Annotated in this window: 57 protein-coding genes (1 of these 57 cut by a window edge); 30 read left to right on the top strand and 27 right to left on the bottom strand. The window is 44.8% G+C overall.

Going from position 1 to position 53325, the window contains the following annotated elements; translation table 11 throughout:
• The 3 genes from VC82_RS14870 to VC82_RS14880 form a co-directional block, all read left to right on the top strand.
• On the top strand, positions 1-1998 hold the 3' portion of the coding sequence (locus VC82_RS14870; protein WP_045803062.1) for a tetratricopeptide repeat-containing sensor histidine kinase. 114 nt of this gene lie to the left of the window's left edge; only the last 1998 of its 2112 coding nucleotides appear in the window; its start codon lies off the left edge, out of view; its stop codon occupies positions 1996-1998.
• A 19-nt stretch (positions 1999-2017) separates the two neighbouring features.
• Positions 2018-2686, top strand: coding sequence for a response regulator (locus tag VC82_RS14875; RefSeq protein ID WP_045803063.1), 669 nt, complete (start codon positions 2018-2020; stop codon positions 2684-2686).
• Between the two features lie 193 nt (positions 2687-2879).
• Positions 2880-3536 (top strand): hypothetical protein, encoded by a 657-nt coding sequence (locus VC82_RS14880; protein ID WP_045803064.1) that lies wholly within the window; start codon positions 2880-2882, stop codon positions 3534-3536.
• On the opposite strand, the gene glyA is transcribed toward VC82_RS14880, so the two are convergent.
• On the bottom strand, positions 3533-4807 hold the full coding sequence (glyA, locus tag VC82_RS14885; RefSeq protein ID WP_045803065.1) for a serine hydroxymethyltransferase: 1275 nt from the start codon (positions 4805-4807) through the stop codon (positions 3533-3535). The two genes, VC82_RS14880 and glyA, sit on opposite strands and share 4 nt — an antisense overlap.
• Before the next feature lie 256 nt (positions 4808-5063).
• Between glyA and VC82_RS14890 the strand changes: the two genes are divergently transcribed.
• Positions 5064-6248 (top strand): hypothetical protein, encoded by a 1185-nt coding sequence (locus tag VC82_RS14890; RefSeq protein WP_045803066.1) that lies wholly within the window; start codon positions 5064-5066, stop codon positions 6246-6248.
• A 53-nt stretch (positions 6249-6301) separates the two neighbouring features.
• Here VC82_RS14890 and ytxJ read toward each other — a convergent pair whose 3' ends face one another.
• Positions 6302-6697 (bottom strand): bacillithiol system redox-active protein YtxJ, encoded by a 396-nt coding sequence (gene ytxJ, locus VC82_RS14895; RefSeq protein ID WP_045803067.1) that lies wholly within the window; start codon positions 6695-6697, stop codon positions 6302-6304.
• 155 nt (positions 6698-6852) lie between these two features.
• Here ytxJ and clpB point away from each other — a divergent pair, with 155 nt between their 5' ends.
• From clpB to VC82_RS14925, 6 genes are all read left to right on the top strand, one after another.
• Positions 6853-9453: an ATP-dependent chaperone ClpB gene (clpB, locus tag VC82_RS14900; protein ID WP_045803068.1), complete on the top strand. Its 2601-nt coding sequence runs from the start codon at positions 6853-6855 to the stop codon at positions 9451-9453.
• A 126-nt stretch (positions 9454-9579) separates the two neighbouring features.
• Entirely contained in the window at positions 9580-10893 is a 1314-nt protein-coding gene (locus VC82_RS14905; protein ID WP_045803069.1) for a gluconate:H+ symporter, read from the top strand.
• Positions 10894-10997: 104 nt separating this feature from the next.
• On the top strand, positions 10998-11465 hold the full coding sequence (locus VC82_RS14910; RefSeq protein WP_045803070.1) for a RidA family protein: 468 nt from the start codon (positions 10998-11000) through the stop codon (positions 11463-11465).
• Between the two features lie 2 nt (positions 11466-11467).
• Positions 11468-12580 carry a D-TA family PLP-dependent enzyme gene (locus tag VC82_RS14915; RefSeq protein WP_045803071.1) on the top strand — a complete coding sequence of 371 codons (1113 nt, stop codon included), beginning with the start codon at positions 11468-11470 and terminating at the stop codon, positions 12578-12580.
• An 8-nt stretch (positions 12581-12588) separates the two neighbouring features.
• On the top strand, positions 12589-13653 hold the full coding sequence (locus VC82_RS14920; RefSeq protein ID WP_045803072.1) for a dipeptidase: 1065 nt from the start codon (positions 12589-12591) through the stop codon (positions 13651-13653).
• Positions 13654-13736: 83 nt separating this feature from the next.
• Positions 13737-14333, top strand: a complete 597-nt coding sequence (locus VC82_RS14925) for a TetR/AcrR family transcriptional regulator (protein WP_045803073.1) — start codon at positions 13737-13739, stop codon at positions 14331-14333.
• A gap of 11 nt (positions 14334-14344) precedes the next feature.
• On the opposite strand, the gene VC82_RS14930 is transcribed toward VC82_RS14925, so the two are convergent.
• Positions 14345-15940 carry a PorP/SprF family type IX secretion system membrane protein gene (locus VC82_RS14930; protein WP_045803074.1) on the bottom strand — a complete coding sequence of 532 codons (1596 nt, stop codon included), beginning with the start codon at positions 15938-15940 and terminating at the stop codon, positions 14345-14347.
• Between the two features lie 17 nt (positions 15941-15957).
• On the opposite strand from VC82_RS14930, the gene VC82_RS14935 reads away from it, so the two are divergent.
• Positions 15958-16548 carry a SixA phosphatase family protein gene (locus tag VC82_RS14935; protein ID WP_245615925.1) on the top strand — a complete coding sequence of 197 codons (591 nt, stop codon included), beginning with the start codon at positions 15958-15960 and terminating at the stop codon, positions 16546-16548.
• Here the strand turns inward: VC82_RS14935 and VC82_RS14940 are convergent.
• Entirely contained in the window at positions 16545-17288 is a 744-nt protein-coding gene (locus VC82_RS14940) for a DUF6503 family protein (RefSeq protein ID WP_045803075.1), read from the bottom strand. The genes VC82_RS14935 and VC82_RS14940 overlap by 4 nt on opposite strands.
• 69 nt (positions 17289-17357) lie before the next feature.
• Here VC82_RS14940 and smpB point away from each other — a divergent pair, with 69 nt between their 5' ends.
• Positions 17358-17819 (top strand): SsrA-binding protein SmpB, encoded by a 462-nt coding sequence (gene smpB, locus VC82_RS14945; protein ID WP_045803076.1) that lies wholly within the window; start codon positions 17358-17360, stop codon positions 17817-17819.
• 85 nt (positions 17820-17904) lie between these two features.
• On the opposite strand, the gene VC82_RS14950 is transcribed toward smpB, so the two are convergent.
• The gene (locus VC82_RS14950; protein WP_045803077.1) at positions 17905-18546 is read right to left on the bottom strand and encodes a protein-L-isoaspartate(D-aspartate) O-methyltransferase; all 642 of its coding nucleotides are present in this window, start codon (positions 18544-18546) and stop codon (positions 17905-17907) included.
• A 106-nt stretch (positions 18547-18652) separates the two neighbouring features.
• On the opposite strand from VC82_RS14950, the gene VC82_RS14955 reads away from it, so the two are divergent.
• The 8 genes from VC82_RS14955 to VC82_RS14990 are packed head-to-tail and all read left to right on the top strand — an operon-like array spanning position 18653 to position 25993.
• Positions 18653-19621: a Gfo/Idh/MocA family protein gene (locus tag VC82_RS14955; RefSeq protein ID WP_045803078.1), complete on the top strand. Its 969-nt coding sequence runs from the start codon at positions 18653-18655 to the stop codon at positions 19619-19621.
• The gene (locus tag VC82_RS14960) at positions 19621-20508 is read left to right on the top strand and encodes a 3-hydroxyacyl-CoA dehydrogenase family protein (protein ID WP_045803079.1); all 888 of its coding nucleotides are present in this window, start codon (positions 19621-19623) and stop codon (positions 20506-20508) included. The genes VC82_RS14955 and VC82_RS14960 overlap by 1 nt, the downstream gene beginning before the upstream one ends.
• Position 20509: 1 nt before the next feature.
• Positions 20510-21745 (top strand): DUF1015 domain-containing protein, encoded by a 1236-nt coding sequence (locus VC82_RS14965; protein ID WP_045803080.1) that lies wholly within the window; start codon positions 20510-20512, stop codon positions 21743-21745.
• Positions 21746-21748: 3 nt separating this feature from the next.
• On the top strand, positions 21749-22402 hold the full coding sequence (locus VC82_RS14970; RefSeq protein WP_045803081.1) for a YggS family pyridoxal phosphate-dependent enzyme: 654 nt from the start codon (positions 21749-21751) through the stop codon (positions 22400-22402).
• A 47-nt stretch (positions 22403-22449) separates the two neighbouring features.
• The gene (locus VC82_RS14975; RefSeq protein ID WP_045803082.1) at positions 22450-23739 is read left to right on the top strand and encodes an exonuclease domain-containing protein; all 1290 of its coding nucleotides are present in this window, start codon (positions 22450-22452) and stop codon (positions 23737-23739) included.
• 3 nt (positions 23740-23742) lie between these two features.
• A complete protein-coding gene (locus VC82_RS14980) occupies positions 23743-24576 on the top strand; it encodes an ion transporter (protein WP_045803083.1) in 834 nt (277 codons plus the stop codon).
• Positions 24576-25493 carry a tRNA (adenosine(37)-N6)-dimethylallyltransferase MiaA gene (gene miaA, locus VC82_RS14985; protein WP_045803084.1) on the top strand — a complete coding sequence of 306 codons (918 nt, stop codon included), beginning with the start codon at positions 24576-24578 and terminating at the stop codon, positions 25491-25493. Before VC82_RS14980 ends, miaA begins: the two co-directional genes overlap by 1 nt.
• Entirely contained in the window at positions 25490-25993 is a 504-nt protein-coding gene (locus VC82_RS14990; RefSeq protein ID WP_045803085.1) for a gluconokinase, read from the top strand. Before miaA ends, VC82_RS14990 begins: the two co-directional genes overlap by 4 nt.
• Positions 25994-26056: 63 nt before the next feature.
• On the opposite strand, the gene VC82_RS14995 is transcribed toward VC82_RS14990, so the two are convergent.
• From VC82_RS14995 to VC82_RS15055, 13 genes are all read right to left on the bottom strand, one after another.
• A complete protein-coding gene (locus tag VC82_RS14995; RefSeq protein WP_045803086.1) occupies positions 26057-26773 on the bottom strand; it encodes a response regulator transcription factor in 717 nt (238 codons plus the stop codon).
• A 6-nt stretch (positions 26774-26779) separates the two neighbouring features.
• Positions 26780-28360 (bottom strand): sensor histidine kinase, encoded by a 1581-nt coding sequence (locus VC82_RS15000; protein ID WP_045803087.1) that lies wholly within the window; start codon positions 28358-28360, stop codon positions 26780-26782.
• 69 nt (positions 28361-28429) lie between these two features.
• On the bottom strand, positions 28430-29023 hold the full coding sequence (coaE, locus tag VC82_RS15005) for a dephospho-CoA kinase (RefSeq protein WP_045803088.1): 594 nt from the start codon (positions 29021-29023) through the stop codon (positions 28430-28432).
• Positions 29020-29973, bottom strand: a complete 954-nt coding sequence (locus tag VC82_RS15010) for a CdaR family protein (protein ID WP_045803089.1) — start codon at positions 29971-29973, stop codon at positions 29020-29022. The genes coaE and VC82_RS15010 overlap by 4 nt, the downstream gene beginning before the upstream one ends.
• Positions 29966-30985 (bottom strand): glycosyltransferase family 2 protein, encoded by a 1020-nt coding sequence (locus VC82_RS15015; RefSeq protein WP_045803090.1) that lies wholly within the window; start codon positions 30983-30985, stop codon positions 29966-29968. The genes VC82_RS15010 and VC82_RS15015 overlap by 8 nt, the downstream gene beginning before the upstream one ends.
• 132 nt (positions 30986-31117) lie before the next feature.
• Positions 31118-31930 (bottom strand): enoyl-ACP reductase FabI, encoded by an 813-nt coding sequence (locus tag VC82_RS15020; protein ID WP_045803091.1) that lies wholly within the window; start codon positions 31928-31930, stop codon positions 31118-31120.
• Between the two features lie 300 nt (positions 31931-32230).
• The gene (recN, locus tag VC82_RS15025) at positions 32231-33889 is read right to left on the bottom strand and encodes a DNA repair protein RecN (protein ID WP_045803092.1); all 1659 of its coding nucleotides are present in this window, start codon (positions 33887-33889) and stop codon (positions 32231-32233) included.
• 48 nt (positions 33890-33937) lie between these two features.
• Positions 33938-34828: a type IX secretion system protein PorD gene (gene porD / locus VC82_RS15030; RefSeq protein WP_045803093.1), complete on the bottom strand. Its 891-nt coding sequence runs from the start codon at positions 34826-34828 to the stop codon at positions 33938-33940.
• Entirely contained in the window at positions 34821-36026 is a 1206-nt protein-coding gene (coaBC, locus tag VC82_RS15035) for a bifunctional phosphopantothenoylcysteine decarboxylase/phosphopantothenate--cysteine ligase CoaBC (protein WP_045803094.1), read from the bottom strand. The genes porD and coaBC overlap by 8 nt, the downstream gene beginning before the upstream one ends.
• Before the next feature lie 2 nt (positions 36027-36028).
• Complete coding sequence (locus tag VC82_RS15040) at positions 36029-36367, bottom strand: DNA-directed RNA polymerase subunit omega (protein WP_045803095.1); 339 nt, start codon at positions 36365-36367, stop codon at positions 36029-36031.
• A gap of 14 nt (positions 36368-36381) precedes the next feature.
• Positions 36382-37191: an outer membrane protein assembly factor BamD gene (locus tag VC82_RS15045; RefSeq protein ID WP_045803096.1), complete on the bottom strand. Its 810-nt coding sequence runs from the start codon at positions 37189-37191 to the stop codon at positions 36382-36384.
• 108 nt (positions 37192-37299) lie between these two features.
• Positions 37300-38199, bottom strand: coding sequence for a 4-hydroxy-tetrahydrodipicolinate synthase (dapA, locus tag VC82_RS15050; protein WP_045803097.1), 900 nt, complete (start codon positions 38197-38199; stop codon positions 37300-37302).
• Positions 38199-38735, bottom strand: a complete 537-nt coding sequence (locus VC82_RS15055) for a DUF6913 domain-containing protein (protein ID WP_045803098.1) — start codon at positions 38733-38735, stop codon at positions 38199-38201. Before VC82_RS15055 ends, dapA begins: the two co-directional genes overlap by 1 nt.
• 63 nt (positions 38736-38798) lie before the next feature.
• On the opposite strand from VC82_RS15055, the gene VC82_RS15060 reads away from it, so the two are divergent.
• Complete coding sequence (locus VC82_RS15060) at positions 38799-39563, top strand: 5'-nucleotidase C-terminal domain-containing protein (RefSeq protein WP_045803099.1); 765 nt, start codon at positions 38799-38801, stop codon at positions 39561-39563.
• The gene (locus tag VC82_RS15065; protein WP_045803100.1) at positions 39564-40478 is read left to right on the top strand and encodes a metallophosphatase; all 915 of its coding nucleotides are present in this window, start codon (positions 39564-39566) and stop codon (positions 40476-40478) included.
• Here the strand turns inward: VC82_RS15065 and VC82_RS15625 are convergent.
• Positions 40475-40624 carry a hypothetical protein gene (locus VC82_RS15625; protein WP_157518166.1) on the bottom strand — a complete coding sequence of 50 codons (150 nt, stop codon included), beginning with the start codon at positions 40622-40624 and terminating at the stop codon, positions 40475-40477. The two genes, VC82_RS15065 and VC82_RS15625, sit on opposite strands and share 4 nt — an antisense overlap.
• Before the next feature lie 270 nt (positions 40625-40894).
• Between VC82_RS15625 and VC82_RS15070 the strand changes: the two genes are divergently transcribed.
• The 3 genes from VC82_RS15070 to VC82_RS15080 all read left to right on the top strand — a co-directional run bounded on the left by VC82_RS15070 (position 40895) and on the right by VC82_RS15080 (position 42479).
• Positions 40895-41140 carry a hypothetical protein gene (locus VC82_RS15070; RefSeq protein WP_045803101.1) on the top strand — a complete coding sequence of 82 codons (246 nt, stop codon included), beginning with the start codon at positions 40895-40897 and terminating at the stop codon, positions 41138-41140.
• Positions 41141-41147: 7 nt separating this feature from the next.
• Positions 41148-41459 carry a hypothetical protein gene (locus tag VC82_RS15075; RefSeq protein ID WP_045803102.1) on the top strand — a complete coding sequence of 104 codons (312 nt, stop codon included), beginning with the start codon at positions 41148-41150 and terminating at the stop codon, positions 41457-41459.
• Positions 41460-41597: 138 nt separating this feature from the next.
• Positions 41598-42479, top strand: a complete 882-nt coding sequence (locus VC82_RS15080) for a thermonuclease family protein (protein ID WP_045803103.1) — start codon at positions 41598-41600, stop codon at positions 42477-42479.
• A 646-nt stretch (positions 42480-43125) separates the two neighbouring features.
• On the opposite strand, the gene VC82_RS15090 is transcribed toward VC82_RS15080, so the two are convergent.
• The 3 genes from VC82_RS15090 to VC82_RS15100 are packed head-to-tail and all read right to left on the bottom strand — an operon-like array spanning position 43126 to position 44365.
• A complete protein-coding gene (locus tag VC82_RS15090; protein WP_045803105.1) occupies positions 43126-43428 on the bottom strand; it encodes a hypothetical protein in 303 nt (100 codons plus the stop codon).
• Positions 43412-43828 (bottom strand): hypothetical protein, encoded by a 417-nt coding sequence (locus VC82_RS15095; RefSeq protein ID WP_045803106.1) that lies wholly within the window; start codon positions 43826-43828, stop codon positions 43412-43414. Before VC82_RS15095 ends, VC82_RS15090 begins: the two co-directional genes overlap by 17 nt.
• A 3-nt stretch (positions 43829-43831) precedes the next feature.
• Positions 43832-44365: a hypothetical protein gene (locus VC82_RS15100; RefSeq protein ID WP_179944601.1), complete on the bottom strand. Its 534-nt coding sequence runs from the start codon at positions 44363-44365 to the stop codon at positions 43832-43834.
• 209 nt (positions 44366-44574) lie between these two features.
• Here VC82_RS15100 and VC82_RS15105 point away from each other — a divergent pair, with 209 nt between their 5' ends.
• A complete protein-coding gene (locus VC82_RS15105) occupies positions 44575-45819 on the top strand; it encodes a hypothetical protein (protein ID WP_045803107.1) in 1245 nt (414 codons plus the stop codon).
• Here VC82_RS15105 and ligA read toward each other — a convergent pair.
• Genes ligA through VC82_RS15125 form a run of 4 tightly spaced genes read right to left on the bottom strand, consistent with a single transcriptional unit; the run spans position 45782 to position 49757 of the window.
• Positions 45782-47776 (bottom strand): NAD-dependent DNA ligase LigA, encoded by a 1995-nt coding sequence (ligA, locus tag VC82_RS15110; RefSeq protein WP_045803108.1) that lies wholly within the window; start codon positions 47774-47776, stop codon positions 45782-45784. The two genes, VC82_RS15105 and ligA, sit on opposite strands and share 38 nt — an antisense overlap.
• Complete coding sequence (locus tag VC82_RS15115) at positions 47776-48357, bottom strand: LOG family protein (protein WP_045803109.1); 582 nt, start codon at positions 48355-48357, stop codon at positions 47776-47778. Before VC82_RS15115 ends, ligA begins: the two co-directional genes overlap by 1 nt.
• Positions 48358-48407: 50 nt before the next feature.
• Positions 48408-49271, bottom strand: coding sequence for a peptide chain release factor N(5)-glutamine methyltransferase (gene prmC, locus VC82_RS15120; protein ID WP_045803110.1), 864 nt, complete (start codon positions 49269-49271; stop codon positions 48408-48410).
• Positions 49272-49274: 3 nt separating this feature from the next.
• Positions 49275-49757, bottom strand: a complete 483-nt coding sequence (locus tag VC82_RS15125; protein WP_045803111.1) for a GNAT family N-acetyltransferase — start codon at positions 49755-49757, stop codon at positions 49275-49277.
• Between the two features lie 52 nt (positions 49758-49809).
• On the opposite strand from VC82_RS15125, the gene ribD reads away from it, so the two are divergent.
• Genes ribD through VC82_RS15145 form a run of 4 tightly spaced genes read left to right on the top strand, consistent with a single transcriptional unit; the run spans position 49810 to position 52898 of the window.
• Positions 49810-50856: a bifunctional diaminohydroxyphosphoribosylaminopyrimidine deaminase/5-amino-6-(5-phosphoribosylamino)uracil reductase RibD gene (ribD, locus tag VC82_RS15130; RefSeq protein ID WP_245615927.1), complete on the top strand. Its 1047-nt coding sequence runs from the start codon at positions 49810-49812 to the stop codon at positions 50854-50856.
• The gene (locus tag VC82_RS15135; RefSeq protein WP_045803112.1) at positions 50834-51436 is read left to right on the top strand and encodes an HAD family hydrolase; all 603 of its coding nucleotides are present in this window, start codon (positions 50834-50836) and stop codon (positions 51434-51436) included. Before ribD ends, VC82_RS15135 begins: the two co-directional genes overlap by 23 nt.
• Positions 51433-52296: an EamA family transporter gene (locus VC82_RS15140; RefSeq protein WP_045803113.1), complete on the top strand. Its 864-nt coding sequence runs from the start codon at positions 51433-51435 to the stop codon at positions 52294-52296. The genes VC82_RS15135 and VC82_RS15140 overlap by 4 nt, the downstream gene beginning before the upstream one ends.
• Positions 52296-52898 carry an IMPACT family protein gene (locus tag VC82_RS15145; protein WP_045803114.1) on the top strand — a complete coding sequence of 201 codons (603 nt, stop codon included), beginning with the start codon at positions 52296-52298 and terminating at the stop codon, positions 52896-52898. The genes VC82_RS15140 and VC82_RS15145 overlap by 1 nt, the downstream gene beginning before the upstream one ends.
• Here VC82_RS15145 and VC82_RS15150 read toward each other — a convergent pair.
• On the bottom strand, positions 52895-53293 hold the full coding sequence (locus VC82_RS15150; protein ID WP_045803115.1) for an acyl-CoA thioesterase: 399 nt from the start codon (positions 53291-53293) through the stop codon (positions 52895-52897). The genes VC82_RS15145 and VC82_RS15150 overlap by 4 nt on opposite strands.
• Positions 53294-53325: the final 32 nt, after the last annotated feature.

Here is a 53325-nt window from a genome sequence, read left to right on the forward strand (position 1 = left end):
AGCACCTCTATTTGGATTGCCGAGGCCCGAAATAATAGTGAGTTATCGTTTGAAGACAGGGGGCAACTGCTCCGAAAAGCACTGCAATATGCCCAGGCCCACTATGCTGACAGCACCTTGACCAAAACGTATTCGACAATTTCATTGGCCTATAAACGCTTGGGCGATACCGCACAGTTTAAAAAAGTCAATGCCAATCTGATGACTCTTGCAAAAAAGGTAGGCGATTACCAAGCACTGGGCGAGGCCCATTGGGATTTAGGCGATTATTACAAACTATCAAAACCCGATAGTGCCTACTTCCACTATAAGGAAGCTTACCACAAATTTTTGGAAGCTGACTTAGAAGATAGGGCTAAGGATTACCCTGGACGAATTTTATACGCCATGTCTTCGACAAAGCATAATAGTAAAGAATATGTAGGTGCCGAAAAAGATATTGTACAGGCCATCGAATTTTTCAAAGAAAAGGGAATGGAACATCGGCTATTTGAATCTTATAACCTGTTAGCCAATATTCAAAATAATTTGGGCAACTTTGACAAAGCTTTGGAATACCATTTGTTGGCCAAGGAGTATTTGGATAAGGATTCTAAAAACTGGTTTGGCAATTACATTTTTAACAAGAACAACATTGCTTATGTCTATTTTCAAAAAGAAGACTATAACAAGGCTGCTCAGCTATACAATGAATTAGTAACTATCGACAGTCTCAAGACCAAAGAACCCCTATCATATGCCCGGGCATTGGGTAGCTTGGCGTATGCCAAATTTAAGAACGGTGAAACCGATATCGATGGCATCAAACAATTGCTAGACGAATCTGACAGTATTTTGACCCAGTTGGGCAACACCTATACAAAGGCCAGAAACCATGAGTTCAGGGCCGAAATTTTGGCCCACGAAAAGGATACGGCCAATGCCATACAACAGGCGATGACCTCAAAACAAATTGCAGAAGAGACCAACAACAACGACCGTTTGTTGAGCAGTCTTGAACTATTGACCAAGATTGATAAAAAGAATAGCGCCAAACATGCCAGTGCCTATTTCAATTTAAGCGAAACCTTACAAGCGCAAGAGCGGGGCATTCGCGACAAGTTTGCCCGCATACAGATGGAGACCGATGAAATAAAGGAAGAGAACGTGGCCTTGGCCCGAGAGATCAAAATATGGTCTGGGGTTGCCCTCGCCGTATTTTTGTTGGCCATTGCCGGATATGTCATCTATGCGCAGAGGGTGAACAACGAGAAGTTGAAATTTCAACAAAGGCAGCAAGAAAGCAACCAAGAAATCTATAACCTGATGCTGGCCCAACAAGGCAAATTTCAAGAGGGTAAGCAATTAGAACAAAAAAGAATATCAGAAGAGCTACATGACGGAATTTTGGGTCAAATGCTTGGCATACGCCTTATTTTGACCGGACTGAACGAACGAAACGATGAGTCTGCCATCAACCAAAGGGCCGAGCTCATTGAGAAACTTCGCGAACTAGAGGAAGAAATACGGACCATTTCACACGAACTGAACGAGGCCTCTTACCGGAAAATTCATAATTTTATTGTGGCCATCGACGATTTGGTGAAAACTATTGGCGAGTCGGCAAAGATCAATTGTTCGTTTACCTATGATGAAGATATGGATTGGGACAAGCTTGCTGGCAACCTCAAGATAAATGTGTACCGAATCGTTCAAGAGTTGCTTCAAAACTGTGTAAAACATGCCAAGTGCACCAATGTTTTGGTAAATTTTGAGACGGTCGATGATAAGCTCAAGGTAACCGTCAAAGATGATGGCAAAGGGTTCGACACCCAAAAAGGAAAGAAAGGAATTGGATTAAAAAATGTAATTTCGCGGGTAGATAAAATGGGTGGCACCTTAGAAATTGACAGTAAAAAAGGTAAGGGCACCACTATTAGTGTGCGCTTCGACAAAAAATACAGCGAAGATGTGCCCATTGGCAGTTTTGTAGGTTTGAACCCATTGCAACAAGTTTAACCAATTAATTTTTATCGTTTTGAAGACACTGAGGATTTTAGCGATTGATGACCATGAGATGACGATGTTGGGCTATAAGTTCATATTGGAACGAATCGTCTTCGACGATTACAACATAATTGTTGATACGGCTAACACTTTCGAGCTTGGCAAAGAACGCATTGAAGAATCGGTAAATTCGTTCAAATACGACATTATATTTTTAGATGTACAGCTGTTTCCGCCGAACGAAGACCAACCCCATAACGGTGAAGATCTGGGTCTATTGGCCCGAAAGCTGGCGCCAGAATCAAAAATCGTATACATGTCGTCGTTCAGCGATAACTATAGGATCAACAGTATTTTAAAATCGGTTGATCCCGATGGCTATTTGGTAAAAACCGACATCGACCCAAAAACACTGGAGGATGCCATCAAGACCATCATTAATGGCACCCCCTATTATTCGGCCAAGGTACTGGAGGCCATTCGAAAAAAGATGTCTACCGATATTGTTTTGGACGAAAAAGACAAAAAGATACTGTATCATCTATCCATAGGAACTAAGACCAAAGATCTAGAAAACCACGTGCAGTTATCATCATCTTCCATCGAGAATAGAAAAAGACACCTAAAATCCCTTTTTGGTACCGAAAACAAGAACGACCTGGCTTTGATCTTAGAAGCCAAAAAGAGAGGATTTATCTAAAATTTTCTTTTGCAAAGTTTGCGGATAGTATCACTTTCATCGATTTTAACTTTTTTTTAACAGTCTCTTTTCTACAAACTCACAGAAACCCTAAAAATTCTGTGGTTTTCATATAATCCTTCAAGTCCTGATTGTTCTAACTTAGGGGATAGAGAGGGAATCTTTTCTTCTATCATATCTAAAATAGGAAGCTATGGCAAGAAGGATACAACATTACAAGTTTGAAGATAAGCGCATTGAAGGAATTGAGCCATTCAGGAAAAAGTTAGGGCGAAGCTTTTTTGCCGATGTGGATGTACGACTGGTAAACGCCAAAACCGGAAAACCAGAACTTGTTGTTGATTTTCATTGCAATTATTCGCTTACCCATTGTCTATATCATTTCAGAAATGGCTCTTGGGGAAACTTTGACCAAAATCTATATCGCACTACTGGCATTAACGAGCTTGAATTGCAGTTGGGCAACCTTCAAAGGAAAAATCCGTTTGAGATAGATATTGCCGAGTTATCGCTTCATTTTACCGATACCTCGTTGGTGGTTTCCAAAATTCCCAACAATAGCATTGCAGAACAGTTTGGAAAAATCATTTCGGCCGTGAGCGGCAATTTTGCCCATTTCACCAAACACATGACCGAAATGCCCTACGAGATATTTGTGCCTGTCTTCACTGAGTTTTCAATGATGCCCCACGCCAATGTGCTCTACAGATATGGTGGGCATCTAAGACAACCCATGGGCTTTTTTGAATACTGGGCGCTTTACTTCCACTCCAACGAAGAGGGTGAAGCAGCTATCTATGACCTAAAGAACCGGGAAATTACCGAAGGTGATTTCTTGTTGTTGCCCTAAGCATTGAACAGTGGCCTATGGCTCATCAATTCGTTGACTTTGGTTCGAACAGCCGCAATCTTGGCATCATCTTCGGCACTCAGTAACACCTCGTCGATATAACCAACGATTACCTCCATATCGTCTTCTTTTAGGCCCCGGGTCGTTATGGCCGGGGTTCCAAAACGAATTCCTGAAGTGATAAAAGGAGACTGGTCATCAAAGGGCACCATATTCTTATTCGCGGTAATGGCCGCTTTTTCAAGTGCTTTTTCCGCATCTTTTCCCGTGATGCCCTTATTGCGCAGGTCAATGAGCATCATATGGTTGTCGGTGCCACCGGAAATGACCTTGTACCCTTTATCAACAAATGCTTTGGCCATGGCGGCCGCATTTTTCTTGACCTGTACGATATAATGTAGAAAACTATCGGTAAGCGCCTCACCGAACGCAACCGCCTTGGCCGCGATGATGTGCTCTAACGGACCGCCCTGATTGCCGGGGAAAACTGCTAAATCCAATAATCCGGACATCTTTCTAAGGTTACCGTTCTTCAATCGTATGCCAAATGGGTTTTCAAAATTCTCGCCCATAAGTATGAGTCCGCCTCGTGGGCCACGCAAGGTCTTGTGTGTGGTGGTGGTCACGATATGGCAGTGCGGAATCGGGTCGTTCATGATACCTTTCGCAATGAGGCCCGCTGGGTGCGAGATATCGGCCAACAGCAGGGCATCTACACTATCGGCAATTTCCCTGAACCGTTTGAAGTCCATATCACGTGAGTAGGCCGATGCACCGGCAATAATAAGTTTGGGCCTTTCCCTATCGGCAATTTCTTGGATCTTATCATAATTGAGGGTTCCTGTTTCCTCATCAACCCCGTAAAAGACCGGTCTATACAATTTTCCAGAAAAGTTCACGGGCGAGCCATGTGTCAGGTGCCCCCCATGCGCCAAATCGAACCCCAAAATGGTATCTCCGGGCTTAAGGCAGGCGTGGTACACCGATGCATTGGCCTGCGAACCTGAGTGGGGCTGAACATTGGCATAGACCGCCCCGAACAGTTCTTTTGCCCTGTCAATGGCCAACTGTTCTACTTCGTCCACTACCTCACAACCACCATAATACCTCTTGCCAGGGTATCCTTCCGCATATTTGTTCGTTAGCACTGAACCAGCGGCTTCCATCACCTGTGGACTTGTAAAATTCTCTGAAGCTATCAGCTCAATGCCGCTTATTTGCCGTTCGCGCTCTTTTTCAATCAGGTCAAAAATTTGCTGGTCTCGTTGCATGGTCCTTGCTTAAAATTAGGCGCTAAAAATACAACTTAATCCAATTTCCATCTTTGCAATAGGTGTTTTTTCGCCCATGAGTTATTCAATAGAAATCAACAATCAATTTGTTCTCTAAAAAGCGAAAGAAACGGGTATTTCATCCCAAACATACTACTGCTTGACGATTTTCGTTATCAAAGGGGGTGACTTTGGCACGGCAGTTGAAATTCTTTTACCAAACCCCTTGCCTTGGGCACGGATAAATCAATGAACCATGAAAAAACTATTACTCTTAACCGTTTTGGTCCTGCTGACCGCCTGTAGTGGTGTCAAAAAAACCCAAGAGGCTTTGAATACCGGTAATTATCCAACCGCTATGTCCAAGGCCATTGCCGAGCTATCTGAGAACAAAACCAAAAAAGGGCATCAAGAGTACATTATATTGCTCGAAAAGGCCTTTCAAAAATATGCCCAGCGCGAAAATGAGCGAATTGCCTTCTTAAAAAAAGATGGCAACCCTGCCAATTTCGAGGCCATTTACAATGGGTACGTACAATTGAAAAATTGGCAAGAGCGCATAAAGCCCTTGTTGCCCCTGTATATTTATGATGAAAACCGTGAGGCCTATTTTACTTTTAATAATTACGACAACGAAATAATTGAAAGTAAGGATGAATTATCATCTTATCTCTATGATAACGCCAATAATCTATTAAAGAACGCCAACGACAAGTATGACTACAGAAAGGCATACGATGAATTAAGTTATCTGAATAGGATAAATCCCGGATATGGCGATACCGAATTGAAGATGGAGGAGGCCTATAATAAGGGCTTGGAATTTGTGCAGGTCGATATCAACAACGACACAGAACAGATTATTCCAGCCAGGCTTGAGGAAGAACTCTTGGACTTTAACACCTATGGCTTGGATAATTTCTGGACCCAATACCATACCAAACCGTTGGAAACCATTGCGTACGACTATGCCATGACGGTTGATTTCAAGGAAATCAATATTTCCCCAGAACAGATTAATGAAAAGCAGATCATTAAAGAAAAGCAGGTGAAAGATGGCTATGAATATCTGTATGACGAAGAGGGCAATGTGGTCAAAGATAGTTTGGGCAATAAAATCAAAGTAGACCGCTTGGTAACCGTAAGGTGCGATTTCTATCAGTTCACCCAATTCAAAAGTGCCCAGATCGGAGCCAAGGTAAGTTTCACGGATCTCAGAAACGGCCAAACCATCAACTCTTATCCTTTGGCCAGTGAATTTGTCTTTGAACATATTTATGCCAACTACGAAGGCGATCGAAGAGCGCTTGACAACGATCTTGCCAGACTGCTAAAATTGGGGGCGGTACCGTTTCCTACAAACGAGCAAATGGTCTATGACGCCGGCGAAGAGCTTAAGGCCCGGTTAAAAGAGGTCGTGAAAAGGCATAGTTTTAATTAAAAAAAAGCCTTATTCAATTATAAAAGCCCTGTGTTCGTAAACACAGGGCTTTTTTATGGTTGTAAGAACCGATCTAAATCTACTTCGGTGATGGCCCCATGCGAAGTGTGAAATACTACCTTTTCGTTCTTGACCACCAATAATTGGGGCGATTGGTGCACCACTTGAAATTCTTCGGCTACCCTATTTGATATATTCCGATGGGCGTGTAGGTCTAAATAGTACAGATCGGCTTCCTCGGCCGAAAACGGGTAGCTTTTTTGAAACCCATTCAAGACCATACGACTTATTCCGCAAGTGGTCGAATGCTTGAAGATGACCTGTGGGCGTTCTACAGAATTCTTTTTGATATCATCGATCTGCCCACTGGTTTCCAAAGGTATCCAAGGTAATGTTCTGGCGGTTTCACTGTTTCCACTCTTTCCGAACAATGCATCGAATAGTACCATACGACAAATTTAAGGAATTCGTCGCCCAACTTCCAAAACCTTACAACCTGACGAAATGTCCTATATTTTGATTAATTTAGACGACATTTTGACTGTATTTGACCTCTGGTAAGATTGTTGAGCATCAATCTAAAAATCTATAAAAACACTGAGAAATGAATTTTAACAATTACACCATAAAATCACAGGAAGCCGTACAACAAGCACAACAACTAGCCCAGTCGTACGGCCACCAACAGATTGAGAACGAACATTTGTTCAAGGCAATTGGTGAGGTCGATGAAAACGTACTGCCGTTTCTGCTGAAGAAATTGAACGTCAACACCGATCTGTTGTCACAGATACTTGAAAAAGAGCTCCAAAGCTTTGCAAAGGTCTCTGGGGGCGATATCATGCTGTCAAGAGAAGCCGGTAAAACTTTGAACGAGGCCAGTATCGTGGCCAAGAAAATGGGTGATGAGTACGTGTCTATTGAACACCTTATTTTGGCCATTTTCAAGTCGAAAAGCAAGATTTCACAAATCTTAAAAGACCAAGGGGTCACCGAAAAAGACCTCAATGCGGCCATTCAAGAGTTGCGAAAAGGAGGCAAGGTTACCTCACAAAGTGCCGAAGATACCTATAACGCGCTCAACAAATATGCTCGAAACCTGAATGCCGAGGCCGATAGTGGTAAGTTGGATCCGGTCATTGGGCGCGATGAAGAAATCAGAAGGGTTCTTCAAATTCTGTCAAGAAGAACCAAGAACAACCCCATGTTGGTCGGTGAGCCGGGAGTGGGCAAGACCGCCATTGTCGAGGGATTGGCACACCGAATTATACAAGGTGATGTGCCAGAAAACCTAAAGGAAAAGACCATTTACTCTCTGGATATGGGAGCCCTGATTGCAGGGGCCAAGTACAAGGGCGAATTTGAAGAGCGGTTGAAGGCCGTCATCAAAGAGGTTACCTCCTCTGATGGCAACATCGTTTTATTCATTGACGAGATACACACCTTGGTGGGTGCCGGTGGCGGACAGGGAGCAATGGATGCTGCGAACATTTTAAAACCCGCACTGGCCAGAGGAGAGTTGAGGGCCATAGGTGCCACAACCCTTGATGAGTACCAAAAGTACTTTGAAAAAGACAAGGCATTGGAACGACGTTTCCAAAAAGTGGTCGTCGATGAGCCCGATACCGAAAGTGCCATATCCATTTTAAGGGGCATCAAAGATAAGTACGAGGCACACCACAAGGTGCGTATCAAAGATGAGGCGGTAATCGCTGCCGTAGAGTTGTCGCAGCGCTATATCACCAACCGATTTTTGCCCGACAAGGCCATTGATTTGATGGACGAAGCCGCATCAAAGCTGCGAATGGAAATCAATTCAAAGCCCGAAGACCTTGATGTGCTTGACAGAAAGATCATGCAGCTCGAAATAGAAATTGAGGCCATTAAAAGGGAAAACGATGATGCAAAACTGAAAACGTTGAATCTCGAATTGGCCAATCTCAAAGAAGAGCGAAATGAAATCTTTGCCCAGTGGGAAAGAGAAAAATCGGTGGTGGACAATATTCAGAAGACGAAACAGGATATTGAAAACTACAAGTTGGAAGCCGAGCGTGCAGAGCGAAACGGAGACTACGGCAAGGTAGCCGAGCTTCGCTATGGAAAGATCAAGGAAGCACAAGAGCAGCTCGAAAAACTTCAAAAAGAGCTTCAAGAGCAGCAAAAGTCGGGCACCCTTATAAAAGAGGAGGTCACCAATGAAGACATTGCAGAGGTAGTGGCAAAATGGACGGGTATTCCAGTAAACAAAATGCTGCAGAGCGAGCGTGAAAAACTTTTGAAACTCGAAGATGTGCTCCACAAAAGGGTGGTCGGCCAAGAAGAGGCCATAGAAGCCGTTTCAGATGCCATTAGAAGAAGCAGGGCCGGCCTGCAAGATGCCAAGAGGCCCATTGGGTCGTTTATGTTCTTGGGTACCACGGGTGTCGGTAAGACAGAACTTGCCAAGACACTGGCAGAATATCTGTTCGACGACGAGAACGCGCTTACCAGAATCGATATGAGCGAGTACCAAGAGCGCCATTCAGTAAGCAGATTGGTGGGTGCACCTCCCGGTTATGTTGGGTACGATGAGGGGGGACAATTGACAGAGGCTGTTCGCCGAAGGCCTTATTCGGTAATTCTTCTGGATGAGATTGAAAAGGCACACCCCGATACGTTCAACATCTTGTTGCAGGTTCTTGATGAAGGAAGGTTGACGGACAACAAAGGCCGGGTAGCCGATTTTAAGAACTGCATCATCATTATGACGAGCAATATGGGAAGCCACATCATTCAAGAAAAGTTCGAGAACAACAAAGATCTTCACAGTGCCACTGAAGCGGCCAAGGTCGAGGTGTTGGGCTTGTTGCGCAAAACAATACGCCCTGAGTTCTTGAACCGTATCGATGATATCATCATGTTCACACCGCTCAATAAGGATGACATCAAAAAAATTGTGGAATTGCAGCTTGACAAGCTCAAAAAGATGCTTGAAAAACAGCACATCACAATCGATGCCACCGAAGATGCGGTCGAATATCTGGCAACAAAGGGCTTTGATCCCCAATATGGTGCAAGGCCTATCAAGCGCTTGATTCAAAAAGAAGTCTTGAATAAGCTGTCAAAAGAGATGTTGGCAGGCAATGTCAAAAGTGACAGCATTGTGCTTATCGATTCGTTTGACAACGAGCTGGTCTTCAGAAACCAAAACGAGTTGGTAGAGTAAACATATATTCAAATTGTGTAGAAGTCCTTTCCCGTAAACAATCGGGGAAGGACTTTTTGTTTTTAAGGAAATAGCTGCACTTTTTTGCACCAAATCTTTATTTTAGCAGCTATTCAGACCTATACCATGCCAATTGTTATCGCCCTTTTGGGCATTCTACTGCTTTTTTTATTGATTGCCCGGGTAAAACTCAACGCATTTTTGGCATTCATTATCGTTTGTCTCTTTGTCGGAATTTTCCAGGGGATGGATCTAGAGTTACTCGTCAAATCCATTCAAAGGGGCATCGGGAATACGCTGGGTTTTTTGGTGTTGATCTTGGGGTTGGGTGCCATGTTGGGCAAATTGGTTGCTGATAGTGGTGCCGCCCAACGTATCACCACAAAACTGGTTGACAAGTTCGGGGTAAAAAACGTACAATGGGCCATGGTTGTAACGGGTTTTATTGTGGGGATACCCATGTTCTATTCGGTAGGCTTCGTTATTTTGATTCCCTTGGTGTTCACCATTGCAATGTCAACAGGGCTTCCCCTGCTCTATGTGGGCCTTCCCATGTTGACATCTTTGTCGGTCACCCATGGCTATCTGCCCCCCCACCCTGCTCCCACCGCCATTGCGGCTATGTTCAATGCAGATATCGGAAAAACACTGTTGTACGGTATCATCATTGCCATTCCAGCGATTTTGGTGGCGGGGCCATTGTTTGCCCGCACTATAAAAAACATAGAGGCGAAACCCTTGGAAGAATTTTATAATCCCGAGTTGATTCCCGAAGAAAAGCTTCCCTCTACCACCAATAGTATCTTGAGTGCCCTTTCACCCATTATTTTGATCGGTTTGGGCATTGGTGCTGAGCAATTGTTGAACGAAGGCTTGTTGCAAAACATTTTGGTCTTTATAGGAAATCCTGTAATCGCCCTATTGATATCAGTACTGGTTGCGGTGTACACCCTGGGTGTGGCAAGGGGCAAGACCATGAAAACCGTTATGAAGTCGCTCTCTGCATCCGTATCGAGCATCACCATGATATTGCTCATCATCGCAGGGGCCGGTGCCTTGAAAGAGGTGTTGATAGACAGTAAGGTGAGTGATTACATCGCTGCCACCCTTGAGGGATCCAGTGTTTCACCCTTGATTCTGGCATGGCTCATCGCAACTGCCATTCGCGTAAGTGTGGGTTCGGCCACCGTAGCCGGTTTGACTGCAGCTGGTATTGTGTTGCCGCTGGCCTCGGGTACCGGGGTAAGCACTGAATTGATGGTGCTGGCCATCGGGTCTGGCAGTTTGATGCTTTCGCATGTCAACGATACAGGTTTTTGGATGTTCAAAGAATATTTCAATCTCACTGTCAAAGAAACACTGGCCACCTGGACAGTAATGGAAACCCTTGTGGGCATCATGGGTCTGTTGGGTGTTTTGGCCCTAAACGCAATACTTTAAAAATGATAGGGCATTCATTTACAAACATTAAAATCTGTCACTTCGAGCGCAGTCGAGAAGTTTTAAAAAGCATAACTTGTTTGTATTACTGAAAATTGAATAATATGAAAACGCCTCCTTCAGAAAGGATCAAAGAACTGAATTTGAAATTTCCACCGGCACCAAAACCTTTGGGCGTTTATAGACCCATATTGGTGGTTGATAATTTTTTGTACGTTTCGGGGCAAGGCACTGTTGACTTTGATGGTTCGCTGATCAAGGGACGGGCAGGCGACACTATGGACAAAGACCAAGCGAAGCAAGCGGCACGCCAAGTGGGGCTCACCATGCTTTCTACCATTATGACACATTTTGGAAGTTTGGACAAAATTAAAAGGGTGGTCAAGGTACTGGGAATGGTGAACTGCACCCCTGATTTTGAGCAACACCCCTACGTAATCAATGGTTTCAGCGAATTGATGGCAGACGTTTTTGGCAACGAAAACGGCATCGGTGTCAGAAGTGCCGTGGGCATGATGTTGCCCGACAACATTCCGGTCGAAATTGAGGCCATGTTTGAATTATACAAATAGCCATGCCACAAGATTGGTACGTACTGCATAATACCGATCATTTGGTTACACCGTCTTTGGTGGTATACCCCGAGCGTATTTCCAAAAACATAGCAACCATGATCAAGATGGCGGGTGGCCCAAGTTCACTCAGGCCACACGTAAAGACCTATAAAATGGCCGATATAGTGAACATGCAGCTAGACCAGGGGATCGATAAATTCAAATGTGCCACAATAGCCGAGGCCGAGCTATTGGCAATCTGTAAAGTGAAAGACGTGCTTTTGGCCATGCAACCTGTGGGTGCAACTATTGATAGGTATGTGCAACTGACCAAAAAATATGCAGACACCACTTTTTCAACCTTGGTAGACAACATTGGAACCATTGATGGGTTACAGGCTGCTGCCAGCAAGAATGGAATGCAGATACATGTCTGGTTGGATGTCAATAATGGCATGAACCGGACGGGAATACCTCCTGACAGCTCCGCTGTAAAATGCTACACGGCGATTGCTGAATCACCAAACCTAACGGCAAAGGGCCTGCACGTATATGATGGCCATTTTCGAAATCCCGACTTCCAAAAGCGTAAAACAGCATGTGATACAGCTTTTGAACAAGTGGAGCAATTGAAAGACGACATTATCAAACTGGGAATGGAAGTTCCTGATATAGTGGTGGGCGGATCACCCACTTTTCCGGTACACTGTAAGCGCAAAAACGTTCAAAAATCGCCCGGCACTACCCTGCTCTGGGACCAAGGCTATAGCGACATTTTGCCCGAACTTGACTTTGAGTGCGCCGCGGTTTTGATAACCCGTATTGTCAGTAAGCCTGCCCCAAACCATTTTTGCCTGGACCTTGGGCATAAATCGGTCGCCCCAGAAATGCCGTTCCCAAGAGTGAAATTTTTGAACCTAGAAAGTAAGAGCGAACAAATAAAACACAGTGAAGAGCACCTGGTCGTTCGTTCTGAAAATTCCAACCAATATAACGTAGGTGATCTTTTCTATGCCATACCCTATCATATTTGTCCAACGGTTGCACGATACGATGAGGTTTATGTGGCAAGAAACAACCAAGTGGAAGCTGTTTGGAAAGTGGCCGCAAGAAGCAATAAAATCACTATTTAGATAACACAATGTTCATATTCGATGCCCATTTGGACCTTGCCATGAACGCCATGGAGTGGAACCGTGACCTTACCTTGCCAGTTGCCAAAATCAGGGAGCGTGAAAAGGGTATGAACGACAAACCTGACCGAGGCAACAATACAGTTTCGCTGCCCGCCATGCGAGATGGCAACATCGGCTTGTGCGTGGCCACACAGATAGCCCGTTATGTAAGTGATGACAGCACCCTGCCCGGCTGGCATTCACAACAACAGGCTTGGGCACAGACCCAAGGCCAGCTCGCATGGTACAAGAGTATGGAAGAGGCGGGAGAAATGGTGCAGATTACCAATACTGAAGAACTAAATACCCACTTTGCACTGTGGACAAATGGTGGTTCAAATAAGCCCATAGGCTATATTCTGAGCCTAGAAGGAGCCGATTCGATTGTTGACATACACTATTTGGAGAAATCGTACGAATCGGGGTTAAGGGCCATTGGGCCTGCGCATTATGGTCCCGGGGTATATGCACACGGAACCAATGCCGACGGTGGAATTGGCAGAAAAGGACGTGAACTACTCAAAAAAGTAGAAGAACTGAACCTAATTTTGGATGTGACCCACTTGTGCGACACCAGTTTTTGGGAAACCTTGGACACTTATAAGGGCCCTGTATGGGCAAGCCATAACAACTGTAGGGCATTGGTTGACCATAATCGGCAATTTTCTGATTTGCAGATAAAAGAACTCATAAAAAGAAAGTCTGTAATCGGGGTTGCGCTAGATGCATGGATGATGGTACCCAACTGGATACGCGGCAAATCGACGCCCCAAGATATGGGTGTCAGTTTAGAGCAAATGGCAGACAACATTGACCATATCTGTCAACTTGCGGGGAATGCCCTGCATGTTGGCATCGGTACTGATTTGGATGGCGCATTCGGAAAAGAACAGTGCCCAACCGACCTAGATACCATTGCCGACTTACAGAAACTACCTGATTTGCTTAAAAAAAGGGGCTATTCAAAAAATGACATCACCCGTATTATGCAAGGAAATTTCATTCGTTTCTTGCAGCAGGCCTGGAGATGATCTTTTATGAAAGGATAACATTTCATTCATACCATACAGTATATATATTTTCATATATTAGTCTCGAATTACCAATCACCAAAATGTCGACCAAAGCCGAACGAACCACAGCGTACATAATCGAAACCGTAGCTCCCATCTTCAACAAGTTTGGTTACGTGGGCACCAGCATGAGCGATTTGACCGATGCCACTGGCTTGACGAAGGGTGCCATCTATGGTAATTTTGAGAATAAAGAAGCTTTGGCCCTTTCGGCCTTCGAGTATAACCGCAACAAGTTGCTCGAAGCCTTGGATGAAAAATTGGGGGTTGAGGGCACCGCAATGAAGAAAATATTCTCGCTGCTCAACTTTTACAGGCAATACGATGTTTTTACGTTGCCCATGGGCGGTTGTCCGATACTCAACGTAGGGGTCGATGCCCAGCACAACAACGAGTTATTGGCCGCTGCAGCCAAAGAAACCATTAAAGAAGTCGAGGGGAAGATTGCCCTCGTGCTCGAGAACGGGGTAAACAGCCGTGAAATATACCTGCCGGTAACACCACTTCAGTTCGCCAAACAGCTGTACACCATGCTTCAGGGGGCCGTGGCCATGGCGACCATGACCCGTGACCGAAAATACCTGATGAACACCACTGCCTACCTTGAGCAGTTGGTCATGAAAGAAATCAAAAAATAGTTTTTAAGATATTATTGCTTCACCCTGAAAATCCAAGTCTTGTCTGGGTATTTTCCATAATATTTGCTGTCGCGTGCCTTTCGGGCCTCTTCAATGGTATCATAACGTTCTAAATACACATAGTTGTAGCCGTTCAGCTCTCTGAAGAACGATTTGGGCTCGAGGCCCTTGGCCTTTAAATCCTTCATAAAGGCATCAAAATATTTTTTGGTGCCGAACACATTGGCGATGAGGTAGAAGCCGGGTTCGAGACCATCGGCCGTGGTCACCTCTTCGTATTTTTCACCGGGCTTCACCTCTACCTTTTCTTCAACGGCTTTGGCAATACTATCCTTTTTACGCTGCTCGGCCAATAATTGTCGCTCGCGTTGGGCTGCCTTTTCAAGTGAGTCTTTTTCTTTTTTGAGCCGCTCTTCGTTCTGTTTGACCTGGGCTATCGAATCTTGTTGTTTTTTCAACTTTTCGGTCGCCTCCTCTAACATCGCAATGGAATCACGCTGCTTTTTCAATCGTTCAGCTGCAGCAATGGAATCCTGTTTACGTTTCCTTTCTTGTGCCAATGCTGCTTGTCTCTCTTCTTTTTTGCGTTGCTCTTCGGCTTTCCGTTCAACTTCTTCATTTTCTTCTACAGCAGGCTCTTCACTTGGTTCAATGGGAATTTGTTCTGCCGGTGCATCATCGGCTTCTTCCATGGTCTCTCTATTCTTTCCTTTCCCAAAGTGATAAGAGGCAATAAGTTCGATTGTCGATTGCTCACGGGAAAGTTCTTGGTCTGTGGAAAATTCAGCCAACGCACCAATTGAGAATTTTTCGAACAAGGTTGCCCCTACACCTGCCGAAAAGCCGTAAAAACTGTTGTAACCACCCTGTACCCAAAAAATGGAGCTGGAAAGCAACGCATTCAAGCCTATCTGTGTGTCGGCATTCAGTCTGGACCGCACATATAGCAATGGTCTTACATAGCTTTCGCCAGCTGCATCGAACAGGTAGACGGGCAGGTCGTAACCCATGACCCCATTAAAAATCACATCAGATGCTTCCCTATCAGTGTCGCTTAAGTTTAGGTCAAGAACATTTTCCAAGGCCATCCCCACAGAGAACGCACCTGACTGAAGGCGTACCCCGGGGGTCATCTGTAAAACAAAACTGTTCGAAGTTTCGAGCTGGGGCAAATCCAATTCATTGTCTTCCACAAAACGGTCATCGGCAAGTTCTTGTTGAAACCCAAATACGTTGGCACCTACCAAGAGAGTGGTCTCCCCTCCAAGAAAAAAGGAATGGGCATAGTTCAAAAGGGCGCCCCTATTGAGAAAGATTCCCGTGTTGTTCTGCAAAAATCCCACCCCAAATGAAGATTCGGGCGTAATACGCCCAGAATAATTGAAGAACAATGTGGTGGGGTTTCCATCAATGCGCTGCCATTGCCAACGGCTCCAAACCGAAAGTGAGTTCGGGTTATTTCGGTCGTAAGAAAAAGTAGGGTTGAAAAGACTTGAATTGAATTGTTTGAGATTATGCTGTCGCATATCTTCGGGCAACGAAACATCTTGTGCCAACACTATGATATGCAAGCATAGGAACAGGCCCAAAACAAGAACGTTTCGCATATCAATATTAAAATTTAATGCTATTTTTAGCGTTGGTAGAGAATAGTAACCTGAACAACGTCAACATGATAAAACTAATGAATTTCTGCAAGGTTTTTATCTTTTCTTCTTTAATAGTATTATTTTTTTCATGTAAAGGAACGGAGGAAAAAAATGATTATGAGGGCGAACCGGTCATTACCACTTTTTATCTGATACGACATGCCGAAAAGGACCGTACAGACCCTGATAATCCTGATCCGGAACTGAACCAAGACGGACTTACCCGGGCGTTGAAATGGGCAGAGATCTTTGATCCGATTCCGCTCGATGCCATTTATTCGACCAACTACGAGCGTACTTCTATGACCGCTGCCCCTACCTCGGTAAAAAAGGACATCGATATCAAATATTATGACCCAAGCAGTTTAGACATTGAAGATTTCAAACTACAGAACGAGGGCCTCAATGTATTGATCGTGGGCCATAGCAATACCACGCCGATGCTGGTCAACAAACTATTGGGGGTCGAAAAATACAATCAGATGGACGATTCAGACAACAGTAGTCTCTTTATAGTAAGAATCATCGATGGCAAGGCCACCGATATTTTGCTGAACATGCATTAAGGATTCTTTTCAACGTGAACGTTCTTGAGTTCTATTTTTGAGAGCAACTCTAGATTGCCCGCCCCAAAAAGGCTGTCAATGGCAAAGAAATCAATTGCTTTTTCCTTTGGCTTATAATTGTTGTAGTCCACAAACCGAATGCCGTTAACATAGCGTTCATTGTAGGCTTCGCGAAACCGGATACCCCCACCGTTCACGTGAAACTCGTATGCCAAATAATCGGGCTTAAAGGTTTCTTTGTCAAACCAATACAGGTAGGTATCCTCAAAATCATCGCCGCCACCCTCTTGATCAAAGGTCACTTTGACCTTATAGTATTTCTTGTTTTTTATAACCGCCTCTCCCAACAGTTCTTTGTTCACTGCCCTGTCGTTCAGGCCTAGGGGCAATCGTGTAAAATAGTGTACAGAATTGACTGAATTGGCGTACCGGTTGGCCATTGAGTCGGGCAATGTTACAAGGCTATCGTTCACAAATCGCTGAAAATCGTTGTTGGTAAGAACATCGGTGATCTTCAACGAATCGGTTCTAGAAATCCGCTTTAAGATTTTTTTTCCGTTGATAACGTTGGCTTCATATGTTTTGCCGCGAAAATCAAATGATACGGTGTGGGTATTGTGTAGCTTTCCCCCAGACACCTCGATGGCCTTGTCCACAACCTGTTGGGCCGTAATGGACTTTTTTGATTCATTCAAACACGATCCAAAGCATACCAGTAGCAACACAACTAAATATATCATTGCCTTAATTTTAATAGGAAGTTCGCAAAACGGCCCCTGACATTACAAATCTGCTTATTTTTGTGTCCCATGCAGAATACCATCAACATAAAGAACAAAAGAGCCCGTTTCGACTATGAGATTCTAGATAAATACACTGCGGGCATCGTATTGTCGGGCACCGAGATCAAATCGATTCGTTTGGGCAAGGCCTCCCTATCACAAAGTTTTTGCGAATTTAATGATAAGGGTGAATTGTTCGTCATCAATATGCAAATCGACGAGTATTCGCATGGCACCCATTACAACCACCGGCCAAAGGCCGAACGCAAGCTGTTGCTGAACAAAGGGGAGCTTAGAAAATTACGTAAAGAGGTGACCACTTCGGGGCTTACCATTATTCCGCTCAATCTGTTCATCAATGACCGGGGACTTGCCAAATTGAACATTGGCCTGGCGCGGGGCAAAAAGCTGTACGATAAGCGCGAGACCATTAAAGAAAGGGAGAGCAAGCGAAATTTATCGCGTATCAAGAAGAGTTATAACAATTGAACAATTCTTTTTTTTCCTGTATTTTGAATGGAAGTTTTCAATTCGGGTATCCCGACCTTTCATATCGCGATGTATCGAGAACAGTTCAGTTCTTATCTCCCAACATGGGCACAAAGCGAAAAGCGCCCATCTCCTTTTTCTCGAACTTCTTTTCAGACTTTCGTTCAAAAAGTACCATGGTCTGCTCTTCGATACCAACCGGAATGACCAACCTGCCACCAACTTTCAGCTGTGAGAGCAATGCCTTGGGCACCTCTGGGGCCCCTGCGGTGACAATGATGCCATCGAAGGGCGCTTCTTGGGGCAGGCCCTTGTAGCCGTCGCCGAATACCATCTTTTTGGGCCGATAGCCCATTTTCTCAAAAAAAAGCCTTGTCTTCTTGAACAATTCTTGTTGGCGCTCAATGGTATAGACCTTTGCTTTCAAATGAAGAAGAACGGCCGCCTGATAACCGCTTCCGGTACCTATTTCCAAAATCTTATCGCCCGGCTTCACCTGCAACAGCTCAGTTTGAAAAGCAACTGTATAGGGTTGTGAAATGGTCTGCTCTGCCCCTATCGGAAACGCTTTGTCTTGATAGGCATGGTCTTCAAAACCACTGTCCAAAAAAAGGTGGCGCGGAACCGTTCTGATCGCTTCAAGCACCCTACTATCTTTGATTCCCTTGCTGGCCACCACCTCAGCCAACTTGTTGCGCATGCCCTTATGTTTGTGTGTATCTTTCACTGTTTTGGTTTGGTCATGGCGAATTTAAAAAGTTCTGCCCGAACTTTAGACATCCGCCGTTTCGATTTAAGCATCCATATATGTATTTTTGGCAAAAACAGATACTATGCTAAAGGCAGGCGTGCTCGGCGCAGGGCATTTGGGTAAAATTCATCTACGATTACTGCAAGAGTCAGCGTATTATGATTTGGTCGGCTTTTACGACCCCGATGAGATAAATGCGAAAAAAGTGGCCGATGAGTTTGGTTATCGGTATTTCGACAACATCAACAAGTTGATAGATGCCGTTGATATGGTCGATATTGTGACTCCCACCCTATCGCACTACGATTGTGCCGAAAAAGCTATTGAAAAAGGCAAACATGTCTTTATCGAGAAACCGGTGACCAACACCCTTGAAGAGGCCGAAAAACTCATTGAAATGAAAGATCGATACGGTGTCAAGGCGCAGGTGGGACATGTTGAACGGTTCAACCCGGCCTTTTTGGCGGTAAAAGATGCCATTGACAACCCCATGTTCATTGAAACACATCGTCTGGCAGAATTTAACCCCCGTGGCACCGATGTACCGGTCGTACTCGATTTGATGATACATGATATCGATGCCATTTTAAGTGTCGTAAACTCCGAAGTAAAGCAGATCAATGCAAGTGGGGTGTCGGTCATCAGTGATTCGCCCGACATTGCCAATGCCCGAATTGCCTTTGAAAATGGCTGTGTGGCCAACCTGACATCGAGCCGTATCTCGCTTAAGAACATGCGCAAATCCCGCTTTTTTCAAAGGGATGCCTATATTTCGGTGGATTTCTTGGAAAAAAAGGTCGAGGTGGTAAAAATGAAGGACGCCCCAGAAAATCCGGGGGATTTCGATATGATTCTGCAAAATGCCGAAGGTGAGAAAAAACAAATCTATTTCGAAAACCCCGATATTCGGCCCAACAATGCCATTTTGCAAGAGCTTGAGACCTTTGCCGAGGCCATCAACAACGATACAGAACCAGTGGTGACCTTAGAACAGGGCGCCAATGCGCTCAAGGTTGCCCTACAAATAATAAAATCATTTAACCAAGTCTGATGAAAAAGATCGCAGTTATCGGTGCCGGCACCATGGGCAACGGCATCGCCCATGTTTTTGCCCAAAACGGGTTTATGGTAAACCTGATAGACATTTCTGATGAATCGCTGCAAAATGGGCTGGCCACCATAACGAAAAATTTGGACAGAATGATGGCCAAAGAGACCATTACAGAAGATGTCAAGGTACAAACCCTCAACAATATTTCCACCTTCACCGTTTTGAAAGAAGGTGTTGAAAATGTCGATTTGGTGGTGGAAGCCGCCACCGAAAACATCGATATAAAACTGAACATTTTCAATGATCTTGATGCCATGTGTGCACCTGGCACCATTTTGGCCACCAACACCTCTTCCATATCAATAACCCAAATTGCCGCCGTCACCAATAGGCCCGACAAAGTTATTGGCATGCACTTCATGAACCCGGTACCCATTATGAGACTGGTCGAGATCATCAGGGGGTACAGTACCTCAGACGAGGTCACTGAAACCATCATGGACCTATCGGTCAAATTGGGCAAGACCCCTACCGAGGTGAACGACTATCCCGGTTTTGTGGCCAACCGTATTTTGATGCCCATGATCAATGAGGCCATTGAAACCCTATACAATGGTGTGGCCGGTGTCAAAGAAATCGATACCGTAATGAAACTGGGCATGGCACACCCAATGGGGCCATTGCAATTGGCAGATTTTATCGGCCTAGACGTATGCCTTTCCATTCTCAATGTGATGTATGATGGATTTAAAAATCCGAAATACGCCCCCTGTCCACTATTGGTGAACATGGTAACAGCGGGTAAATTGGGGATCAAGTCTGGCGAAGGTTTTTACAATTACTCAGCATCTAGAAAGGCCGAAAAAGTCTCGACACAGTTCAGTTGATATGGCGGTTGTAAAACCTTTCAGGGCCATTAGGCCGGTCAAAGACAAAGCACCGTTCGTAGCCTCAAGATCGTACGAAGAATATAGCAACGACGAGTTGCGTTCTGTACTGCAATACAATCCTTTTTCGTTTTTGCACATCATCAACCCGGGGTTCAAATTCAACCAATCGGTCAAAGGTGCCGAACGGTTCAAACTGGTACACAACAGGTACCTCGAGTTTTTGGAGAACGGGGTTTTTTTAAAAGATGAAGCCCCCAGCTTTTACCTGTACCAAATCGGCAAGGAAACGTTCAAGAGCCTTGGTCTGTTCTGTGCCACGAGTGTCGCCGATTATGAGCAGGATGTCATTAAAAAACATGAGGATACCATCTTAAAGAGAGAACAGCTCTTTGCCGACTATCTTGAAACGGTAGGTTTCAATGCCGAGCCCGTTTTGATGACCTATCCTGACAACAAAGGGATAGCGTCGATTTTGCAAAACGAAATGCAGAAGCCCGCTGAGTATGATTTTACCACTCCAGATAAGATAAGCCATCGGCTTTGGAAGATTTCCGACGAACATACCATAGCCGATCTACAAGGGGCCTTCAAGGCCATTGAATGCCTCTACATTGCCGATGGCCACCACAGGAGTGCCTCATCTACACTATATGCCCAAAGAAAAAGGGCTGGCCAAAAAAAACATGCGGAATCGGCGCCCTATGACTTTTTCATGAGTTATCTGATTCCCGAGTCTGAAATCAAGATTTACGAATTCAACCGAATGGTAAAAGACCTGAACGGGCTTTCAAAAAAGGAATATTTAATACGGTTGGATGAATTCTTTAGAATTGAAAAACGGGATGACGACCTGTACCGGCCCACCAAGAAACACCATTTTAGCATGTATCTTGATGGGGAATTCTATTCGCTCTACCTGCGCAAAAAAGTTTATCGATTTACAGATGCGCTTAGCAAACTTGACACGCAGATACTCTACAAAACCATTTTAGAGCCCATATTGGGTGTTCACGACCTGCGCAACGACAAGCGCATTGCCTATGGCTATGGCAAGTACAATTTGATCAAGATGAAAGACAGCATTGACCAAGGCGACTTTAAGGTCGGTTTCAGTCTGGTGCCCATTACCACAGAAGAAATAAAGAATATTGCCGATGCGGGGTTGGTAATGCCCCCCAAGAGCACCTATATTGAACCCAAATTGCGAAGTGGACTTACGATTTATGAACTTTGAATTATGTCGATAAAAGAAAATCTTTTAAAAATAAAGGCCAGCCTTCCTGAAGGTGTCACACTGGTTGCGGTATCAAAGACAAAATCACCCGAAGAAATAATGCAGGCCTATGAAGCTGGCCACCGCGTGTTCGGTGAGAACAAAATTCAAGAAATGACCCAGAAATGGGAGGCGCTTCCCAAAGACATCGCATGGCACATGATTGGCCATGTACAGCGTAACAAGGTAAAATACATGGCTGAATATGTATCGTTGATTCATGGGGTTGACAGTCTTCGACTCTTGAAAGAAATCGACAAACAGGCCAAAAAACACGCTCGTACAATCGACTGTCTACTGCAGGTACACATAGCCGAGGAAGACACAAAATTCGGATTGAGCGAGCAAGAGCTTGAAGAAATGGTATCCTCAGAAACATTCCTTGATATGCAAAACGTGCGGATAAAGGGGCTTATGGGGATGGCCACCTTTACCGATGATGAGAACCAGATACGAAAAGAGTTCAAATACCTTAAATTACTATACATCGGCCTTAAGGCCAAACTCGATGGCATTGACACGCTTTCAATGGGCATGAGTGGTGATTATCAGATAGCCATTGAAGAAGGCAGTACCATGGTACGTATCGGAAGTAGTATCTTTGGAACAAGAAATTAATGGACAGAAGGGTTTTCAGCCTTTCAGGTCTTATGGAAAACAGCTGAATGTACGCCATACTTGATATTGAAAGCACGGGAGGCAAATACAATGAGGAAGGCATTATTGAAATTGCCGTTCACCGATTTGACGGGCATGAAGTGGTCGATACATTTATCAGCCTTGTAAATCCAGAGCGCGAGGTACAGCCTTATGTGGCCAAGTTGACCGGCATCAACAGCCGCATGCTCAAAACAGCACCCAAGTTTCATGAAGTGGCCAAACGAATCGTTGAGATTACCGAAGGAGCGGTATTGGTCGCCCACAACGCCCAGTTTGATTACCGTATCCTCAGAACCGAATTCAGAAGGTTGGGCTACGATTTTCAGCGAAAAACACTCTGTACCGTTGATCTATCAAAGCGATTATTGCCCGATGCTGAATCGCACAGTTTGGGCAAACTGGTGCGCTCGCTGGGCATTCCGGTAAGTGATCGGCACCGTGCCAACGGTGATGCCTTGGCAACGCTCAAGTTATTTCAGCTGCTGTTGGCCAAAGATACCGACAAGACCATTGTCAAAGACCTGGTACGGGCCGAAACCCTTGGTGAACTCTCTCCCCGCCAATTGGATATTGTCGAGGAAATGCCCCAAGAGACGGGTGTTTACTACCTTCACAACAGGGATGGGGACATTATCTATATCGGCAAATCAAAGAATATCAAAAGAAAGGTCAACCAACATTTTACCAACGGCAGCAAATGGGCCCGCAACCTCCAAAAGGAAACAAGAAGGGTAACCTTTGAAAAAACGGGCAGCGAATTGGCGGCCCTGTTGAAAGAATATGAGGAAATCAAAAAAAATACCCCGCCCTACAATACAAAAAAGGCCTATAACGGCTTTTCGTATGGGGTGTACGCTTATAAGGACCCAAATGGCTTCCTTGCGCTGAAAGCTGAAAGGGCCAATGGCCAACTCAAGCGTTTGAGCAGTTTTGGCAGTTTAAAGGCCACCAAGTCTTTTTTGAAGCAGCTTGCCGAACAACACGATTTAACGAAGAAAAAGTCCCCTAATGAGCACAATGCCAAGATAAAAGGACTTTTGAAAAAATACAGTACCCAAAACCGCGACATCGTGTTGACCGACAAGGGTCGAAAAATTGGCGAGCGTTCTGTATTTCTCATCAAAAATGGCTGTCTTGAAGGATATGGTTTCGTTGACCTGAACCATCAAATCAATAATATTCATATCTTAGAATCGCTGATTACCCCTATGAAAGGTGATGCACATACCACACACATCATCGAATCATACCTGCGCAAAGAAAAGACCTTAAAAATTGTTGAACTGAAGCAGTAATCGTTGAAAGTGGAAAAACCGAGCAAAAATTGGCGGGCCAAGCTTCATGAGGTGATATATGGTACCCATACCCGTGCGGGAAAAATATTCGACATTATTCTGCTGGTTGTCATTCTGTACAGTATCATCGTGGTCATGCTTGAGAGTGTGCCACGGTTTGACACCAAACATCATCGCTTTCTCGATATTTCAGAGTGGGTCGTAACCATTCTCTTTTCCATTGAATATATCTTAAGGATTATCTGCATTAAAAAACCGAGCAAGTATATCTTCAGCTTTTTTGGGGTTGTGGACTTACTTTCCACTATTCCCAAGTACCTGTCGTTCTTTGTAGTGGGCTCGCAATACATTACAGCCTTTAGGGCCCTGAGGCTACTGCGAATCTTTAGAATATTGAAATTGGTTCGTTTTGTGGGAGAATCTAACAACCTGCTGCGGGCCCTTAAGGCCAGCAGGGCCAAGATTTTCATTTTCGTATTTTTTATGCTGATCATCTCGGTGCTTCTGGGTACGGTCATGTACTTGATTGAAGGGCCAGAACATGGATTCAACAGCATTCCCCATAGTATTTATTGGACAATAGTAACACTGACAACTGTTGGGTACGGCGATATCTCCCCACAAACGGGTTTAGGGCAGTTTTTTGCAACACTCATAATGATTATAGGATATGGTATAATTGCGGTGCCCACGGGTATTGTCTCCGCTGAATACACACGTTCAGATAAGGCCCTTTCTGTAAGCAGCGGCAGAAGCTGTTCTGACTGTGGTGCAGAAATCCATAGAAACGATGCTTACTACTGTCGAAAATGTGGGCATAAATTGGAGGAAGATTGATGGCCAAAAAGATTTTGGTATGTATAATAGGCCCCACCGGTATTGGCAAAACCCGTTTGGCCATTGCCTTGGCCCAACATTACGACACCGAAATACTCTCTGCCGATTCACGGCAGTTTTATAAAGAAATGACCATTGGCACCGCAGTACCAACCACGGATGAGCTATCGGCGGCTCCGCATCACTTTATTCAGCACAAAAGCATTTTCGAAGCCTATACGGTAGGTGATTTTGAACGAGATGCCCTGGCCAAGCTTACCGAATTATATAAAAAGAAAGATTTTGTGATCATGGCCGGTGGTAGTGCATTGTATGTAGATGCCGTCGTCAAAGGGCTCGATGATTTCCCAGAGATTGACCCAAAAATCAGGAAGGCTCTGGTAACGGCACTGAATGAAAAAGGGTTGGCCCATTTACAGGAAGAGTTGAAAGAGCGCGATCCGAAATACTATAGATCCGTTGATCTGCAGAATCCACAACGTTTGATCCGAGCCCTTGAAGTATGTATGGCCACCGGCCAGCCGTACTCTTCTTTTCGAAACCAGAAAAAGGTTGTCCGCCCATTTAAAAGTTTCTATGTAGGCCTTCGCGCAGATAGGGAAACAATCTACGACCGAATAAACCAGCGGGTTGACCAAATGATGGCAGACGGTCTGTTAAAAGAGGCCAAGTCGCTTTATGCACACCGTGAACTGAATGCCCTGCAAACAGTGGGCTACAAAGAGCTGTTCGATTATCTTGACGGCACTGCTACCCTTGCCGAAGCAGTAGCAGAGATCAAGAAGAATACACGAAGGTTTGCAAAGCGACAGCTGACCTGGTATAGAAAAAAACCCTCTATACTTTGGGTCGATTACGATATGTCCACAGATGAAATAGTGGCCAAACTCAATCATAAAATAGCAACGGAATCATGAGTGCGACAAAGCGTGTGCTGTTCGTTATGGGGGTGTCAGGTACCGGCAAGACCACCATTGGAAAATTGTTGGCATCTTCGTTATCGGTTCCCTTTTTTGATGGGGATGATTTTCACCCTAAAGAAAATATTCAAAAAATGGCTTCGGGCAAACCGCTTGACGACCATGATAGGGAGGGTTGGCTGAAAACACTCAACGAACTTGCCAAGAAACACAGTGTCGCAGGTTGTACGATTGCCTGTTCAGCACTGAAAAGGAGTTATCGCAGACTGTTATCCAAAGACATTGAACATCTTGTGGAATTTGTTTACCTAAAAGGAACTTTGGAGGAGGTTTCCTCCAGGTTGGAGAAAAGAAGCGGACATTTTATGCCCAAATCACTGCTGCAATCGCAATTTGAGACCCTTGAACCTCCCACAGACGGCATTACGGTTTCTATTGCACTATCTCCCGAGCAAATCGTTGAGCGCGTATTGCTGCAACTGAACGGTAGCGATTAGTACAAAAAAAACATCCGATGAGGCGACAAGGATGGTTTTTTTTAATGTAAGCTAAAACAATTTCTACTTCTCTTTTTCAGACTTGACCACCAACCGGAAGCCCTCGCCGTGAATGTTCAATATTTCTACCAAATCATCGCGTTTCAAGTATTTTCTGAGTTTGGCAATGTATACATCCATACTTCTGGAAGTGAAATAGTTGTCGTCTCGCCAAATTTTGGTCAAAGCGAGCTCGCGCGGCATCAAGTCGTTTTCGTGTAGGGCCAAGAGCCTCAGCAGTTCGTTTTCTTTGGGTGAAAGCTTTATGGGTTCCTCATCTTTGTATTTTAAGAACCGTAGCTTCGAATTAAAATGAAAGTTTCCTATTTGAAATTCAAATTGTTTGCTGTCTGCCAAAGTGTTGGATGCCTTTCTTTGAAGAATTGCTTTAAGTTTCATCAACAGCACCTCAGAATCAAAGGGTTTGTTCAGGTAATCGTCTGCCCCGGCCTTATAACCCTTCAGCACATCTTCTTTCATCGTCTTTGCCGTCAAGAAGATAATCGGCACATTTTCGTTCTTTTCGCGAATTTCCTTTGCAAGGGTGAACCCATCTTTGTAGGGCATCATCACATCCAAGATACAGACATCAAAATTGTCTTTCTTAAACTTCTCAAAACCCTCCATCCCGTTCTTGGCAAGAACAACGTCAAAATTGTTCATTGAAAGATAGTCTTTCAGCACAATGCCAAAGTTGGGGTCGTCTTCAACTAAAAGTATTTTCTTGTTCTCTGTTTCCATAATTTTTTAAATTAACGGGAGTTTTATGTAGAAAGTGCTTCCTTTGCCCTTTTCGCTTTCTGCATAGACCTCTCCCTGATGGTCTTCAACAATTTTTTTTACGTAGGCCAGGCCGAGGCCATGTCCCTTCACGTTGTGTATGTCACCGGTATGTTCCCGGTAAAACTTTTCAAAGACCTTTTTTAATACCGCCTTGCTCATGCCGGCCCCTTGGTCTTGTATTTTTATAATCAATTGGTTCTTGACAACTTCAGTGTACACATCAATTTTTGGGGCATCGGGCGAATACTTCACGGCGTTGTCAAGAATATTGACCACCACGTTGGTCATATGCATTTCGTTTGCCAATATTTCAGAGCTTGGCGCCTCTAGGTGTGTCTTGACATACCCTCCCCTATCTTTTACGATCAATTCTATATGTGTAACGGCGTCTTCAATAATGTCGTGGGCATCTACCCTATCCTTACTTATATCCAACTGGTTTTTCTCCAGCTTCGATATGCGCAGTACATTTTCTACCTGTGCATGCATTCGCTTGTTTTCGTCCTTGATCATACCTAGGTAGCGTAACACTTTCTCTTGGTCTTCCAACGACTTCGGATTTCGTATGGCCTCAACCGCCAAATTGATGGTGGCTATCGGCGTTTTGAACTCGTGGGTCATGTTGTTGATAAAATCAGATTTGATCTCTGATATCTGTTTCTGCTTTATCAACTGGTAAATGGCACTTGAGTAAGCGATTACGATAACAAGCGTAAAAATGAGCGAAAGTGCCGCCATTCCAATAATCGATTCCAACAAGAACTTCTTTTTCTTCGGAAAAGTCAGTAACAGAGAAAAATTGGTATGCCCTTCACTGTCTTTAAAAATGGGGGCCCTATACATGCCCGATTCAGCAAATTTGAACTTGCGCGATTTTATTTTCGTGGGATATCCACTACTGTAAACTCCGTACTCGTAGTCGATGTCAATGCCCCTGTTTTTCAGCTCTTGATCCAAGAGCAACTCCAATTCCTGTTTTGAGACCCTTTTGTGTATGGGCACTCTTTTCGCGTACTCCATGAATACGTCTTCAAAGAGGGCCTTATCCATATTGCTGAGTCCTCCTAACTTTTCAAGTTTTTGAATTGGGGTCAGCTTATAGCTCTTTCCATCGAGCCCATAGTCTTCTTTAAAAATGATTTTGGTACGCTTACTGGTATAATTTTTTATAGAGGTGGTATCGTCACCACTGAGATTGTCAAAGAACGTTGATGTTATGCCATAATCTTCTTCGAGAATTCCATGGGAATAAAAAAGAATCTCATTCGAGTTCAAATCCCTGTCGACGAAGAAGAAGTTTTTCAATTGGGTAGCCTTAGGGCTCCCGATGCTATCTATCAGTGTGGCCAATCGGTCAAAATACTCCTTTCTCTCTCTGCTCTCAACCTTTTCAGCAACTTTGTCAAGAACATCGGCCACTACATTTGAGAACTGTTCCTCCTTATCTTCTACTGAAGTTTTGATCCAATATCCTTGAACAAAAATTATCCCGATCAGGGACATGCTCATAAGAATGACCAGAAGAACAAACAGCTTCTTGTTCATTGTGGTAAAATTAAAAATTTAACATTCAGCCCCTTTTCCGTTTAACCTAACCTTAACAAAAATGTTAAATTATTCAACCTTTGGGGATTTTATGAGCTCACGATGGATGGTCTCTACCTGTTTACGGGTGGTCTCAAGGTCAATGTTTTCGATTACAAAATCAGATTTTTCCTTTTTGTGGGCATCATCCAGTTGATTGTTGATCCTTGCCCTGACCTCTTCTTCAGAAACCTTGTCCCGTGCCGTGACCCTCTTTATCCGCATCTCTTCTGGCGCCGTTACCAAAACAACCCTGTCGAAACGGTCTTCCATACCATTTTCAAATATCAGGGCCGTTTCTTGAACGACATAGGGGGCAGCTTGTTTCTTGGCCCAATCGTAAAAATGCGACTTTACGGCCGGGTGAACTATTGCGTTCAGTTTTGAAAGCAACCCTTTGTTGGCAAACACCGCCCCCGCTATAAACTTGCGGTTCAGTTTTCCCTTCTTATAGGCTTTTTTTCCGAAAAGGTCGACGATGGCCGCGCGCATTTCTTTTGATTGGTTCATCAACTTTTTTGCTTCTTTATCAGAGTCATAGACCGGTACGCCCAATTTCTTGAACATTTTTGCCACAGTGGTTTTTCCGCTGCCAATACCTCCCGTCAATCCGATTATCATCATTTTGACTTTTCTAATATGAATTGTACTTGGTTCTCTTGTAACTTGACATCGTACGCTTTTTCGGGCCGTTTGTCAATTCTGAGCAGAAGGTGGTTCGATGGTCCGGCATTTTTGTAGTCGGCCACTACCCTAAAATCGTTGGCGGTAATGGTACGTAGGTATTTCACCCCCGCCTTGCACAATACCGACACCTTATTGGGAAACAGCTTTAGATCATATTCATCGGGAGGGTTCAGAACGGTGATGGGCACCTCAAACACCTTTTCAGAAAATTTCACCACCTTCGCTGAAACCGCTACGCTGTTCTGTGACAACACGCTGTTCTGCAGCCCTTCAGGAACCACAAGGTCCAGTTCTTTGGTAAAGTTGGCCGACAGGTTATTCAATTCAAGGGGAACTGTTGAAATTTCAGTAATGGACGCAACCTCTCGCTGGGGTCCTTTTATAACTATGGTAGCAGGTTCAACTTTTAGGGGGCCCTCGACAAAATGGTTCTGGCTTAGGTTTAAGGTAATATTTGGTTTTATTGGCACTTCTTTGGCCGTCACTTGGTACAAATCAATAAAGAGGGTATCCTCCTCCAACTCGATGAGCGAAGTGCTTTTGGCCAATTGTGCCTCTAAACTCTTTTTTAACTGCAGTGCATCAAGGTAATACCGACCCTTTGTTTCTCGAATGGCCGAAAGGTCTACCGTGATATTCTTTAGATTTAAGTTATAATATAGAAAACGAAATCCGTTGGCCCGAAGTTTTGTTCCCAAGGTATGGCTTGCCTCTTTTGAGAGCAATAGGGTATCTGGTAGATTGGTGTAGGTAAGGGTAAAGGTGACCCTAGACTCATAGGGCTCTGACAACTTGCTGACCAACCATGCCAGAAACGAGCAGGCCAGGCAAATCAAGAAAACCTTGACTTTTCGCCGGTTCAAGTTGCTAAACAGGTTTTTAATCACGTTTTTGAAGGTTCTTGAAGAACAGCTTCGGAAAAAGCTGTTCGGGTTCTTGATTACTAAAGTTAACCAAGATTGTGGACTTTATGAAACCCAGGCCATAGCCCGTAAACTGAACCACGCAGGCAAAAACCGATAAAAAGGCAACGGGCAGGCTTTTATTTTTTATGGCCGAATCGACAAAGACCAATATAAAATAAAGGCCATACAGGTACAAGGGCCAAAAAATGCCGATTGATGAAAGGCACAGTGAAACCAATAAACCAATCATAAAAATGGTGGGGAACCAGTAGGTCAACTTGGCGGTCTCAGGATGCCATTTGTTCAAAATGGGCCGTACCATTCCAAATTTATTGACCTGCTTGAAGTATTTGCCCCAATCAATACGGCGCTTATGAAAAACATGAGCATTTTCAAAGAGCCTTGTTTCGTATCCCATTTTCCATATGCGAAAGGTCAAATCTGGGTCTTCACCGGGATGGATATTACCAAACCCTCCGGTTTTTTCAAAGGCTTCCCTTGAGATGCCCATATTAAAACTTCGGGGCTGAAATTTGCCAATGGCCCTTTTTTTGCCACGGATACCTCCTGTGGTCAGAAATGAGGTCATGGCATAGTTGATGGCCTTTTGTACAGTGGTAAAAGATGAATGTGCCGCATCGGGGCCACCAAAACAATGCACAAAATCATTTTGCAAAGATTTATAGACCGTATTCAAATAATGGGAAGGCAGAACACAATCTGAATCAAGAACAATGAAATAATTACCCTTGGCCTTTTTCATTCCATAGTTTCTAGAATCACCGGGGCCGGTATTCTCTTTTTGATAATACGAAATGGAAAGCTGCTCTATGTACCTGCCGATCACACCTTCAGAAGTCTCGGTAGAACCATCTTCGATGATGACCACTTCAAACTCCCCGTCAAAATCTTGTTCCACAAGGCTCTGTAACAACTCATCGACCTCGTCGGGCCTATTGAAGACAGGAATTATAAAAGAAAGCTTTATGTCCATTACGTATAAAAAGGCCGTTGGAAACCAGCAATTTAAAGAGTCGAGCGCAATCGAGGCCAAGTTAGAGTGATTGCACTTTTAATGGCTTCGACTGCGCTCGAACTGACAAAAGATGTTTTTTGGCGGGCATCGTTATTTTGAAAACTCTTCGATAACCTCTTGGCTTACCCCCGTATTTGAAAAGCCACCGTCATGAAAAAGGTTTTGCATGGTCACCTTTTTGGTCAGGTCTGAAAAAAGGCTGACCGTATAATTGGCGCAATCCAAAGCGGTTGCATTGCCTAGTGGCGACATCTTCTCGGCATAATTGATGAATCCGTCAAAACCTTTCACGCCCTGCCCTGCCGTGGTCGGGGTGGGCGATTGTGAAATGGTATTGACCCGTACCTTTTTCTCTTTTCCAAAGAAATACCCAAAACTACGGGCAACCGATTCGAGGTAGGCTTTGTTATCGGACATGTCGTTGTAATCAGGAAATGTTCGCTGGGCAGCCATATAGGTAAGCGCTACAATGCTGCCCCACTCGTTCATGGCATCGGCCTTGTACAGTGATTGCATGACCTTGTGGAACGAAAGTGCCGAAACATCCCATCCTTTGGTGGTGAAATCATAGTTCTGGTCGGTATAGGCCCTACCCTTGCGCACATTGACCGACATTCCAATGGAGTGCAGAACAAAATCAAGCTTGCCCCCCAAGATTTCCATTGATTTTGAAACCAAATTGGCCAGATCCTCTTCGTTGGTGGCATCGGCAGGTATAATTTCTGAACCCGTTTTCTTGGCAAGTTCGTTGATCTGCCCCATGCGCATGGCAATGGGCGCATTTGTCAAGACGAAAGTGCCGCCTTCTTCATGAACGCGCTCAGCAGTTTTCCATGCAATGGAATTTTCATCCAACGCACCAAAAATAATTCCTTTTTTTCCTTTCAATAGATTGTATGCCATATCGTAAAAAGTATCGGTTTGATGTTGGCAAAGATAACAAGTTTAGGGCTTCCACCATTTTTAGTTTCTGTTGTTTCTTATTGGTTTCGTTGCGAACTGAGAGTTGAGGGTTTCAAGGGTGAAAAGTTAAAGGTTGTAGGTTCAAGGTTTCAGGTTTCTTCGTTCTATGGATCACCAATCACCGGGTACTGCTTAGCGATTATTGGCTACTGTTTACTGAGGATGGACACGAATTGTACGAATTATTGCCGGTCAATTTTGAACTTGATTCCTGCGCTAGACCTTTGAACTTGTGTGCTGTCAGGGAAATTGAAGCAACTGTTTGGCATGCGCCAGTGCGGAATCTGAAATGCTCTTGCCCCCCAACATTTCGGCAAGCTCTACCACTCGCTCACTTTCGGTCAATTGTTTGATGTGGGTGGTAGTGGCGCCACCCACCTCTTGTTTGTACACCTTGAACTGTGTTTGCCCCTTTGAGGCCACTTGTGGCAAATGCGTAATGGAGAATACCTGCATCGATTTGCTCATGCCCGACATGATATCGGCCATTGCGTTCGATATCTCACCAGAAACACCCGTGTCGATTTCGTCAAAGATCATGGTGGGTAAATGCTCATATTCGGCCAGAATCGACTTTATGGTCAGCATGATGCGCGAAAGTTCGCCCCCAGAGGCCACTTTTTTCAACTCACCATGTGCAGAGCCCTTGTTTGCCGAAAACAAGAACACCAGTTCATCTTTGCCATTTGATCGAAAAGCTGGTGCCAGTTCCAACTCAATCTTGAAGGTGGCCGACGGCATTCCCAATACATGCAGCTTTTTTTGCAACATGTTCTTTAGTTTCGGAATCACCGCGTTTCGATTTTTTCGCAACGATTCAGCCAAGGCGGTCAACTCGGTTTCCTTGCTGGCGACCCGTTGTTCTGCATCAGCGATCTCAGCTTCCAAATTCGCAACCTTACCCACTTTTGTGGAAAGGTCCTCCCGAATGCTGATAAGCTCTTCGACGGATGCCACTTGGTGCTTTTTCTGTAGGTCGTACAAAAGCTGTAGTTGTGTGTTCACTTCTTGTAGCCTTTCGGGGTTTGCCTCTACCCTGCCCTGAAGGGCATCCAACTCAACGGAAATATCGTCCAACTCTATAAAAACCGATTGAATGCGCTCGTGCAGCGCTTCAAAAGAAGGTCCATAGTCCGAAATGTTTTGGACCATCCGTTTTAGCTCGGCCAATTGGCCCAAAACCCCAATTTGTTCGTCATTAAGCAATTGATTGCCCTGCGAAAGGGATTCCAAAATGGTCTCCACGTTGCTCAACTGCCCATATTCTTCCTCGAGCTCTGATTGAACCCCCTCTTTTAAAGGGACAGACTGCAATTCTTGCAACAGAAAGCTATTGTAATCTTGTTCTTTTGCCGCTTGCGACTGAAAATCTAACAACGATTGCCATTCTTTCTTGGCCGAATTATAGGCCGATAAGGTTTCCCGGTACTGCCCCAGCAACTTTTGGTTTTCGGCAAGGGCGTCGATGACCTTCAACTGAAACTCGTTTTCTGTCAGGCGAAGTGTCTGGTGTTGCGAATGTACGTCTACCAGACTGTCTCCCAGTCTTGAGAGAATGTCCAAGGTAACCGGTGAATCGTTGATAAAGGCTCTAGACTTACCACTGGGCAAAATCTCCCTTCGCAAAATGGTCTGCTGCTCATAGTCAAGGTCGTTTTCCTCGAAAAATGGTTTCAGGCCATAATTACCGATAGAAAATTCAGCCTCGATGATACATTTCTCTTCTTCGTTTCGTAGGGAGGCTAGGTCGGCACGCTTGCCCAACACCAATGAAAGGGCTCCCAATAATATGGACTTGCCCGCACCGGTTTCACCCGTAATGGTCACAAAACCTTCCGGAAACGACACATTCAGATCGTCGATCAAGGCGTAATTTCTTATGGAGAGATTGGTGAGCACTTATCTTTACGTTACGGCCGTAAAGATAAAGGTCTTTGTAGAAATTGGCTAGTAATTTATCTCATTCCAGGTGCTGGAATAAAAAGGGGCCACCTTATTCAGCGTCTCTTTGAGCTTCACAATATCAACCTTGGGGCCGTCGGAGAAGATGTTCTGAATTTCCTCAGCCTTTGCATCAAAAAAGGTCTGTATCAAAAAGGCATTCGGCCTACGTTTCATCAACGTTTCAAATAGCCGAAGGCTTCCGGCAATGACCTGTTTTCCGGTACTGTTGTTGTCGGCCAAAATATCCAACCCTTTGCGGTGGTAGTTGTACATGGCAATGCGGTATTCCCGAAAGGAATTCGACAACAGGTTGTCTACCAACTCAAATCTTGTACGATCTCCGGTTTCTTGCCCCCATCCCGAGAAATTGGTGCCCTGTGCCTGGGTAACAATGTTCTGTGCCTTTCGAAAATATTCATCGCCACCTTCAAGGGAAAAGGTATCAGCATCCAATCCCAAAATAATGTAGACATAATATGAAATGACCCCCACCAGATTCGAGTCGAAAGAATTGGGGTTATAGACCAACGGCTCAAATTCTTGGTAGCGAAAATTGAAGGCGTTGTCTTTGTAATTGAACACCGGACTTTCGTATGAAGTGTTGAACACCGGCCTGTTCGATTGGATTTGTATGTTGGCCTCGAACTGATCCGATTCGTAACGGGTTACGGTAATGAACATTCGGGCACTGACCCGTTCATTTTCATTGTAGACGCGGTTCGTCCATTTGGTCTTGTTCACAAAATCGTTCAGAGAACGCTCCAACGTTTTGAAAATCTGTTGGTTGGTCTGGCCCACTTGGTCTGAATTGACCGTAACGGTGCAATCAAGTTCTTGGCCCCCCACGAACTGAAGGGCCAACAGACCTACCAAAAGCAGCAATAACCTATGCATTGATTCTAGCGATGATTTCTTTCCAAATATCAGCGGCCACCTCGGCCTTCTTCTTAACATCAAACGCTTTAACGGAAAGATTCTTGTCCACAAAAGTGATTTTATTCGTTCCCTGCCCGAAACCTGCCCCTTTATCGTTCAGAGAGTTCAACACAATGGCATCCAAATTCTTGCGTTGTAGTTTTGCCTTGGCGTTTTCGAGTTCGTTTTCAGTCTCCAAGGCGAAGCCTACCAAATATTGCTGTTTTTTCTTTTCGCCCATCGATAGCAAGATGTCCTTGTTTCTGACCAAGTCAATCTGAAGGCTACCATCTGTTTTCTTGATTTTTTGGTCAGCAACTTCTTTGGGGCGATAATCGGCCACGGCGGCAGCGGCAATGGCAATATCGGCTTTTTCATAGTGTTGGTGCACTGCAGCGTACATTTCGTCCGCGGTGGTTACACTAACTACTTGTATGCCGGGGTGTTCCACGGACAAGCTTGTGGGGCCAGACACCAGCACTACGGTGGCGCCAAGGTCAGCGGCCCTTTTGGAAAGCTCAAAACCCATAGTGCCCGAAGAGCGGTTGCCCAAAAACCGAACGGGGTCAATGGGCTCGTGGGTGGGGCCAGCCGTTATGAGTACGTTTTTGCCCACTAGGGGAAGACCCGAACGCAGAAAGTTCTCTAAAAACCGTATTATGGTTTCCGGTTCTGCCATACGGCCCTCACCGTGCAATCCACTTGCCAATTCTCCCGACTCGGCAGGTATCATCACATTGCCGAACGACTGTAGTTTTTTGAACGTTTCTTTGGTGGACGGATGTTGGTACATATCCAAATCCATGGCAGGTGCAAAAAGTACCGGGCATTTGGCCGAAAGATAAGTGGCCAGCAACAGATTATCGCAGGTTCCGTGGGCCATTTTTGACAAGGTGTTGGCAGTGGCCGGCGCTATCAGCATCAGATCGGCCCACAGGCCCAGTTCTACATGATTGTTCCATGAAAGGCTGCCATCTTCCTCATTGACAAAATCCATTAAAACAGGATTCTTGGAGAGTGTGGCAAGGGTAAGGGGCGAAACAAAAGAACTGGCGCTCTGGGTCATGACAATCTTGACCCGGGCACCAGCTTTTATCAATAATCTCGTGAGAAAGGTGGTCTTATAGGCGGCGATTCCTCCGGTAATTCCCAAGAGAATGTTTTTACCGCATAACATGCCTATTCTTCGTTATTGTCTTCCAAAGCAGTATTTCGGTAGTAGATTTTGTCTTCCAACCATTCTTGAACGGCCAAAGCGTGGGGTTTTGGCAGTTTTTCATAGAATTTCGAGACCTCTATCTGCTCTTTGTTCTCAAATACCTCTTCAAGGCTGTCACTGTAAGTGGCGAACTCTTCCAGTTTTTCCAGCAACTCTTTCTTGATCTCTGAGTTGATCTGTATCGCTCTTTTCGCCACTATGGAAATGGCCTCGTAGATATTGCCGGTTTTTTGGTCAAACTCGTCCCTATTGTAGGTTACGGTCGTGACAGGTGCTTTTGTATTCTTTAAATCGCTCATAAAACTAAAACTTGTTATTTCGAAAAATCTTGCATTTCGCGCATGACCTTGGCATAAAGATCATCTGCTTTTTTGGCATATTTGGTATCAGGAAATGATTTTTTCAGGGCGTTGTATGCGGCCACGGCGTTTTCCAATCGCTCCTGTTTCTTTGACAAAGTACTGTTGAGAGCAAGGTTTGTAGATGATTTCAATTTGTAATAGAAAGCATCTTCACGATAAATGGAACCTGGGTTCTCTGCGATAAAATTTTCAAGGGCCGTAATGGCCGAAATCAATACGGGATAATCAAACTCGCCCAATTTATCAAATTGCTTGGCAATCTCGAATTGCTTGCGCTCTTTTTTTGTGGTCAGCTCCCGGGCCATTTTGTTGGCCTCATCAAAATACTCCGAGTCTGGATAGGTATTGATGAACGCTTGTAGTTTTGAAAGGGCCTTATCGGTATCTGTTTGATCCAACGAATATCTGGGGGACAGCTCATAATAGCTCTTGGCCCCCAAAAAGGACGCCTGTTGGATCTTGTCACTGTTCGGATATGACTTTACAAAGCGCTCAAATTGGTAACCTGCCAAATAATAGTTGCCTGTTTGAAAGTAGGAGTCCGCAAAAAAGAACATAACGCGTTCACCCTGTGGCTTACCAGCATATTGCGGGGCAATCTGTTCAAAAAGGCGGTTGGCCCTTTTGTAGTCGCCCTCATTATAGAGCTTTTCGGCCATGTCGTATTTCTCTTTTACACTTTCGCTCTTGAGTGCCTTTTGGTACTCGCTACAAGAAGCAAAAAGAAAAACCACTGCCAGTATTGGAAGCAATAACCTCATTCTAAAAAAATATTTTGCAAAATTAGCGATAATCAATGGATATAAAAAATACCCTGCCGCCCAAAAATAACGGGGAAGTCATATCGTTTGAAGCTTTTTGGCGAAGATTTAACGCTCTATCGTGGTAACCCGTTGCGCCGATCTTAAGAAAGCCTTGATTTTTTGTTTCAAATGGGGCGTAGCCTCGACCAATGGCAGCCTGACCTTGGCGGTCGAAAGCCCCAATTGTTCAAATACCGCTTTTATCCCCGCTGGATTGCCTTCTTCAAAGATCAGCTCCATGCCCGACAAAAGGGCATGGTGTATCGCATAGGCCTCATCTGACCTGCCCTGCAACGCTAGGTTGACCATTTTCGAAAACTCGTTTGGAAGCCCCTGCCCCAGTACCGAGATAACACCAATCCCACCGGCCAAAATGGTGGGCAACGCTGTGAAATCATCCCCAGAAATGACCAAGAAATCCTCTGGTTTTTGTTTGATGATGGTGTTGATTTGCACCATATCGCCCGAAGCTTCTTTGATGGCGGCGATATTCTCGACATCATGAGCCAACCGTAAAGTGGTTTCTGGCTGCATGTTGCTTCCTGTTCTTGCCGGAACGTTATAGAGTATCACCGGTACCGGGGAAGCCTTGGCGATGGCACGAAAGTGTTGAAAAATGCCTTCTTGGGTAGGTTTGTTATAATATGGTGAAACGGAGAGAATGGCACAGAAATCACTTAAATTAAAGGCGGCGAGGTCGTTGACCACCGCTTGGGTATTGTTGCCGCCCATGCCGACCACGAGGGGCAAACGCCCCGCATTTACCTTGGCAATGGTGTGCATCAAATGTTGTTTTTCATCTTTTGAAAGGGTAACCGATTCGGCAGTGGTGCCCAATGCCACCAAATAATCAACCCCACCGGCAATACAATGCTCAATTATCTGTTCAAGGGAGCGGTAATCGACCGAACCATCATTTTTAAAAGGTGTCACCAAAGCGACCCCGGTGCCCATCAACTGTTCCATTATTCAACTTCGTTCAATACTTTCAAATATTTGTGCAACTCTGCCTTGAAAACCTTAAAGTCTTGATATGGGGTATGCAATATAAGATCGTTCAACTTGGTATCGACCTCTGCAAAACCGACCTTGATACGGGCTGCAGTCTTCACCGAAAGCAGCTTCATCATCAGGTTGTCGTCGGTATAGTAGTTTATCAAAAGATCATATTCCCTTCCCAAAAATTCAAGAACGTATCCGTTTTCAATTTCCCCCTTCCAACCTAAATCCTTATCAGAGAACATGGGTATGGCGTATGGGGAGTTTTTGTCATATTCCCTTTTATAGCCGATGATCTTTATGGCATTCGGTCTCAGTGAAAGTTCTTGTATCAGTTCGTAAAAGCTTTCTGCCTTCGGAAACCGGTCAACATCAACGATACAGGCAATACTTGAAACACCATGGCCTCTAGATACCGATACCGTCGGATTCTCGAGCTCTTCCTGCAGATACTTTAGGCCTGATTTAACTTTAAATTTATCCTGAATGGCCTTGAATACCATATATTTTTCACATTTTTACAAATGTAAATAATATACGAACATCTAAAGACAAAGATAACCAGAGTGAAGCTTTTAAAAATAAAACATTTTGTTATTTTTATAACATTTGTATTTTTTTCCTGTAAGGATACGCCTTTAAAGCTTCAAGAAATCAAAGGAGAGCAATTTACGATAACAGAAAAGCTCTCTTCCGTAGACTCCTTGGAAACTGTAATCGATCCCTACAGGCAACGCCTGAACCAGATAATGGACAGCGTGCTTACCTATGCCCCGAGAACATTGAACAAAGAAGACGGCGAACTGAACACATCAGAAGGCAACCTGATGGCCGATATTATTTTGAGGCAGGCCAACAAAGTCTTTCAACAACGAACGGGCAATAGCGTCGATTTTGTGGTGCTCAACCATGGTGGCATTCGCTCTGTGATATCAAAAGGCCCCGTTACCATTCGAAATATTTTTGAGGTAATGCCCTTTGAAAACAACATAGCTATTGTAGCCATGCAGGGACGGACAGTTCGTGACCTTATATCGTTTTTGGTCAATGCCAAAAGGGCGCATCCCATCTCAGGCCTGCAAATAACCCTTGACAAAGAAGGTGGTTTGGCTTCGGTCTTCATCAATGGCGAGCCTTTCGATGAAAACAAAAAATATTATGTCGCCACATCAGATTATCTGGTGCAAGGAGGCGATGATATGGGGTTCTTTAAAAATACCGATGAGGTCATCGAATTGAACTACCTTGTTCGAAATGCCATCATCGATTATCTAAAGGAGATCGATACCCTGAATGCTACTGTCGATAACCGATTTATACGCCTTAAATAGATGAAGCGACGCACATTTTTGACCAGAACAGCGGCAGCTACGGCCTTTACCGGCCTTGGCGGACTTTCGCTTGAAAGCTGCAAGGCCCTGGGCCAAAAGCACATCACCGTTCTGCACACCAACGACGTGCACAGCCACATAGACCCTTTTCCAACAAATCATTCTCGGTACCCCAACTTGGGTGGGGTTTCGCGCCGCGCTTCATTGATCGGCCAAATACGTGACGAAAACCCCAATACGCTGCTCTTTGACGCCGGAGACATCTTTCAGGGCACCCCATACTTCAATTTTTACGGAGGTGAGCTGGAATTCAAGCTCATGAGCATGATGAAATACGATGCGGCCACCATAGGCAACCACGATTTCGACAATGGTATTGAAGGGCTTTTGGCACAACTGCCCCATGCAAAGTTTGAACTGCTCTCGGCCAACTATGATTTTTCGAACACCGCATTGGACGGCTACGTGAAACCTTATCGTACCTACACGATGGAAGGAATAAAAATCGGGGTGTACGGTATCGGCATCAAGTTGGCGGGGCTTGTATCACAAAAGCTGTACAAAGAAACCCAATACCTAGATCCTTACGAAATCGCCCTTGATGCCGAAAGGCAACTCAAAGAAAATGAGCGTTGCGACCTTATCATCTGTCTGTCCCATCTGGGCTACGATTATGAAGGCAATGCCAACCGTGCCGATGATGTTACCCTAGCCTCAAAAACCGAGCATACCCAATTGATTATCGGCGGGCATACGCATACGTTTTTGGATAAGCCAGATGTGCGCACGAACAAAAACGGAAGTCCGGTGTTGGTGAACCAGGTAGGCTGCTATGGTGTCAATCTGGGCCGGATCGATTTTTACTTTGATACCGCCAAACAAGTATCGGCCGAGGGCATCAGCATTTCGGTCTAGCACTGTAACGATAGATGTCGACCTTTGTCTTTAGGTAAATCATCAATCAATAACATATGCAAACTTTCATCAAAATGATGCTGTTGCTGATCAACGGCATCGCAATTTCTCTTTCTACCCATGGTCAAGCCAAAACCGTTTTCCATGATGTCCATTTCTATGAATCCTTGGTTGAGGTAAAAGAAAAAATCAGTCCTCACATACTATCGCACAAATGTTGTTGAAATCGACCCTCTGAGCTTTTCATTGGCCAAAAACAGCGAGTCACACCTGTTGTGCACCAATTTACGTACCAAAAACGGTACCCTTGCCCAAGTTGTCTTCACCTTTGCCGACAACAAACTGCACTATATCGAAGCCAGGGGCAATGCATTTGGCTCATTGATGCCTCTCGGAAAGATACGGCGGCTACCTTTATGAAATACAATGCTTTCTTTGATGACAGGCTCATCGGCGACCCAGAAAAAGATTTAGTCTGGCAATTGACAGAAGAGGCCACCCATCCAAATTTGTTTGCCTGGGAAAATCCGTATTTGACGGAAGGTAAGGCCATTGGTCTGGAGTCCAACCCGTCGGGAAAAATCCCAGTATTCATTAAAATGGGCGGTAGTTTGGATGACCTCCGCCCAAAACTGGAAGCGCACTCCCTGTTTTGTCCATGAAATGTAGTTGGACGGTTCAGACCCGAATGCACAATTGCAATTGAACTGCTTTGGCATAGAATATGCCGGCTTTCCCAGAAAAATAGAGGCCCGTTTTGGCGACGGAAAACTGAATATGGTCTGGATTTTAACGGGTAAAGTTGAAGAGAATCGTATTCGGGAAAAATTGAAGGCCGAATACGGCGAACCCGTATTTGTGAACGATGCCTGGGAAATTTTTGACGGTTGGACGGTTGGTCTCAGAAAAGACAAGCCCGAATTGCTCTTGCTCACCAAAGAGCTGGGGCAATTTTACAAGAAAGAATATTTCAAGCAGTAATGGCAGTTACATACCACTTTTGATGTAAACCAGGTGTTGTTTTCTGCCATCTGCACACGAATCGCACAAATTGCTACAGGATGGCACCCTTCCTTGTAAGAAATTTACTAGCTTACAGGATAAACAAAGGCGCTTCAAATGGAAAAAGTACAGATTTTCTGGGATCCCAGTGGTATCGAACTCGACCAATTGGGCAAAAAGACAAAATCGGGCGACCCCGCCGATGGCGACACACCTTATGTGCGAATGCCCATACGCATGTTGGGCATCGACACACCTGAGACCAGCTATCAAGGTGGTGAGACCACCGCTAACAACAAACTGAACGAATTGAAAACGCTGCTTGAAACGGGAAACTTTGATAGTTGGATCGACCCTGAACTCAAGGCCCATATAGTGCCCCGATTGGTCAGTGCCGGTACAAGGCAGATAACACAGGGTAACCAAGCCAAAACGGTGTTCAAACAATTACTCGATACACGATTGGCCAAACCCAACGGTACAAACCGCAGTCTTTTTGTCATGGCAGCCGACGAACACTTTGACCGGTATGGACGCCTACTGGCCTACATTGCGCCCAGTTTTACAAAGACCGAGCTCGCCACGGTAAGTTTAGAGCAACGCAAGACCTTTAACCTGTTGTTGTTGGAGTCGGGCTGGGCCAGCAGCATCATTATCTACCCCAACCTACCCAAAAACAGTGATTTACGGTTAGCGCGAACCGCGGTCAAAAACGCAGTTGAAAACAACCTCGGTGCCTGGGCCGACCCGTTGATGCTAACGGCCTACGAATACCGTATGTGCATAAAGCTCTACAATGCCTGTAAAAAGGCAAAGGCGAGCAATGGTTTTTTTATCAGGGAATCTGACTGGGTACAACGCTACTGTATCGACATGACCACCCTTAAGGTCTACAATCCACAGCAATATTTAAAGGTAAAACCTGAAAACCGCCTATTTATCTGGCCCTTTGAAATTCGTGATGCGGTGGGCGAACTGAATTTGATCGCAGCGGAATAAACTGAGCATTTTTTTGGTCCAGTCTACAACAAGCCATCTATTTTGGTGGCTATGCTTATTTTTATTTGGAATATGAACAGGTAAGCCACAAGTATAGGTTGAATGAATAAATTAGATTTTAGCATATTATTGAGAGTAAAAGGTCTGGACACAGTGGACATAAAAAAGAAAATGAAGGAGAAAGGATTTGAGGATTCTGAAATACAGTACTATTTAAAAAGATCGGATGAAATCTTTCTAAATCAGTCCATGCACTACAAGGGGTTGAAGTCTAAAGGAAAAAACAAGAATGGCATAAAAATGATAGCTCTAGCACTTATTCTTGTGCTCTTAGTTAATGTTTTTTTTGGTTTCGCCACTATAGGCTTAGTGGGACTTTTTATTATATGGAGTTTAGTCAGATCTAGTTCCTACAGGAGATAAGGAAAACGAAGAATATACCCTCGCTACAACTTGTTTCCAACGAGCGGTTAGCGCCATGTTCATGTTAGTCCCAAAGACTATCGGAATACACCGGTAGTTTCACAAATCCCCTACAGCGAAAACCAATTTTTGTGATTCCTCCCCCACCTAAGACGCATTCAGAATAACAGAACACCCCTCACCCATTGACTGCTGCCCAGGGCGGTGCAACCAAGGGAATCATTCATTTTCTTATAACAGCCTCTACCAGCACCTTGAGTTCTTCTTCTAAACTAATTTCAGGAAAAGGCTTTCCCGCCTGTCGGTACCAATACCGTGCATTCCATTCATCACCCTCTTTGCGATGCAGATACGCATGGACCCATTTGGCCATGGCGTCGCTTAAGTGATCCACCAAATCGTGCGCTGCATGCCAATCGCCCTTGGCATCGAACCACAGAGCTCTTAGGGCCACAGGCCACTTTTCTGGTGGGGCCGGCCATACAAGGGTTTCTTGAAACTCGCCAATGTTATACGGTATCGTCATCGTTAATGTATTGAGGCCATGCAATATGGGCCACCAGCCCTCCGCTGACCATGATCAAAAAATGGTATTCGGTATCCAGTTCTGGCAAGAACGGGGCCATGGCCGCCAACACTATGGAAAGTACGACGAAGACAAAAAAACCCGATAGTTCTTTTCGTTTGGTCGCTACCTTGCGGTTATAAAAAATCTTGGCGATGAGCCCGCCCAACAGAAAATTGAGCCAGAGCCACTGGGTTCGGTTGTCTCTGACCACCTCGCTGAAAGTGGGAACAGTGTCTTTCAGAAAAACGGCCAAGATGATGTCGACCGCTATCATAACACCAAAGATAACAGCCATGACCACTCGAATTTTTTCGATGGTGTTGAGATGTTTTTTAATGAAAGATCGTATAGATTTCATCTTTTAATCCATCTTTCTAGTTCTGTTCCTTAAAGATATATCACACCCATTAAGTTCTTGGAATAACGAGACCCCGACTTCCGACGGGGTTGGTTCAACCCAGTATTTTACCTGCTCGGTATAACCTGATTGGAAAAATACAGCTTCTCTAAAGTTCTGTGACCAAATAAAATGTCCGTATGCCAACCCAGCAACCAACAGTATTGTAAGAAACAGGTTTGACTTTTTGAAGGGAACCCAAAAGCCAATGGCGAGCATCACCAACGAAATGCCAAAGACCAGCACCACGGCCAACCAGCTTTCGATGTTGAGAATATTGGTTTTGGCTCCTAAAAAAAGATGCCCCATAATGGCACCAAGGGCAAAGGGCACAAAGAAAAACTGCTTTTTTGAAGCCTCGAGTAAAATGATGTTGGTGGTATCGTCTTCAAGCTCGTTGAGGTTAAGATAAACCTCGAACACCACATATACTAAGGCAAAAAAGAGCATAATGTACATGACCAACCGGTAAGACTCGGGCGTAAAGATCGATTCCATACCCCCAAGATATAGTTTAGTGTGGATTCGATATAAATTTCCAATGGCTTTTTTTGATGTTCAATTGTTTATGTACTCGAGGTGACATCTGTTGATTGCGTCGGCCTTTCTCCCAACGAACAAATCTTTAGTCGAACAGGGGTTAATTTATATTCGACCTGACATACTGCCCAAAAATTGGGTAACTTCACCATGCTGTTGCACTGACCATGGGAAACATCAACAAGAACAAGGCTTTCTTCAATTTCGGGCTTCCAGTTGTTCTCGCACTTTTTGCGGTAGGTGCCCTTTACAAAATGCATATGCTGCCCTTTCTCGACAGCATGCTGAACGAGAACAACAGCCGGTTGTCTAAGGTTTTTTTGCTTTCGCAAGTAAATTACCATCATGAATTTTTTCCCTTTTCCAGAAGGCCGCTGACGACCTTTTTGATCAATGCCTTCGCAGATTTTTTTGGTGCTGAAAAGGGCACGGCCTTTGTCTGTGTCAATTTCTCATTGCTGTTTGTGGCGGGCATTCTATTGTACCTGCTTTCGAGTCACTTGGGGCAAAACGTGAAGAAGAGCCTTATCAATATGACCGTTTTTTACGGCTCGTTTTCGGTATGTTTCGCTTTTTTTCCTCCTATTTTCAGTTATGACGAGCCCCTGCAATATAGTTTGGTCTTTGCAGGCATGCTCTTCTTTTTTAAGAAAGGATGGTGGCAATACGTGGTTTTGTTCACCTTGGCCGCCATTTCTAAGGAAAGTACCGTTTTGCTTGTTTTCGGATTATTGCCATTGGCCAAACATTCGTCTCCAAAACAGCAACTTAGCTTAAAAAATGTTTTTCGGATCGTCTTGCCAGTGGTGCTTTTTGGAATCTATTTGACCCTGTTCAGTTGGTACACAAACGCATGGAACGCCCTTGGCACCGAAATTTCACAAAGAACCTCTTGTCTTGCACAAAATTTTGGCACACCGAAAAAGATTTTGGAAACGGTTTTTTCGTTTTTTTTGGCCCTATCCCCCTTCCTATATCTTGTGCTTGCCAAATACAAAACCCATTCGAAAAGTCCATTCTTAAAAGGCTTTATGTTGGTCTTGGCTTTGAATTCAGTGATTGTAATGGTTGCGGCCCTAGCCCGTGAATCGCGCTTGTTCGCCCTGCCCTTACTGCTTTTGTGGCCTGTACTCAGTAAGCTCTTTTATCCTGATATAAAAATGTTGTTCAACAAGAAAAACTGGAGGTTTGTTTTTGAAAACCCAAGCAGACGAATGATCTATTTCGGGTTGACCATTTTAAACATCGCCCTCTGCTATGCATACCACCAACTTGGGTTCGGCATTGACAATCTGTTTGCAGCATACCTGTTGGTTGCCCTTCAAATCATGCTGTCGCACTTCTGCATGCTACAATTTCTTCCCCCACGGTACGTCACGGAAGCATCGCCAAAAACTCTTGCTCAGAAATAATCGGCACCCCGAGGCTTTCGGCCTTGGTTTTTTTACTGGGCCCCATATTGGCCCCCGCTACCACGAAACAGGTCTTTGATGAAATGGATGAGGCCACCTTGCCCCCATTGTCTTCAATCAGTTTTTTGAGTTCGTTTCGACTTAGTTTTTCGAAAACCCCCGATACCACAAAGGTTTTTCCCTTTAGGATGTCGCTTTGGTTCTGCAACTGCTCTTCAGACAGTGAAAACTGCAGCCCGTAAGATTTTAATCGTTGGATTATTTCTTGATTTGTGGGATTTTGAAAAAACTGCACCACACTCTGGGCAATGCGCTCCCCTATTTCATCGACCGTGGTGAGTTCTTCTTCGGATGCGGCCATAAGGGAATCGATGTTCTTATAGGCCTTGGCGAGCTTTTTGGCCACCGTTTCGCCCACATAGCGGATACCGAGGGCGAACAACACCCGTTCAAAAGGAATCTTTTTGGAGGCCTCGACCCCTTTGACCAAATTCTCAGCCGATTTTTCGGCCATACGTTCTAGGGGAATGATTTGGTCAACAGTCAACGTGTAGAGATCGGCATAGTTTTCAATAAGTCCTTCTTTGTACAAAAGCTCGACCGTCTCGCCGCCCAACCCCTCAATATCCATTGCCCTTCGTGAAATGAAGTGCTGGATGCGCCCGGTAATCTGAGGCGGACAACCCGTGTCGTTCGGACAAAAATGTTGGGCCTCGCCCTCTTTTCGTAACAGTTCGGTGCCACATTCGGGGCAATGCTCAATATACTTGGTAGGTTCAGAATTGGGATCGCGTTTGGTAAAATCGACCCCGATGATCTTGGGAATGATCTCGCCCCCTTTCTCCACAAAAACGGTGTCTCCTTCCCTGATGTCCAACTTGGCGATTTGGTCGGCATTGTGCAATGAGGCACGTTTTACCGTGGTACCGGCCAATAGTACCGGTTCTAAATTGGCCACCGGGGTTATGGCCCCTGTTCTGCCCACTTGATAGGTAATCGTATTGAGAACGGTGGCCACCTGTTCTGCCTTGAACTTGTACGCCATGGCCCAGCGTGGCGATTTTGCGGTATAGCCAAGCTCTTCTTGTTGTTGCAAACTGTTCACCTTTATGACCACCCCATCGGTCTCGTAGGGCAATTCGTGACGGTGCACATCCCAATATTCCACAAATTTCAAGACCTCATCAATGCTCTTGCACAATTTGGCCACGATGGGCACCTTGAAGCCCCATGAACGGGCTTTTTCAAGCACTTCGAACTGTGTCTTGAGGCCCGATGCTCCCACAATGCTGTATAAAAGGCAATCCAGTGGGCGTTGCGCCACCAAGGCACTGTCTTGAAGTTTTAGGCTTCCCGAGGCCGTGTTTCGCGGGTTCATGTAGGGTTCTTCGCCATTTTCAATGCGCTCTTGGTTCATCTTGGCAAAGCCTTCCAAAGTCAAAATAATCTCTCCCCGAATATCAAATTTGGGAGGGTAATCGCCCCGTAGCTTTAACGGCACCGATTTGATGGTCTTGACATTGGTGGTGACATCATCTCCCTGAAAACCATCGCCACGGGTCACGGCACACACCAATTGCCCATTTTCATAGGTGAGGCTAATGGAAGCCCCGTCATATTTCAGCTCGCATACATATTCAAGGGGTACATCGCCCAATATCCGCTGGATACGCTTTTCCCAATCTTCAAGATCTTCTTTGGAGTACGAATTGTCCAGTGAGTACATGCGGTGCTCGTGTACCACCGTCTCAAAATTCTTGGTAACCTGCCCCCCTATCCGCAGGGTTGGTGAATTGGGGTCATAAAACTCTGGGTGCTGCTGCTCCAGTGACTGCAGCTCCTTGAGCTTCATATCGAATTCATAATCAGAGATGGTTGGCTCATCAAGCACGTAGTATCTATAATTATGCTCTTGCAATTCTTTTCTTAGGGTCTTGATTTTTTGTTCTATGTCCATCAGACTTGACCTTTTTTCAGCCATTTGGGCACGGCAATGGGTTTATAGTTCTTCATCTTTTCCAATAAAGCCTCAATATCGTCATCTACCTGAATCATGTCAAAATTGGCCTGTTTCAAAAATTGTTGGTCTATCATCTTCTTCAGCATGGCCAACAATTCATCGTAAAATCCGTTAGTGTTCAAGATGCCGATCGGTTTTTGGTGCAGGCCCAATTGCGCCCAAGTAATCATTTCAAAAAACTCTTCTAAGATGCCATAGCCACCGGGCAGCATGATGATGCCTTCTGACAACTCGTGCATCTTCAGCTTTCGTTCGTGCATGTTTTTGGTGATAATGAGTTCGGTCAGGCCTGAGTGGTACACTTCTCGGAGCATCAAAAAATCAGGAATTACCCCGATGGCCTCACCACCGTTTTCCAGTACTCCTTGTGCAATATGCCCCATTACCCCGATACGGGCGGCACCGTACACCAAGCGAATGTTTTGCCCGGCCATTGTTTTGCCCAACCGATGTGCCTCGGCGATGATCGCCGGGTCTTTGCCCTCACTACTTCCACAAAAAACAACGATACTTTTCATAGACCTCTCACCCCAGCACTCTCCCCAAAGAGTGTGAGCTATTCTTTTTGTTAAACATTATAATATTTTTTGATACATTTTATCATTCGGTTGTTGCCAAAAATATCCTTTTTCAGTTCAATATCCTTAAAACGATGTTCTTCCAACAATGACACCGTCTGCTCGCCCAAATACTGATTGATTTCAAAGAACAACCACCCTCCCGGATTTAAGCACTCTTGTGCAAAACCCGCAATGGCCCGGTAAAAAATCAGGGGATCATGATCGGCAACGAACAGGGCGGTCGAAGGCTCGTACTTTTTTACGTTGTTCTTGATCGCTTGCTTCTCTGACTCGCGAACATAGGGCGGATTTGAAACGATTACATCAAAACGACCATCCCTTTCATTCCAATTCAATATATCTTTTTCGAAGAATTCTACCTGCACTTCGTTCATTTCTGCATTTTCTTGGGCCACCTGCAAGGCCTTCCCTGAAATGTCGATGGCATACACTTGGGCATTGGGCAAGTTTTTGGCCAAGGCAATGGCGATGCAGCCGCTGCCCGTACCAATGTCCAAAATCCTGATTCCTGAATCCTGAATGCTGCATTCCGCGATAATCCAACGCACCAATTCTTCCGTCTCGGGCCGGGGAATCAGCACATATTCATTCACCTTAAAGACCAAATCCATAAAGTGAACCTTGCCCAAGATGTACTGCAACGGTTTTTCTTTTTTGAGCTGGGCCAACCCTTCGAACAAGGGCTGTTCTTCTTCTTTGGTGATGGCCAACTGCGGCTGCAGCACCAAAATAAAACGCTCAAACCCCAAATAGTGTTCGACCATGGCATAGAAAAAACTGTCGATTTCCCCCTTGGGGTATAGGTTGTGTAATTCTTGGTGAAATATTTTCTTGATTTCGGCGAGTAGCATGGTTCAAAGGTTCTTGAGCATCCAAACCGAACACGATGTGTGGCCCGTGGCCCCCATAGGCCCATCAATGTATTCAAATCCGTTCTTCTCATACAGTTTTCGGGCGGCATCCATATAGGGCATTGTTTCCAAATAGCATTTTTCAAAACCGAATTCTTTGGCCTTTTTGAGACATCGGTCGATCATTTCGGTACCGAGCCCACGGCCCCTCACCTCTTTCAAAAAATACATCTTTTGAAGCTCGCAGATGTTTCCGTTGTGGTTGTCAAGTGGAGCGATACCGCCCCCACCCATAATTTTTCCGTTTTCTTGGATCACAAAGTAGATGGCCTTTGGTCGATTGTAGGCCTGGTACATATCGTTCAACGATTCGTCTTCATACGCGGTGCCGGTTTTGGGTATTCCCATATCCTCAAAAACCTGTCGAATCAATGCGGCAACCTGCTCGTTGTCGGCCGCCCCAATCTTACGGATGATCGCGCCCATAATCTTTAATTAAATGGCCTATTTTTGCTGCGTGAAGATAACCGAAAAATATATGCGCCGATGCATTGCACTGGGTAAAAATGCCTTGGGCACGGCCGCCCCGAACCCCATGGTCGGCTGTGTTATCGTTCACAACGACCGCATTATCGGTGAAGGCTTCACCAGCCCCTACGGCGGACCGCATTCCGAGGTAAACGCCATACAATCGGTATCAAACAAGGCATTGCTGAAAGAGGCGACCCTTTATGTTACCTTAGAACCCTGTTCGCATTACGGCAAAACACCGCCTTGTGCCGATTTGATCATCGAGCAACAGATCCCAAAAGTGGTCATCGGCCTAAAAGACCCGCATATAAAAGTCGCCGGTGAGGGTATCAAAAAATTGAAAAATGCCGGGTGTCAGGTCACCGTTGGTGTGCTGGAGGACGAATGCAGGGAACACCATAGGCGTTTTTTGACCTTTCATGAAAAAAAACGGCCCTATATCATACTGAAATGGGCACAGACCCAAGATGGCTTTATGGCTCCTTTGGAAGACCGCCGCACAAAAAATCCCAGCCCGTTTTGGATTACCAACGAACACTCGCGGCAACTGGTACACCGATGGCGCAGTGAGGAAATGGCCATTTTGGTGGGCACCAAAACTGTTTTGGAGGATAACCCGAAACTCACGGTTCGTGATTGGGAAGGGAAAAATCCCATAAGGGTTGTTCTTGATAGGGAAAGAAGAATTCCCGGTGATTCACACGTGATGGACGGCAGCACCAAGACCTTTATTTTTACAGCCCTGGAGGATGCCTCATTGGCGAATGGGGAAACCTTTATTGAAATAGTAGACTTCGGCAAAAATTTGGCTCAGCAAATAGGTGAACGATTGTATCAGCATGGCATCACAAGCCTGATTATCGAGGGAGGGGGGCGAACCCTACAGACCTTTATCGATGCCAAGCTTTGGGACGAGGCCCGAATCTTTACGGGAAACACTATTTTCGGGCAAGGAACCAAAGCCCCCACTATTGCCGGAAAGCATGTTGGAACAACCAAAATACTCGACGATACACTGACTCTACTGAGAAATGATCAAGAACATCATCTTTGATTTTGGCGATATTTTCATCGATTTGGACAAGTCTGCCACGGCAAGGGCCATGGTACAGCATGGCTTTAACAAAATCACTGATGAACTACAGCAATTGTTCGAGTCATACGAAAAAGGACTCGTCACTACCCCACAGTTTTTGGCCACCGTTGGTGCACTTTTTCCAAACGCTTCCGAACAAGAACTGATTGCCGCATGGAATGCCATTTTGCTGGATTTTCCCAAGGAGCGCTTGGTTTTTTTGGAACAACTAGCCAAAGAAAAACGATATCGTCTTTTCTTGCTGAGCAATACAAATGAACTGCATATCGAAGAGGTCAAACAAAAAATGGGAAATGATTTTGAGCGGTTTAAGAACTGCTTTGAAAGGTTCTATCTTTCACATGAAATCAAGCTCCGCAAACCCGACACCGAAATTTTTGGGTTTGTGTTGAAAGAGAACGGCCTAGAGGCCCAAGAAACTTTTTTTATTGACGATACCCAAGAAAACGTGGAAGCCGCGGCCCGCTTGGGCATCAAGGTATGGCATTTGCAGGTGGGCAGGCAAGATATTGTACAACTGAACCAATTTTTACCATGATAGATCTCGCCCTCAGCATTTTTTGCTCAAGCTTAATTTTTGTGGTTTTCAAACTATATACACGCTTTAAAATTGAGACTTTCTATGCCATCGTCACCAACTATGTGGTGGCGTGTGTGACAGGGCTGCTATTCTTTGAAAAAAAGGTTTCAACCCATGAGATTTTGCAGGCCCCTTGGCTGTTGGGCACCCTACTGTTGGGTGTGCTGTTCATCACAGTTTTTAACCTAATGGCCAAGACCTCACAAGAAAACGGGGTTTCAGTGGCCTCAGTGGCTACCAAGATGTCTTTGGTAATTCCGGTTTTGCTGGGTGTTATACTCTACCAAGAAAAGTTATCGTACTTGAACATCGTGGGTATTTTATTGGCGTTGATCGCCGTTTATTTTGCCTCCCTTAAAAAAGACCGTTTGAGAATTTCGAGAAACAGCTTGCTGCTTCCCGCCTTGGTTTTTTTGGGGTCGGGCATTATTGATTCGACCATCAAGTATATGCAAGAAACGCAATTGGACCGTTCTGAATTTCCATTGTTCTCATCAGTGGTATTTGCGGGCGCGGCCCTATCGGGTATTTTGCTCATTTTGATAAGGGCGCCCAAAAACCCGCCAAGGCCCAACCTGAAAAATATGTTGGGGGGGGTGGCCTTGGGCATCCCCAACTATTTTTCCATTTTCTTTTTGTTGCGCGCCCTGCAGAACGAGCAACTCAACAGTGCCTCCATTTTTACCATAAACAACGTGGCCATTGTCATGTTCTCAACACTTTTGGGCATCTTGCTGTTCAAAGAAGAGCTAAGTCCAAAAAATTGGCTGGGCGTGGCCATGGCGGTGGTGAGCATTCTTTTGGTAGCTTTGTTTTGATGCATACGTACAAAACACTTTTAGGCCCTTCGGAAGAGATTCTGTACAAAGACCGAAAGAGCAAGTTTTATGCCTATGCCTATCCGTTAAATTCAGAAGAGGAGGCCAAAGAAATCATTGACGGGCTTCGTAAAAAACATCCCAACGCCAACCATATCTGCTATGCATGGCAGCTAGGGGCAGAAACCATACGCTACAGGGCCAATGACGATGGCGAACCCAACAATTCTGCGGGCATGCCCATTTATGGCCAGATACAGTCGTTTGGGCTTACCAATGTGCTGGTAGCGGTGGTTCGAATCTTTGGAGGAACGAAGTTGGGCGTGGGCGGACTGATCCAAGCCTATAAGACAGCCGCCAGTATGGCAATAGGGAATGCCACTGTGGTAGAGCGACAGCTTGTTGAACATTTTGAACTGACCTTCCCCTATACCATGCTGGATGTGGTGATGCGAACCATCAAAAAACACCAATTGGATATTATTTCGCAAAAAATGGAGCTAAGCTGCAAAATGGTCGTCTCGGTTGCGAAAAAAGACCTTGAAAAAACAAAGGGCACACTAATGGGTTTGCACCAAGTCAATGTTGAAAAATTGGCTTAGCCTGTCAATTTTTCCAGAATATAATCTGGGCACTTGGTAGGTTTACCCGTCTCCATATCCATAAAGGCCAAAACGGTATTTGCCGCCACCAACAATTCCCCAGTATGGTTATAGATTTTGTAGTCAAATTCAATTTTGACCATCGGCCGTTTTTTGAGTATGGTCTCAATGGTCAACAAATCGTCATATTTGGCAGATTTCTTATAATCGATTTGTAGGTGGATTACCGGTAGCATGATGCTGTTTTCTTCCATACTCCTATAGGATATCCCCAACGACCGTAACCACTCTACCCTACCCATTTCTAGGTATTGTGCATAGTTGCCATGGTAAACAATGCCCATTTGGTCGGTTTCGCCATAACGGACACGAAAAGAATGTCGATGGGAGGTCATATTTTCAACGGAAAAATTCTATCTTTATAAGA

The sequence above is a fragment of the Flagellimonas lutaonensis genome (assembly GCF_000963865.1).
Classification (GTDB): Bacteria; Bacteroidota; Bacteroidia; order Flavobacteriales; family Flavobacteriaceae; genus Flagellimonas_A; species Flagellimonas_A lutaonensis.

Bases quoted from the DNA above. Each gene is read 5' to 3' on its own strand.
- VC82_RS14880 (WP_045803064.1), top strand. From the start codon at position 2,880: ATGGCAAGAAGGATACAACATTACAAGTTTGAAGATAAGCGCATTGAA.
- glyA (WP_045803065.1), bottom strand. From the start codon at position 4,807: ATGCAACGAGACCAGCAAATTTTTGACCTGATTGAAAAAGAGCGCGAA.
- VC82_RS14890 (WP_045803066.1), top strand. From the start codon at position 5,064: ATGAAAAAACTATTACTCTTAACCGTTTTGGTCCTGCTGACCGCCTGT.
- ytxJ (WP_045803067.1), bottom strand. From the start codon at position 6,697: ATGGTACTATTCGATGCATTGTTCGGAAAGAGTGGAAACAGTGAAACC.
- clpB (WP_045803068.1), top strand. From the start codon at position 6,853: ATGAATTTTAACAATTACACCATAAAATCACAGGAAGCCGTACAACAA.
- VC82_RS14905 (WP_045803069.1), top strand. From the start codon at position 9,580: ATGCCAATTGTTATCGCCCTTTTGGGCATTCTACTGCTTTTTTTATTG.
- VC82_RS14910 (WP_045803070.1), top strand. From the start codon at position 10,998: ATGAAAACGCCTCCTTCAGAAAGGATCAAAGAACTGAATTTGAAATTT.
- VC82_RS14915 (WP_045803071.1), top strand. From the start codon at position 11,468: ATGCCACAAGATTGGTACGTACTGCATAATACCGATCATTTGGTTACA.
- VC82_RS14920 (WP_045803072.1), top strand. From the start codon at position 12,589: ATGTTCATATTCGATGCCCATTTGGACCTTGCCATGAACGCCATGGAG.
- VC82_RS14925 (WP_045803073.1), top strand. From the start codon at position 13,737: ATGTCGACCAAAGCCGAACGAACCACAGCGTACATAATCGAAACCGTA.
- VC82_RS14930 (WP_045803074.1), bottom strand. From the start codon at position 15,940: ATGCGAAACGTTCTTGTTTTGGGCCTGTTCCTATGCTTGCATATCATA.
- VC82_RS14935 (WP_245615925.1), top strand. From the start codon at position 15,958: ATGCTATTTTTAGCGTTGGTAGAGAATAGTAACCTGAACAACGTCAAC.
- VC82_RS14940 (WP_045803075.1), bottom strand. From the start codon at position 17,288: ATGATATATTTAGTTGTGTTGCTACTGGTATGCTTTGGATCGTGTTTG.
- smpB (WP_045803076.1), top strand. From the start codon at position 17,358: ATGCAGAATACCATCAACATAAAGAACAAAAGAGCCCGTTTCGACTAT.
- VC82_RS14955 (WP_045803078.1), top strand. From the start codon at position 18,653: ATGCTAAAGGCAGGCGTGCTCGGCGCAGGGCATTTGGGTAAAATTCAT.
- VC82_RS14960 (WP_045803079.1), top strand. From the start codon at position 19,621: ATGAAAAAGATCGCAGTTATCGGTGCCGGCACCATGGGCAACGGCATC.
- VC82_RS14965 (WP_045803080.1), top strand. From the start codon at position 20,510: ATGGCGGTTGTAAAACCTTTCAGGGCCATTAGGCCGGTCAAAGACAAA.
- VC82_RS14970 (WP_045803081.1), top strand. From the start codon at position 21,749: ATGTCGATAAAAGAAAATCTTTTAAAAATAAAGGCCAGCCTTCCTGAA.
- VC82_RS14975 (WP_045803082.1), top strand. From the start codon at position 22,450: ATGTACGCCATACTTGATATTGAAAGCACGGGAGGCAAATACAATGAG.
- miaA (WP_045803084.1), top strand. From the start codon at position 24,576: ATGGCCAAAAAGATTTTGGTATGTATAATAGGCCCCACCGGTATTGGC.
- VC82_RS14990 (WP_045803085.1), top strand. From the start codon at position 25,490: ATGAGTGCGACAAAGCGTGTGCTGTTCGTTATGGGGGTGTCAGGTACC.
- VC82_RS14995 (WP_045803086.1), bottom strand. From the start codon at position 26,773: ATGGAAACAGAGAACAAGAAAATACTTTTAGTTGAAGACGACCCCAAC.
- VC82_RS15000 (WP_045803087.1), bottom strand. From the start codon at position 28,360: ATGAACAAGAAGCTGTTTGTTCTTCTGGTCATTCTTATGAGCATGTCC.
- coaE (WP_045803088.1), bottom strand. From the start codon at position 29,023: ATGATGATAATCGGATTGACGGGAGGTATTGGCAGCGGAAAAACCACT.
- VC82_RS15015 (WP_045803090.1), bottom strand. From the start codon at position 30,985: ATGGACATAAAGCTTTCTTTTATAATTCCTGTCTTCAATAGGCCCGAC.
- VC82_RS15020 (WP_045803091.1), bottom strand. From the start codon at position 31,930: ATGGCATACAATCTATTGAAAGGAAAAAAAGGAATTATTTTTGGTGCG.
- porD (WP_045803093.1), bottom strand. From the start codon at position 34,828: ATGCATAGGTTATTGCTGCTTTTGGTAGGTCTGTTGGCCCTTCAGTTC.
- coaBC (WP_045803094.1), bottom strand. From the start codon at position 36,026: ATGTTATGCGGTAAAAACATTCTCTTGGGAATTACCGGAGGAATCGCC.
- VC82_RS15040 (WP_045803095.1), bottom strand. From the start codon at position 36,367: ATGAGCGATTTAAAGAATACAAAAGCACCTGTCACGACCGTAACCTAC.
- VC82_RS15045 (WP_045803096.1), bottom strand. From the start codon at position 37,191: ATGAGGTTATTGCTTCCAATACTGGCAGTGGTTTTTCTTTTTGCTTCT.
- dapA (WP_045803097.1), bottom strand. From the start codon at position 38,199: ATGGAACAGTTGATGGGCACCGGGGTCGCTTTGGTGACACCTTTTAAA.
- VC82_RS15055 (WP_045803098.1), bottom strand. From the start codon at position 38,735: ATGGTATTCAAGGCCATTCAGGATAAATTTAAAGTTAAATCAGGCCTA.
- VC82_RS15065 (WP_045803100.1), top strand. From the start codon at position 39,564: ATGAAGCGACGCACATTTTTGACCAGAACAGCGGCAGCTACGGCCTTT.
- VC82_RS15625 (WP_157518166.1), bottom strand. From the start codon at position 40,624: ATGGAAAACGGTTTTGGCTTGACCATGGGTAGAAAGAGAAATTGCGAT.
- VC82_RS15070 (WP_045803101.1), top strand. From the start codon at position 40,895: ATGAAATACAATGCTTTCTTTGATGACAGGCTCATCGGCGACCCAGAA.
- VC82_RS15080 (WP_045803103.1), top strand. From the start codon at position 41,598: ATGGAAAAAGTACAGATTTTCTGGGATCCCAGTGGTATCGAACTCGAC.
- VC82_RS15090 (WP_045803105.1), bottom strand. From the start codon at position 43,428: ATGACGATACCGTATAACATTGGCGAGTTTCAAGAAACCCTTGTATGG.
- VC82_RS15095 (WP_045803106.1), bottom strand. From the start codon at position 43,828: ATGAAATCTATACGATCTTTCATTAAAAAACATCTCAACACCATCGAA.
- VC82_RS15100 (WP_179944601.1), bottom strand. From the start codon at position 44,365: ATGGAATCGATCTTTACGCCCGAGTCTTACCGGTTGGTCATGTACATT.
- VC82_RS15105 (WP_045803107.1), top strand. From the start codon at position 44,575: ATGGGAAACATCAACAAGAACAAGGCTTTCTTCAATTTCGGGCTTCCA.
- ligA (WP_045803108.1), bottom strand. From the start codon at position 47,776: ATGGACATAGAACAAAAAATCAAGACCCTAAGAAAAGAATTGCAAGAG.
- VC82_RS15115 (WP_045803109.1), bottom strand. From the start codon at position 48,357: ATGAAAAGTATCGTTGTTTTTTGTGGAAGTAGTGAGGGCAAAGACCCG.
- prmC (WP_045803110.1), bottom strand. From the start codon at position 49,271: ATGCTACTCGCCGAAATCAAGAAAATATTTCACCAAGAATTACACAAC.
- VC82_RS15125 (WP_045803111.1), bottom strand. From the start codon at position 49,757: ATGGGCGCGATCATCCGTAAGATTGGGGCGGCCGACAACGAGCAGGTT.
- ribD (WP_245615927.1), top strand. From the start codon at position 49,810: ATGCGCCGATGCATTGCACTGGGTAAAAATGCCTTGGGCACGGCCGCC.
- VC82_RS15135 (WP_045803112.1), top strand. From the start codon at position 50,834: ATGATCAAGAACATCATCTTTGATTTTGGCGATATTTTCATCGATTTG.
- VC82_RS15140 (WP_045803113.1), top strand. From the start codon at position 51,433: ATGATAGATCTCGCCCTCAGCATTTTTTGCTCAAGCTTAATTTTTGTG.
- VC82_RS15145 (WP_045803114.1), top strand. From the start codon at position 52,296: ATGCATACGTACAAAACACTTTTAGGCCCTTCGGAAGAGATTCTGTAC.
- VC82_RS15150 (WP_045803115.1), bottom strand. From the start codon at position 53,293: ATGACCTCCCATCGACATTCTTTTCGTGTCCGTTATGGCGAAACCGAC.